Annotated in this window: 60 protein-coding genes and 1 pseudogene (1 of these 61 cut by a window edge); 11 read left to right on the top strand and 50 right to left on the bottom strand. The window is 67.4% G+C overall.

Features of this window, described 5'->3' with window-relative positions; genetic code table 11:
* The 22 genes and pseudogenes from AB0P17_RS29640 to AB0P17_RS29535 form a co-directional block, all read right to left on the bottom strand.
* Nucleotides 1–327: the beginning of a hypothetical protein gene (locus tag AB0P17_RS29640; protein ID WP_365815469.1), read on the bottom strand. Its footprint begins 552 nt before the window's first position; 327 of the gene's 879 nt are visible here — the first part of the coding sequence; it begins with the start codon at nucleotides 325–327; its stop codon lies beyond the left edge, outside the window.
* 323 nt (nucleotides 328–650) lie between these two features.
* The gene (locus tag AB0P17_RS29635) at nucleotides 651–785 is read right to left on the bottom strand and encodes a hypothetical protein (RefSeq protein ID WP_365815467.1); all 135 of its coding nucleotides are present in this window, start codon (nucleotides 783–785) and stop codon (nucleotides 651–653) included.
* 54 nt (nucleotides 786–839) lie between these two features.
* Complete coding sequence (locus AB0P17_RS29630) at nucleotides 840–1,049, bottom strand: hypothetical protein (protein ID WP_365815465.1); 210 nt, start codon at nucleotides 1,047–1,049, stop codon at nucleotides 840–842.
* A 34-nt stretch (nucleotides 1,050–1,083) separates the two neighbouring features.
* The gene (locus AB0P17_RS29625) at nucleotides 1,084–1,569 is read right to left on the bottom strand and encodes a hypothetical protein (RefSeq protein WP_365815463.1); all 486 of its coding nucleotides are present in this window, start codon (nucleotides 1,567–1,569) and stop codon (nucleotides 1,084–1,086) included.
* Nucleotides 1,570–1,667: 98 nt separating this feature from the next.
* The gene (locus tag AB0P17_RS29620) at nucleotides 1,668–2,267 is read right to left on the bottom strand and encodes a hypothetical protein (RefSeq protein WP_365815461.1); all 600 of its coding nucleotides are present in this window, start codon (nucleotides 2,265–2,267) and stop codon (nucleotides 1,668–1,670) included.
* On the bottom strand, nucleotides 2,264–2,935 hold the full coding sequence (locus AB0P17_RS29615) for a hypothetical protein (RefSeq protein ID WP_365815459.1): 672 nt from the start codon (nucleotides 2,933–2,935) through the stop codon (nucleotides 2,264–2,266). Before AB0P17_RS29615 ends, AB0P17_RS29620 begins: the two co-directional genes overlap by 4 nt.
* Nucleotides 2,916–3,710 (bottom strand): hypothetical protein, encoded by a 795-nt coding sequence (locus tag AB0P17_RS29610; protein WP_365815457.1) that lies wholly within the window; start codon nucleotides 3,708–3,710, stop codon nucleotides 2,916–2,918. The genes AB0P17_RS29615 and AB0P17_RS29610 overlap by 20 nt, the downstream gene beginning before the upstream one ends.
* A gap of 109 nt (nucleotides 3,711–3,819) precedes the next feature.
* The gene (locus tag AB0P17_RS29605; RefSeq protein WP_365815455.1) at nucleotides 3,820–4,209 is read right to left on the bottom strand and encodes a hypothetical protein; all 390 of its coding nucleotides are present in this window, start codon (nucleotides 4,207–4,209) and stop codon (nucleotides 3,820–3,822) included.
* Nucleotides 4,206–4,919 carry a hypothetical protein gene (locus tag AB0P17_RS29600; RefSeq protein WP_365815453.1) on the bottom strand — a complete coding sequence of 238 codons (714 nt, stop codon included), beginning with the start codon at nucleotides 4,917–4,919 and terminating at the stop codon, nucleotides 4,206–4,208. Before AB0P17_RS29600 ends, AB0P17_RS29605 begins: the two co-directional genes overlap by 4 nt.
* Nucleotides 4,916–5,248: a hypothetical protein gene (locus tag AB0P17_RS29595; protein ID WP_365815451.1), complete on the bottom strand. Its 333-nt coding sequence runs from the start codon at nucleotides 5,246–5,248 to the stop codon at nucleotides 4,916–4,918. The genes AB0P17_RS29600 and AB0P17_RS29595 overlap by 4 nt, the downstream gene beginning before the upstream one ends.
* Entirely contained in the window at nucleotides 5,248–5,829 is a 582-nt protein-coding gene (locus AB0P17_RS29590; RefSeq protein WP_365815449.1) for a hypothetical protein, read from the bottom strand. Before AB0P17_RS29590 ends, AB0P17_RS29595 begins: the two co-directional genes overlap by 1 nt.
* Nucleotides 5,829–6,077, bottom strand: a complete 249-nt coding sequence (locus AB0P17_RS29585) for a hypothetical protein (protein WP_365815446.1) — start codon at nucleotides 6,075–6,077, stop codon at nucleotides 5,829–5,831. Before AB0P17_RS29585 ends, AB0P17_RS29590 begins: the two co-directional genes overlap by 1 nt.
* 134 nt (nucleotides 6,078–6,211) lie before the next feature.
* Nucleotides 6,212–6,802 (bottom strand): hypothetical protein, encoded by a 591-nt coding sequence (locus AB0P17_RS29580; protein WP_365815444.1) that lies wholly within the window; start codon nucleotides 6,800–6,802, stop codon nucleotides 6,212–6,214.
* 212 nt (nucleotides 6,803–7,014) lie between these two features.
* Complete coding sequence (locus AB0P17_RS29575) at nucleotides 7,015–7,557, bottom strand: hypothetical protein (protein ID WP_365815442.1); 543 nt, start codon at nucleotides 7,555–7,557, stop codon at nucleotides 7,015–7,017.
* Between the two features lie 11 nt (nucleotides 7,558–7,568).
* Nucleotides 7,569–7,889, bottom strand: a complete 321-nt coding sequence (locus tag AB0P17_RS29570; RefSeq protein ID WP_365815536.1) for a hypothetical protein — start codon at nucleotides 7,887–7,889, stop codon at nucleotides 7,569–7,571.
* Between the two features lie 37 nt (nucleotides 7,890–7,926).
* Nucleotides 7,927–8,136 (bottom strand): annotated as a pseudogene (locus AB0P17_RS29565) (N-6 DNA methylase); the annotation flags it as partial.
* Between the two features lie 18 nt (nucleotides 8,137–8,154).
* Nucleotides 8,155–9,081 (bottom strand): hypothetical protein, encoded by a 927-nt coding sequence (locus tag AB0P17_RS29560; protein ID WP_365815440.1) that lies wholly within the window; start codon nucleotides 9,079–9,081, stop codon nucleotides 8,155–8,157.
* 14 nt (nucleotides 9,082–9,095) lie between these two features.
* Nucleotides 9,096–9,587, bottom strand: a complete 492-nt coding sequence (locus AB0P17_RS29555) for a hypothetical protein (protein ID WP_365815438.1) — start codon at nucleotides 9,585–9,587, stop codon at nucleotides 9,096–9,098.
* An 831-nt stretch (nucleotides 9,588–10,418) separates the two neighbouring features.
* The gene (locus tag AB0P17_RS29550) at nucleotides 10,419–10,697 is read right to left on the bottom strand and encodes a hypothetical protein (protein ID WP_365815436.1); all 279 of its coding nucleotides are present in this window, start codon (nucleotides 10,695–10,697) and stop codon (nucleotides 10,419–10,421) included.
* Between the two features lie 149 nt (nucleotides 10,698–10,846).
* Entirely contained in the window at nucleotides 10,847–11,203 is a 357-nt protein-coding gene (locus tag AB0P17_RS29545) for a hypothetical protein (protein WP_365815434.1), read from the bottom strand.
* On the bottom strand, nucleotides 11,200–11,445 hold the full coding sequence (locus AB0P17_RS29540; protein WP_365815432.1) for a hypothetical protein: 246 nt from the start codon (nucleotides 11,443–11,445) through the stop codon (nucleotides 11,200–11,202). The genes AB0P17_RS29545 and AB0P17_RS29540 overlap by 4 nt, the downstream gene beginning before the upstream one ends.
* A gap of 202 nt (nucleotides 11,446–11,647) precedes the next feature.
* Nucleotides 11,648–12,124 (bottom strand): hypothetical protein, encoded by a 477-nt coding sequence (locus AB0P17_RS29535; protein WP_365815430.1) that lies wholly within the window; start codon nucleotides 12,122–12,124, stop codon nucleotides 11,648–11,650.
* A gap of 169 nt (nucleotides 12,125–12,293) precedes the next feature.
* On the opposite strand from AB0P17_RS29535, the gene AB0P17_RS29530 reads away from it, so the two are divergent.
* A complete protein-coding gene (locus AB0P17_RS29530; RefSeq protein WP_365815428.1) occupies nucleotides 12,294–12,449 on the top strand; it encodes a hypothetical protein in 156 nt (51 codons plus the stop codon).
* 7 nt (nucleotides 12,450–12,456) lie between these two features.
* On the opposite strand, the gene AB0P17_RS29525 is transcribed toward AB0P17_RS29530, so the two are convergent.
* Nucleotides 12,457–14,265, bottom strand: coding sequence for a DEAD/DEAH box helicase (locus AB0P17_RS29525; protein ID WP_365815426.1), 1,809 nt, complete (start codon nucleotides 14,263–14,265; stop codon nucleotides 12,457–12,459).
* A gap of 302 nt (nucleotides 14,266–14,567) precedes the next feature.
* On the opposite strand from AB0P17_RS29525, the gene AB0P17_RS29520 reads away from it, so the two are divergent.
* Nucleotides 14,568–15,128, top strand: coding sequence for a transposase (locus tag AB0P17_RS29520; protein WP_365815424.1), 561 nt, complete (start codon nucleotides 14,568–14,570; stop codon nucleotides 15,126–15,128).
* 24 nt (nucleotides 15,129–15,152) lie between these two features.
* Here the strand turns inward: AB0P17_RS29520 and AB0P17_RS29515 are convergent, their stop codons facing one another.
* From AB0P17_RS29515 to AB0P17_RS29465, 11 genes are all read right to left on the bottom strand, one after another.
* Nucleotides 15,153–16,115 (bottom strand): hypothetical protein, encoded by a 963-nt coding sequence (locus tag AB0P17_RS29515; protein WP_365815422.1) that lies wholly within the window; start codon nucleotides 16,113–16,115, stop codon nucleotides 15,153–15,155.
* Nucleotides 16,116–16,296: 181 nt separating this feature from the next.
* Nucleotides 16,297–16,677: a hypothetical protein gene (locus AB0P17_RS29510; RefSeq protein ID WP_365815420.1), complete on the bottom strand. Its 381-nt coding sequence runs from the start codon at nucleotides 16,675–16,677 to the stop codon at nucleotides 16,297–16,299.
* Between the two features lie 765 nt (nucleotides 16,678–17,442).
* The gene (locus AB0P17_RS29505; protein WP_365815418.1) at nucleotides 17,443–17,820 is read right to left on the bottom strand and encodes a hypothetical protein; all 378 of its coding nucleotides are present in this window, start codon (nucleotides 17,818–17,820) and stop codon (nucleotides 17,443–17,445) included.
* Between the two features lie 7 nt (nucleotides 17,821–17,827).
* Entirely contained in the window at nucleotides 17,828–18,154 is a 327-nt protein-coding gene (locus AB0P17_RS29500) for a VRR-NUC domain-containing protein (protein ID WP_365815416.1), read from the bottom strand.
* Nucleotides 18,151–18,573 carry a hypothetical protein gene (locus AB0P17_RS29495; RefSeq protein WP_365815414.1) on the bottom strand — a complete coding sequence of 141 codons (423 nt, stop codon included), beginning with the start codon at nucleotides 18,571–18,573 and terminating at the stop codon, nucleotides 18,151–18,153. Before AB0P17_RS29495 ends, AB0P17_RS29500 begins: the two co-directional genes overlap by 4 nt.
* A complete protein-coding gene (locus AB0P17_RS29490) occupies nucleotides 18,570–19,022 on the bottom strand; it encodes a hypothetical protein (protein WP_365815412.1) in 453 nt (150 codons plus the stop codon). The genes AB0P17_RS29495 and AB0P17_RS29490 overlap by 4 nt, the downstream gene beginning before the upstream one ends.
* Nucleotides 19,023–19,466: 444 nt before the next feature.
* Entirely contained in the window at nucleotides 19,467–22,640 is a 3,174-nt protein-coding gene (locus AB0P17_RS29485; RefSeq protein WP_365815410.1) for a hypothetical protein, read from the bottom strand.
* Nucleotides 22,641–22,848: 208 nt separating this feature from the next.
* The gene (locus AB0P17_RS29480) at nucleotides 22,849–24,591 is read right to left on the bottom strand and encodes a phage/plasmid primase, P4 family (protein ID WP_365815408.1); all 1,743 of its coding nucleotides are present in this window, start codon (nucleotides 24,589–24,591) and stop codon (nucleotides 22,849–22,851) included.
* A 1,313-nt stretch (nucleotides 24,592–25,904) separates the two neighbouring features.
* Entirely contained in the window at nucleotides 25,905–26,318 is a 414-nt protein-coding gene (locus tag AB0P17_RS29475) for a hypothetical protein (protein WP_365815406.1), read from the bottom strand.
* Between the two features lie 181 nt (nucleotides 26,319–26,499).
* Nucleotides 26,500–27,303, bottom strand: a complete 804-nt coding sequence (locus tag AB0P17_RS29470; protein ID WP_365815404.1) for a CPBP family intramembrane glutamic endopeptidase — start codon at nucleotides 27,301–27,303, stop codon at nucleotides 26,500–26,502.
* A gap of 20 nt (nucleotides 27,304–27,323) precedes the next feature.
* Nucleotides 27,324–29,177 carry a DHH family phosphoesterase gene (locus AB0P17_RS29465; protein WP_365815402.1) on the bottom strand — a complete coding sequence of 618 codons (1,854 nt, stop codon included), beginning with the start codon at nucleotides 29,175–29,177 and terminating at the stop codon, nucleotides 27,324–27,326.
* Nucleotides 29,178–29,385: 208 nt separating this feature from the next.
* On the opposite strand from AB0P17_RS29465, the gene AB0P17_RS29460 reads away from it, so the two are divergent.
* Nucleotides 29,386–29,721 (top strand): Lsr2 family protein, encoded by a 336-nt coding sequence (locus AB0P17_RS29460; protein ID WP_365815400.1) that lies wholly within the window; start codon nucleotides 29,386–29,388, stop codon nucleotides 29,719–29,721.
* An 84-nt stretch (nucleotides 29,722–29,805) separates the two neighbouring features.
* Here the strand turns inward: AB0P17_RS29460 and AB0P17_RS29455 are convergent, their stop codons facing one another.
* Nucleotides 29,806–30,333: an SLOG family protein gene (locus AB0P17_RS29455; RefSeq protein WP_365815398.1), complete on the bottom strand. Its 528-nt coding sequence runs from the start codon at nucleotides 30,331–30,333 to the stop codon at nucleotides 29,806–29,808.
* Nucleotides 30,334–30,357: 24 nt separating this feature from the next.
* Nucleotides 30,358–30,576 (bottom strand): DUF4326 domain-containing protein, encoded by a 219-nt coding sequence (locus AB0P17_RS29450; protein WP_365815397.1) that lies wholly within the window; start codon nucleotides 30,574–30,576, stop codon nucleotides 30,358–30,360.
* 1,186 nt (nucleotides 30,577–31,762) lie between these two features.
* Here AB0P17_RS29450 and AB0P17_RS29445 point away from each other — a divergent pair.
* The 8 genes from AB0P17_RS29445 to AB0P17_RS29410 all read left to right on the top strand — a co-directional run bounded on the left by AB0P17_RS29445 (nucleotide 31,763) and on the right by AB0P17_RS29410 (nucleotide 43,632).
* Nucleotides 31,763–32,113 carry a hypothetical protein gene (locus AB0P17_RS29445; protein WP_365815395.1) on the top strand — a complete coding sequence of 117 codons (351 nt, stop codon included), beginning with the start codon at nucleotides 31,763–31,765 and terminating at the stop codon, nucleotides 32,111–32,113.
* Between the two features lie 852 nt (nucleotides 32,114–32,965).
* Entirely contained in the window at nucleotides 32,966–33,451 is a 486-nt protein-coding gene (locus AB0P17_RS29440; RefSeq protein WP_365815393.1) for a hypothetical protein, read from the top strand.
* Nucleotides 33,452–33,509: 58 nt separating this feature from the next.
* On the top strand, nucleotides 33,510–34,808 hold the full coding sequence (locus AB0P17_RS29435; RefSeq protein ID WP_365815391.1) for a ParM/StbA family protein: 1,299 nt from the start codon (nucleotides 33,510–33,512) through the stop codon (nucleotides 34,806–34,808).
* 362 nt (nucleotides 34,809–35,170) lie between these two features.
* The gene (locus AB0P17_RS29430; RefSeq protein ID WP_365815389.1) at nucleotides 35,171–35,785 is read left to right on the top strand and encodes a hypothetical protein; all 615 of its coding nucleotides are present in this window, start codon (nucleotides 35,171–35,173) and stop codon (nucleotides 35,783–35,785) included.
* Entirely contained in the window at nucleotides 35,782–36,996 is a 1,215-nt protein-coding gene (locus AB0P17_RS29425) for a recombinase family protein (protein WP_365815387.1), read from the top strand. The genes AB0P17_RS29430 and AB0P17_RS29425 overlap by 4 nt, the downstream gene beginning before the upstream one ends.
* Entirely contained in the window at nucleotides 36,993–37,385 is a 393-nt protein-coding gene (locus tag AB0P17_RS29420; protein ID WP_365815385.1) for a hypothetical protein, read from the top strand. Before AB0P17_RS29425 ends, AB0P17_RS29420 begins: the two co-directional genes overlap by 4 nt.
* A 143-nt stretch (nucleotides 37,386–37,528) precedes the next feature.
* Complete coding sequence (locus AB0P17_RS29415; protein WP_365815383.1) at nucleotides 37,529–38,266, top strand: SAM-dependent DNA methyltransferase; 738 nt, start codon at nucleotides 37,529–37,531, stop codon at nucleotides 38,264–38,266.
* 164 nt (nucleotides 38,267–38,430) lie between these two features.
* Nucleotides 38,431–43,632 carry a hypothetical protein gene (locus tag AB0P17_RS29410; RefSeq protein ID WP_365815381.1) on the top strand — a complete coding sequence of 1,734 codons (5,202 nt, stop codon included), beginning with the start codon at nucleotides 38,431–38,433 and terminating at the stop codon, nucleotides 43,630–43,632.
* Nucleotides 43,633–43,714: 82 nt separating this feature from the next.
* Here AB0P17_RS29410 and AB0P17_RS29405 read toward each other — a convergent pair whose 3' ends face one another.
* The 14 genes from AB0P17_RS29405 to AB0P17_RS29340 form a co-directional block, all read right to left on the bottom strand.
* Nucleotides 43,715–44,146, bottom strand: coding sequence for an NADAR family protein (locus AB0P17_RS29405; protein WP_365815379.1), 432 nt, complete (start codon nucleotides 44,144–44,146; stop codon nucleotides 43,715–43,717).
* A 218-nt stretch (nucleotides 44,147–44,364) separates the two neighbouring features.
* Nucleotides 44,365–46,038, bottom strand: a complete 1,674-nt coding sequence (locus AB0P17_RS29400) for a hypothetical protein (protein WP_365815377.1) — start codon at nucleotides 46,036–46,038, stop codon at nucleotides 44,365–44,367.
* A 415-nt stretch (nucleotides 46,039–46,453) separates the two neighbouring features.
* A complete protein-coding gene (locus AB0P17_RS29395) occupies nucleotides 46,454–46,576 on the bottom strand; it encodes a hypothetical protein (protein WP_365815375.1) in 123 nt (40 codons plus the stop codon).
* Nucleotides 46,577–46,615: 39 nt separating this feature from the next.
* Nucleotides 46,616–46,885 (bottom strand): hypothetical protein, encoded by a 270-nt coding sequence (locus AB0P17_RS29390; protein WP_365815373.1) that lies wholly within the window; start codon nucleotides 46,883–46,885, stop codon nucleotides 46,616–46,618.
* Complete coding sequence (locus AB0P17_RS29385) at nucleotides 46,882–47,436, bottom strand: hypothetical protein (protein ID WP_365815371.1); 555 nt, start codon at nucleotides 47,434–47,436, stop codon at nucleotides 46,882–46,884. Before AB0P17_RS29385 ends, AB0P17_RS29390 begins: the two co-directional genes overlap by 4 nt.
* 330 nt (nucleotides 47,437–47,766) lie before the next feature.
* Nucleotides 47,767–48,780 carry a hypothetical protein gene (locus AB0P17_RS29380; RefSeq protein ID WP_365815369.1) on the bottom strand — a complete coding sequence of 338 codons (1,014 nt, stop codon included), beginning with the start codon at nucleotides 48,778–48,780 and terminating at the stop codon, nucleotides 47,767–47,769.
* A gap of 15 nt (nucleotides 48,781–48,795) precedes the next feature.
* Nucleotides 48,796–49,947, bottom strand: coding sequence for a hypothetical protein (locus AB0P17_RS29375; RefSeq protein ID WP_365815367.1), 1,152 nt, complete (start codon nucleotides 49,945–49,947; stop codon nucleotides 48,796–48,798).
* 127 nt (nucleotides 49,948–50,074) lie between these two features.
* On the bottom strand, nucleotides 50,075–51,073 hold the full coding sequence (locus AB0P17_RS29370; RefSeq protein WP_365815365.1) for a hypothetical protein: 999 nt from the start codon (nucleotides 51,071–51,073) through the stop codon (nucleotides 50,075–50,077).
* Nucleotides 51,064–51,681 (bottom strand): hypothetical protein, encoded by a 618-nt coding sequence (locus AB0P17_RS29365; RefSeq protein WP_365815363.1) that lies wholly within the window; start codon nucleotides 51,679–51,681, stop codon nucleotides 51,064–51,066. The genes AB0P17_RS29370 and AB0P17_RS29365 overlap by 10 nt, the downstream gene beginning before the upstream one ends.
* A gap of 67 nt (nucleotides 51,682–51,748) precedes the next feature.
* Complete coding sequence (locus tag AB0P17_RS29360; RefSeq protein WP_365815361.1) at nucleotides 51,749–51,934, bottom strand: hypothetical protein; 186 nt, start codon at nucleotides 51,932–51,934, stop codon at nucleotides 51,749–51,751.
* Nucleotides 51,935–52,031: 97 nt separating this feature from the next.
* Nucleotides 52,032–52,559: a hypothetical protein gene (locus AB0P17_RS29355; RefSeq protein ID WP_365815359.1), complete on the bottom strand. Its 528-nt coding sequence runs from the start codon at nucleotides 52,557–52,559 to the stop codon at nucleotides 52,032–52,034.
* Between the two features lie 213 nt (nucleotides 52,560–52,772).
* Nucleotides 52,773–53,252 carry a hypothetical protein gene (locus AB0P17_RS29350; protein ID WP_365815357.1) on the bottom strand — a complete coding sequence of 160 codons (480 nt, stop codon included), beginning with the start codon at nucleotides 53,250–53,252 and terminating at the stop codon, nucleotides 52,773–52,775.
* A 62-nt stretch (nucleotides 53,253–53,314) separates the two neighbouring features.
* Nucleotides 53,315–53,719 (bottom strand): hypothetical protein, encoded by a 405-nt coding sequence (locus tag AB0P17_RS29345; RefSeq protein WP_365815355.1) that lies wholly within the window; start codon nucleotides 53,717–53,719, stop codon nucleotides 53,315–53,317.
* 19 nt (nucleotides 53,720–53,738) lie between these two features.
* On the bottom strand, nucleotides 53,739–54,140 hold the full coding sequence (locus AB0P17_RS29340; RefSeq protein ID WP_365815353.1) for a hypothetical protein: 402 nt from the start codon (nucleotides 54,138–54,140) through the stop codon (nucleotides 53,739–53,741).
* Nucleotides 54,141–54,487: the final 347 nt, after the last annotated feature.

Below are 54,487 nucleotides of genomic sequence, written 5' to 3'. Positions count from 1 at the left end.
GTTCGTCTGGAACTTGAACCAGTTGACGCGGCCGGTCGTGCCGCAGTCGAAGCACCGGGCCTCGTGCTCCTGGTCCTTGAGCAGCCGGTGCCCTTCGACGGTCTCGATGAACATGTTGTCCGTCATGTGCACGTGGAGCGGAACGAGCCGGGCCTTCAGCGCGGGGCGCCGAGCGTAGGACTCGCCGCAGGGCTTGCACACAGGGTCGCGCAACGGCTCCCGGGACTCCGCGTCGGTGCGGATTGAGCCGATCAGCAGATGCGTCGCCGTGCCCTGGCACGGCTCATCGCCGGGGCCGACGGTGGACTGAACGGTGGAACAGCGCATGGCGCTCCTCGGGCGAAAGGCCGTGATTTCGAATGGAGTTGCGGCTGCGTCCTCGGCTGCTACCTCGCTGTCGTGCGCCTCCGCGCACAACTCGCAGATGTATCCGCCGGGCACCTGGTACTTCCGGGTATTGGGAACGGGCCCGTGGCCGTTGCCGAATGCGCTGGGGCATTCGTCGTTGGCGCAGTAGAAGTGACTCTGGGCCTCGGGCTCCGGCCCGCCGTCCGGCCATTCCGGACCGACGTAGACGCTGCGGGTCATGCAGCGGACTCGCAGCGCGGTGCGCCGATGAGGTCGCCGTCGTGCCCCGTGAAACCGCAGCGTCAGCACTCCCAGGCATACGCCTTCTCTGCGCCGTCGAACCAGGGGACGGTCTCGCGGGTGTTGACAAGCCGGTGGTCACGGAAGACCCGCAGGCCGTTCTCGTCGCGCTTCTCGTAGGCATCCACACTGGGCATGCGTACGCTCATGTCGCCCGCCCGCCAGAACTCGAAATCGCCCAACCACGCCGCTTACGCGCCCGGGTCGCGCTCGCGCAGTTCGGCGGACAGACGCTCGAAGTCCGGACGGCGTGCCTCGGCCTCGGCCTCGGTCGTCGGCCGCAGGTACTCGCCGAGCGGGCCCTTGCCATGGGGGCCGTAGTCCTTGATGGGAGCGCCCGGAGTCGACTGGTACGCCGCAAGCTGGAGGTTGAGCATCAGGGTCTGCAAAGTGGCGCGCATTGTTGTCCTTGTCTTGTCTGGCCGGGGGTGTGGGTTACTCGCCGTTCCACAGGCGGATGCCGCTGGCCTCCATGTGGTTCCTCAGCGTGTTGACGGCCGCCCGAAGCTCCTCGTCGCTCTCGGAGAGGTCACCGGACTCGGCGATCGAGTCGGCGATCGTCTGCACCTCGTCCGCCTTGCGTGCCAGGGAGATCCGGTCGACGTTTGCGATGAGATGGCAATTCGCCGGGCCGACGGTCAGGCCGTGTGATTCGGCGATTCGCCGGGCGAAGTACCTGCGGCCGACGATCGGGGCGGACCAGTACTCGACTTGATCGGACTGGTAAATGCCGATCGCGTACGCCTGCGCGGCGGCCGGGCTGTAGGCCAGGAGGAGAACCCTTCCCCCGGGGACCAGGAATGTCTCCTGCACGTCGTACAGGCCATGGCGCCGGATGACCTCGAATTCCTGGGTCTCGGTGTTGAAGTACTCGTTCGGCTGACACACCCGGCGGAGCGGATCGACAAGTTCATAAGGCATGCGGTGATCTCCCAGTTTCTCTACCGCTTGGCGAAGTGGAGGTTTCGATGACGGATGTACCGCCCAGCTCTGGCCTGCACGGTGGCAGGCAGCGCGTCTTACGTGAGCCAGTAGGTGTTGTAGCCGTACTCGAACCGGATGGGTCCGGTGGCGCAGCGGACCTTCTCGACGGCACCGTGCCGGTCGACGGTGACCCCCTTGGTCAGGTGTGCCTTGGCTGCCAGCTCGGTGCGGCGGAGGTAGTGGAGGAGGAGGAACTTCGCCTCGTGGAGCGGCATCGCGATCGAGCAGCCGGCCGATGAGACGACGCGGTCCGGGTTCGGGGATTCCGCTCCTGCCCAGCCGGCCGCCAGCTTGGGGGCATCCGGCACTTCAGGGCCTGCCCAGTACAGGTCGATCGCTTCGCCTACGGTCTGGTCGAAGACGCGATCCCACACGAAGGTGTTGTGCGCCATCTCGACGTACGCCGTGAGCGCGGCGTCCGCGTTGTCGGTGGACGGGTCTCCCGCGAACCGCTTGGAGTACGCCCACTCTCCGTCCCGGAACCCGTCATCCATGCTCTTGCCCGGGTACAGGCGGCCGATGATCCACTGTCCGTCGTCTCGGGTGCCGAGCCAATGCCCGTAGTAGCGGTCGTCGTAGTGCTTCTGGCGGGCCTGGTGGACGAGTGTCCAGCCCTCGCTTCCGATGGTGCTCATACGGTTCCTTTCGTGAGTGTGCCGTTGCGGCGCTGGATTCGGTGGGTGCTGACGAGTTCGGTTCCGCACGGCTCGCACATCACTTCGCGGCTCCGGGCGGGCTCCCCCGGCATGCCGTATCCCGCCCGCACGAAGGGGTTGTCGCTCTCCAGCGTGTGCGTGGCCCAAGTACGGCAGCCGATCGCCGAGCATTTCGATGCGGTCAGTTCCAGCACCTGGTCCGCAGCGTGCCGGGGGTCGATTCGCATGAGGGGGAGCCCGCCGGTGTCCTGGCAGATCAGGAAGCCGGTTGCGTAGCCGATAGCGCTGTAGCCCTGGTCGATGTGCTCGGGGCCGATCACCCGGTAGATGCCGCTGAGGAAGCGGAACAGGATGCCGGGTTCGATGCCGCAGGCGTACGCCCAGCAGTCGGCCGCGTAACGGGCAACCGCCGCGTCGGGAATGTCCCACGGAGTGCGGTAGGTGCCCTCGATGCCAGGGCCGGTGACGAGGTTGGGCACCTCGCCCAGGAGCCGGCCGGCCACGTCGAAGACCTCCACGACGTAGGGGAATCGGCGGCAGTCGCGAATTGCTGCCGCGTCCTCGGCGTCGAAGTCCCACCACGGGTACGCGTCCGGCTCGTCCGGGTGCTGAATCCGGACGCGGATTTCAGGCAGCGGCTGTCGCACTCCGGGCTTCCTTCCACTGCGCGTACAGCTCGGCGGCGGGGCCGGGGACGAGCCAGGGGAAGGTGTCGGCCCACGACCGGTACTGGTCGGCCGGCGTCTCGTCCCAGGGGTCGGTGGGCTCGGCCGCCGAACCGGTGATCAGCGCCGGATTCGCGCGCAGCTCCAAGATGGTCTGCTTGGAGCTGCGCTGGTAGTGCAACGCCTGGTCCGCGAAGCGTGCCCGGTACTCGGCCGTGTTGCAGTCGTCGCAGAACCGCTGCCTGCGCCCGGATACCTTGTGGATCACCATCACCTTGGCGGGCGGCGGATAGGTCCCGTGCAAGCCCATGCAGTGGTAGACCCCGTAGTTGTGCTTGGGGCCGCCCTCATGGACGGTGGACCACTCGGTGATGATCTCGAAGTCGGCGATCTCCTCGACCAGGTCCGCCAGGGGCACGACGTGGCTGCGGGTGTACTCGGGGTGGACGAAGGCCGCGTGCGGCTTGGCGACGTTGCGCCGGTAGTAGGCCCCGTCAGGCTTTCGGAAGTTCTCGATGGGGCCGTAGTGGTGCTCGGTGAATCCGTCCTCGGTCTGCACCGTCACACGCACCCAATCACCGACCATGAACCGCCTGAAGTGCTTCTCGACGGCGGCCTTCCACGTCGCCTCCGACCCGTTGCCGTTGATCCAGGCGTCCCGCACAACCCCGTCAATGTCGTACCGCTCCGGACCGCCCTTCTCAAAGCCCAGCATTTCCCGGGCCTGCGCGCGCATTTCACCCGTGATTCCAGCCATCTTTTCCCTCCTTGATTTCGAAGTCGATTTCCTGAGCACCCGGAGCGGGACTCGAACCAGCAATACGTTGAGGGCGCATCCAGTTGACCACCACCGGCCGGGCCCATTTCTAGACGGATAATTTCTGAATGTCTCGCCGGTATATGAGCAGCGCCTCGGCGGCCTCGATATCCGTGGCGTAGTCACCGAGGTACTCATTGCAGAACCACACTGCCCAGCCCTGCACCGGCCGGCCGATCCAGGTGTGCGAGATCTTGTAACGGCCGTCCGTGAGCAGCGCGACTCCGTGCGGCACGCGAAGCACATCGGTCAGGCCGCTGCGTGTGCTCGTGCAGATGACCGTCACGTGGTCGGTGTAGGTCTGCTGATGGACCGACCAGCGCGGGTCGGCGCGCTTCTGCTCGTACACCCGCAGCGCCTTCAGCGCGGTGTGGACATCGACGCGGGGGGGTGCAGAAGGTACGCGGGAGCCCGTGGTGAGGCGGAGGCAGAACTTCATCGGCTCCCCGTCCCCTTCGGTTTGATCCCCGGGAGCGTGCGCTGGTTCTTGACCTGGAGCTGGTGCCTGTGCGGCTGGTCGGCCGGCACGTCGATGCCGCAGGTCTCACACGTGAACAGGTGCTTCTCCCAAAGCTGTTCGCAGTAGAGGCACCGGTCCCCGTCGTACTCCGGCGTCGGCATGAGGCCGAGGCCCGACTGACCGGAGAGGTGCACGGTGGCGTAGCCGTGGGGGTGCATCGCGGCGGCCTGGTGCACGTTGTCCTCGGAGATGAACGTCGGGTGCGACAGCCCCCACGAGCGCAGCTCGACCGCGACCTTGCGGGCCAGGGCCTGCGGCAGCTCGTAGGTGTCACGCACGTGGCGGATGAGCGCCGGTTCGGTCGGGGACCTCTCTCCCAACACCAGCCACTTTCCGCACTTCTCGCCGGTGCACCGCTCATCCGAGATGGCGTGGCGTACGCCGGGCGCGGCGTTCGGAATGTCGGTCAGCTCGGTCTCGCACATCTCCTTCGAGACGGGCTTCGGGAAGTCACCGGAGTCGTACGACCCGTCGCTGTCGAAGTCGATGCCGAGGTTCTGGGCCGCCCGTCGGATCGCGTCCTCATGTGGCTTGCCGCGCTGCACCTTGACGCCGTTCGCGCGCAGCGCCCTGAGCGTGCAATTCGGGCACAGGTTCTCGGCCTGGTAGCTGTAGCCGACCACGGTCATGCTCGATCCCCCTCGTTCTCGTCGGCTTGCTCGGTTGCTGTGGCGCCCGCGCGGGTCAATGGGACGCCCAAGCGCTCGGCCTCCCGCTCGGCCACGACCACCCCGGGCGCGTACTTGCCGTCATCCCAGGAGCGCGGGTCCTGGTCCTTGAGCGTGTGGAACATCCCGTGCGCCTCGGTCAGAGCGAAGGGCCAGGTGTGCGCGATGCCGATCACCTGCTCGCGCTCGATCACCAGCACGTCGCCGTCGCGGATGTCGTCGCGGCACTGGACTGCGCCGTACGCCTCGCCGGTGCTGTAGAAGGTCCACACCTTCGGTTCGCCGCTCATCAGTGCGCCCCTACTTTCAGAATCTTGTTGCCGCACTTCGGGCAGAGGTGATGGCCGTCTGCGTCGTGGTCCAGCTCGTGCAGACGAATATCGGGACCGTGCTGCCCGACGCCTTCGGCGGAGAACTGCCAGCACTCGGTGTCTTCGGTCTCGAAGGTGTGGCCGCCCTCGCATTCCATCCACGCATTGGCGAAGTTCAGGAAGTCGTCCGGCTCGTCGCACGTGAGCCGGTAGAAATTCGGATCCTGCACGTGGTTCGGCTGCGAAACCGCAACGAAGTAGAGGTCACCGAGCCGAAAGATCGTGTAGTGAACCGCCCGGTCCAACCACGAAATGAAATTCTGGGTGTGCTCGGTCTTCAGCTCACTCCTCCAGTGCGGAGCTGACACCTTCACCCCCCGTCGCTCCAGCCATGCCAGGAACTGGACCGGGCCGTACGGGTAGTCCTGCCAGGTGACGTACCCCTCGGACCACTTCTCGTACAAGACGTCGAGCCGGTCGGATTCCTCGGCCTTGTCGTCCAGCCAGGCATTCCACTCGCCGATAACGCCGTCGTCCTGGAAACGCAGGTCGATGCCCATCAGGCAGGCACCTTTTCGGCGTCGTAGGTGTAGGGCTGGCCGGTGGTGCAGTCCGTGTAGATCCCGGCCTCGCCCCACGTGATGGGCGAGGAGAACGGCTGCCCCTCCTTGTGGAGCTGTGCGCAGTGCTGGCGGACCTCGATCTCCAAGACCTGGCCCGCGATGCCCATGTCCATGCACACCTCGGAGTACGGCATTTCCGACCGGCCCCGGTCACCGATTTCGAGGTTGACTCGCTGATCCTGCAATTTTCCTCCCTGGTAGCTGCTGACGATCGACAGCCCGGGGCGCGGCATTGCTGCCGCGTCCTGGACTGCCGTTGGCTCAGCCGCTGACTGGCAGGCACGTACTGCTGGAGCGCGTGAAACCGCAGCAGTCCGACTCAGTTCTCGGACACGACCCGACCGTCCGGGTGCACCCAGTGGGGCCGTCCCCGCCAGTGGAGGACGTACTGATCGATGCGGGCCCGCCACTCGTAGCGGGGCTGCTCCTCCGGATACCAGCGCAGTTCGGCCAGAGTGTTGGCCTTGAAAGGGGTCGGGTCTCCGGTGAAGCCCACGGCCCTCACGCCGTGCGGCGACTTGTAGTTCTCCCACTCGGCCTCGGCGTCGCTACCGGCCGGCCGCCGCTGGAGCTGGAGCATGTACAGCACGTCGCCGTCGCGGGCGTCGGCCTCACCGGCAGGCCAGCAGACCATCCGGTCGAACCCTTCGCCGAACACTTTCTTGGGGTTGATGTAGGCGCAGCCGGTCTCCCAGCGGTTGCCGTGATCGTCGACCAGGCTCGACACACTGCGCGGCATGGTCGGGCGTACGCCGAGAATCAGGTAGTGCGTCGTACTGGCGGGCGTGCAACCGTTTGCCGTTCGGTGGTACACCAGCTCAGCACCCACGATCTTGATCGTGAGACCCGTGTCGGCGCGGCTGAACGTCTTGCTGCCATCCCACTCGTACGGGAGTCGCGGGCGGGTCATGAGTTCCCCCTAGAAAGTGAGCAGACTACGAAGAGCCTTCGGACCCCGGCGGGCCTTGATGTGGGCCTCAAATCCGTCAGCTTCCGCTTTCTCGATTACGGGAACACGGTTTTCCCGCGCCGCGTCAGCCTCGACGTAGGTCAGGACGTCTCCTGAGAGACCCGAGGTGGGCAGGAGTCTCCTTCCTGAGCAGGCTCAGGAAGGAGACCGATTCAGTCACCGCTGTTCCAGGGGAATTCGTGGCCGTGCCGGGCCACAAACGCGTCGTACGCGGTGATGATGCTCGGTCGTCCGTTTTCCTGAGGGAACTGCCGAGCGGACCTGAGGTCGTCGTCGAGAATGAAGGCGCGCCGCCTCATGGTGCGCAGGTTCGCAACACCGCGGACGGTTGTCAGGTCCGTCTCCTCATGCCCGCTGGCCACGAGATTGCCGTGACCGTCTCGCACGTACAGTGGTTTACCCCGCCGATCGTGGCCGACCTTCTCGGCGACGGCCATGAACACCGGATAGTCGGCAGGGCCGTGCATCCGCTCCTGACACTTCTCCTGCTCGGTCTTCTTCCGCAGCACAAGGGCGCTGGTCAGGACATTGACGCCCGCGCCGACGAGGAAACTCTCCACGGGCAGGTCAACGCTGGCCGTGATCCAGCACTCATCGAGGATGTACTCGCGGAGCGCCTCATCGTCGGCGCCGGGGTTGGACAAGATCCCGTTGGGCGCATGACCATGCTGATACGGCCGCCGGGCCGCACCCATTCGATCGCCTTCTAGACAAAGAGCTTCTCAGGTACCTCGGAGGAGGCCGGCTTCCCGCGTCGGAGAGTGCCGTCCTTCTCGCGGGTCCAGCTGAAGGCGACGCTCGGCTCCTCGACCTGTGACGGGCCTGTGCGGAACAGCTCCAGGACAGGACCGGTCACGGAGATGTCCGAGCCGAAGGGAGGGTTGGTGAGCAAGACGTCGACTGCGCCGGGACCGATGCGGTCGAGATGCCGTCTGGCATCGGGGAGGCCGGGTAGGGAGCCGCTCGTGGGGAAGGCCAACGAGTCCATGTGGAAGGTGTTGCCGACGCTGCCGGTCAGCATCATCATCACGGCGACCGCGGCGGCACGGGGCCATCATGGGGTCAAGGTCCGCGCCGAAGACCCACTCTTGAGCATTCCTGCTCAGTTCCTCGTGGTGAGCTGCGGCCTGTCGGGTGTGCTCCTGCGTGGTCAGCAAGGCGGCCGCGACGGTCTGTCTGCGGCTCAGGGCTGCGAGGCTTTCGCGGAGGAAGCCGCCGGTTCCACAGCACGGATCGAGTACGGTCTTGCCCGGCTCGGGGGCGGTGATCTCCACCAGCAGCAACCAATGGGGCTACCTTCCAGCGTTGTTGGTGTCTTCGTAGATGGGCTGCACGGTGTCCAGGTCGATGACCTGACCCACGTGAAGGGTGTTCAGCCCGCGGAGCATCGCGATCTCCTGCTTGCGCTCTGCGATGCCCGCGGGGCTCAGCGGCCGGCCGTCCTGCCTGAAATTGCCCTCTTCGAGCATCTGCTCCAGCGTGTTCTTCCACTGGTCAACCTGGTACTGCTTGATCTTCTGCGCGCGGGCCATGGGCCAGTCCCCCCTTGAAGGGCGTGATGTGGGTTGGATGCGGCCCGTGATGGTGGAGTTAGGCGCGGGGTTCAGTGCCATGTGCCGGCGCAGGCTCTGCCCTGCGCCGGCGAGGACGTCAGTGACCTCCTTGGGAAACGTCACGTAGACGAAGTCGAGCGAGGTCATCCTGTCGAACAGCAGCATCAGGGCCTCGTGGTGTGGGATGCCGCGGCTCGTGAGGTAGAACAGCTCCTCTTCGTCGAGCACCGGCTGCCCTCCGAGCGAGTTGAGGGTCGCGCTGGGGTCCGACGCGAGCTCCATCGGGCGGCCGGCGACGACGTACTCGTGCGGCCACAGGTGCAGGTCTCCCCAGGGCGTGGCGATGACCGCCTGCTTGGGGTACACCTTGGCGGCCTGTTTGCCGTGACCGACGGTGATCGCGCCGGAGTTCAGCTGGTGCGGACGGGCATGCCACATCGACAGCTCGGGGACGCGGAACCTCGAGCGCAGCTCGGTCATCGGCTCCTCGACCACGATGATCCACGCGCCCTCCTCCGGGACGGCCTTGCCGTCCTGCTCGGGGAAGTACATCGACGGCTCAGCGCCGATGGAGGCGGCAATGCTCCAGCCGTCGTCGGCGTGCTCCTTCATGGCGACGGCGACGGGAGAGCAAATGTGCGGGGCGGCCTCGGCCAGAGAAGTCATGGGGTGCCTGCCTGTCAGCGTTCGTTGGTGCGGATCAGCAGATCCGCGGGGAAGTCGCCGACGTCGGGCGAGGCCAGGGCGACGAGACCGTCGGTGCCGATCCTGACGATGGTGTCGGTGCGCCCGGCGATGCCATCGGTGATCGAGAGTGACCTTGCCGCGATGCGGTCCGCCGTCACTCCTTCCGGGATCAGCACCGAGTCGCCGGCGCGCAGTGGACGGTCGAAGTAGTCGTGGACGGAGTCCGGTTCCGCGTCGGGGAGGGAGATCTCTTCACACCCGGTGAGCTGTTCGAACACGGCCTGTGGGATGACCAGTGCTTCGCCGAAGGTCACCTGGGTCTCGTCGGTGTTGCCGACATAGACGATCAGCGGCTCACCGTCGTCGGCGAGCCGGGTCACCCGGCCGATCGCCAGGGACGCGCAGCACTCGTAGCCCTTGTCGGTTCCGGGCTCGGCGACGATGACGTAGTCACCAGGCTTGGGTTGGTCGGTGTTATGGAACATGTGAGGGCTCGATTTGGGTATGCGGGGCGTCGATGCTCACGACTGGCCTCCTCCTTCCGGATCTGCAAATTCTGTAATCCGATCGAGCAGGCCACCGATGAGGCTCCAGAGCTCGTCGTCGTTCTCGTGCTCGGCCAACCGCTCGGCCGCCGTAGCGACTCGTCGTCGTCCCGGTCCTGAAGAGCATCGGCGAGGGTCCGCGGCACGGCGTTGTCCCAGACGTCAGGCACAGCGCTGACGATGATGTCGATGGCGCTGCGGACACACTGCTTGCACTCGAGCAACAGAGCCCGCTGGGAGCTGCGCTCCTTGAAGCGAGCGAGGTGCCCTGCGCAGCAGTTGTCGAGCGGCCCGGGCTCTTCGGCGTCCCGGAAGGAGCTGAGACAGCGATCCGTCTCGATGGACTTGTCGTACAGCGCGTCGAATACGACAGCCTGCTGATGCTCGGTCAGCTCGATGGTGATGGTGGGCTCGGCAGTCGTCATAGCGAGGCACCTTCGCTTTCGGGCACGACGCCTTCGGTGCTGAGGGGTCTGGTGGCGCCGATGCGCGTCCCGGCCAGGGCGCGGATGTGTCTCAGCGGTGTATTTCGCGGGGCTTGGGCGAGCAGCGCCGTTGTCACGTAAAGTTGGTGGCTTCACAACGTCGTGTCAGGGACATCACCGGGACTCGGGAATGCTCCTGCCGAGACATCGAGCGGTAAGAAGGAAATGGGCCGGGTGCACGAACGCCCGGCCCATTTCGGTATCGATCCTGCTCCCGGGTCGGCCATGCCGACCCAGACCCCCGGGGCCAGCGCCGACAGGGCGCGAAGCCGAGGGGGTTACGCGCTCACCCAGCGAAACGTGCCGTGTGGTGCGTGTTCAGCCGAGCGAACGTCCGGCTGTTGAACGTGATCTGGTTGACGGCCACGGCTGCTCGGCGCAGAGCCTCCTTGCGGCTGAACAGGCAGCGTGCCGGCCAGTTGTCATTGCGCAATGACGGCGGCAGCTCGTACCCCCGGGCGCCGTCGGCAGCCAGGTACGCGCCTGTGTGTGCCACGACCCAGAGGTCTTCGCCGCGCTCGGGGTCCGTCCCGTGCCAGGAAACCCGAGGCTCAAAGTGCTCCATGCCGAACACGGAGGACTCGCGGTAGCCGATCGGCAGGATGCGGTACCCCGGGGGAGGATCTCCGAGCTGGGCGGCTCGGCGGCGGGAGCAGGAGTGTTCTCAGCGATCGGTCCGCTCCTCCCCCGGCTGAGTGACGCTCCGCGTCGGATCTAAGCTGATGCGGAGCTCCTGTGAGAGAACTCTTCGAGGACCCGGATCTTGTCGTCATCGGCGAGCCGAACCTCGATGACCAGGTCCTTGTCGTCGCCGAAGGCGGCGACAGCACGGTGCAGCTGGCTGGTCAGGTCCTGCATGGACTCGTAAGGGCTGGGCACATCGGACGCGGTGACCTTGGCGCTGCGCGAGAACGCGTGGCGCGTGCGTCCCTCCGGGACGATCACTCTGGGGTCGTACTCGCTGTACAGCCACTCGGTGCGCGCGGCGATCCGAACGGGCTCAGTGCGCATGCCGTCGGTCCAGCGCTCCTCGGCCGGCGGGCGGTACTTCTCGTCGTTGGCGACAGTCACGGTTTGTGCTCCTCTCCGGGCCGGCCGGTGTCGGATATGGCGCGGTCCATGCGGTCCGCGATGTCGTAGTACGTGCGCGCCTCGGCGGCATTGGCTTCAGCCTGCTGCGGGTCTGTCGAGGTCCGGGCGAGCATGCTGTACTGATCGCCGAGGTCGCGGGCCCAGGCACCGCCGGACCGAGGCAGGGGTGCAGGGGAGGCGCTGGTGACGACAGCGGCAGTGTCGTTGTTGGTGCTGGTCATGCGACGGCCTCGTATCCTGGGTCAGTTCGGTGACGCGACACAGGTACTGCTCCTGCGTCGCGGGATGGGAGCCATCCCGCGATGTCGATGCCTGAGAGGGGCTCCTGGCTCGACGACGGTGACGCTCTCATCGATCATCTGGCGCATCTCTTCGATGCGGGCTTGCTCGTCGGCCGTTACGGGCGCCGGGATCAGGGCCGCGTCACTGAATCTTTGCAGTCGGCTGCCGCCTCTTGATCGGCGTGCTGGCGGCGGCGTCGACGACTATGGCGCGCACTGCGGTATCGGCGTCGTCGTCCGGGTCGGGCAGTAGCTCGGCCAGGAAGTGGCCTTCGTCGAGGCCCAGCTCCTCGTCAAGTCGCCAACCGGTGATGTAGGCGGTGCTGGTGTGGCTCAGACCCTTGACATCGTGGACGTGGTCTCCGCTATCGGTGTCCTCAGTGCGCTGCAGCTTGATCTTCCTCGTGTTGCGGTCGATCAGGATGACGAGCTTCATCGTCGGCTGGTTTGCGGGCCACCGTGCCTCGCTGCGACCGGGGGTCGGCCGCAACCAGTCACGTGCCGCAGCGGACAGCGCGATCTGCGAACGCCCGTTCTCAGCGTGCGTGACGGTGATCTTGGCGGGACCCCTGGCACGACGGCCCTTGTTCGGGTTGGGGTGGTAGATCTCGAACGACATGCGGGGATCCTTCTGTCAGCGCTGTTCGCGCCTGTTGATGAATGTCACGGGTGTGCCGCGCTCCTCGGCGTAGGCGACCTCGCAGCTTGTCGACTCCCCGACGTATCCGCCAGCCAGCACTTCGTCAGCGAGATCGGGACCTGCCCCAAGGCCCAACGATCTTGCACAGGTGGAGCTCGTCGAGCATCTGTTTCTCGGTCCCGGTGATCTCGTCACCGTCGTGGGCGAAGGGGGCGGGTACGAAGACGATCACGGTGATCGGCTCCGGTCGTGCGCGATGGTGACGGCCCGGCTGTGGGATCTCAGCGAGGCCGTCGTTGAGTAAGCGCAGGTCAGACCCGTTCGGAGGCCCAGAGGTCGTCGAGGTCCTCGCGGATCTCTTCTTCCAGGGCAGCGAGAAGTGCCTGCTCGGCGTTGAAGTCCCTGGACACGGCCTGGATGAGGTCGTCCTGGACCTGCTGCTTACCGGCGAGCACCGAGGGTATCCGCTCGTCCTGTGTGCCTTTGGCGATGAGCCGATGGATTGTCACCGGCTTCGTCTGGCCCGTGCGGAAGAGCCGTCCGTTGGTCTGCAGGTAGTGCTCGAGCGAGAACGGCAGCGTGTACCAGATCATCGTCGAGCCGCCGTGCTGCAGGTTCAGGCCGTGCCCCGCGGCGGCGGGGTGGAGCAGCATCACCGGGATCTGCTGGGCATTCCACCGGCGGACCATGTCGCGCGAGCCGTCGAAGGCCTGCGCGTCGATGCCGGCCTTCCGGAGCCGCGCGAGCAGTTGCTCCTTGTCGGACTTGAAGTGATAGGCGATGAGCACGGGCTCGCCGCCGTTGTTCCGCACCAGGTACTCGGCCATCTCGATCTTCTTGTCGTGGATGACCTCGTATCGGCCCTTCGTGGTCGGGTCGTCAGGATCCGCGGTGTAGAGCGTGCCCGAGGCGAACTGCATCAGTTTGCTCGTCAGCACCGCCTGGTTCACGGCAATGATCGATTCGACGCTCTGCGTCAGCTCCCCGTCGTCGGTGTAGGTCTGCACGATGTCCAGGACCAGGTCGTGCTTGAATTCCTTGTAGGCCCGGAGCAGATCCGGCGGGAGGGTGACATTGACGTCCTGGATGCTGAGTGCCGGGAGCTGAAGGCTCGTGTTCTGCGCGCTCATCACCAGGTGCGAGATGGCCTGATGGATCTCGGCCTCGGCATTGGCTGTGGGGATCCACTTCGCCGGGGTCGTGGTGCCGGGCACCATCTTCGGCGTGAACCAGCGATCGCGGAACGCGGTGATGTTCTGGCCCAGTGTCCGGCCCTGGTCGAGCAGGTAGACCTGGCTCCACAAGTCATGGAGACCGTTAGGACTGGGCGTTCCCGTCAGCTCGATGAGCCGGGTCATGGCCGGCCGCACCGCGGCCAGAGCCAGGAAGCGCTGCGAGTCGTGCGACTTGAAGCCCTGTGATTCGTCGATGATGACCGTCTGGAAGGGCCAGATGATGGTGCTCTGGCCGTTGATGTTCTGGACCGGCAGCTGGTCCACCAGACCGAAGCGGCACTGAGCGCAGCCTGCGCCGGAACAGCTTGGGCAGTCGTAGGCTTCCCACGTCACCAGGGCCGACTTGAGCAACTCCTGAATCCAGACGCGGATCTTGGCCTTGGCGGGGACCCGGTTGTTGGCATTGCCCGCGACCAGAGCACGGTACTCGTCGATCAGCTCGTCGCGGCCCAGTGGCCCCCGAGCTCGCACCAGCTCCAGGATCTCAGCCGTCTCGGGCGACCTGGCCGGACCAGCCGCTGCCAGCGTGATCAGTGTCTCCCTTTGGGACGGCTGGGTCAGCAGGTCCTGGTTGATGAAGTACATCGTCGGCGGATCGGTGGCGACCTCGTGGAAGCGCTTCAGGCGCTTGGCCTTGGAGAGCTTCCTGTCGTTCTCGTCGACGATGAGCGACTTCGTCCGGATGGGAAAGCCCCACTTCTCGATCTCGTCGATCCAGGTGGAGCGGGCGATCGCCACAGGCGCGACGACGAGGATGTGACCCATCGGGCGGACCGTCTGCAGGACGCTGAGGATCGTGAGTGTCTTGCCGGCCCCGATATCGAGCCATGCGCCGGCGAAGGGGTGGTCAACGAGGAAGTCGTGGATCTGCTGCTGATGCGGCATCAGTGAGATCGGAGATGCCGCGGTAGACGTGTCCATGCTGCTTGTCCTGACTGTTCTTCCGATGGGGGTTGGGCTTGTTCGCGTCGTGGAGGAGCTTCGACGGCGGCTCGGGAGGCAGTGCCCGCCCTGGTGTGCTCACGACCTCGGGCAGCACCTCGGCGGTGACCGATGGCAGACCATCAGCAGCCCGCCTGGAGCCCAGTGCAAAGCGCTGGCTACGGGGGCAGGTGGCAGCCGGGCTTCAGCCACAGCTGCTGATCACACGAGATGCCCGGTACTGAGCATCCGAGAACGGACATCTCGTGGTCATGAAGAACTGTCCGCCGGCGTTCAAGGCGGACGCGGTCGCGCTGTACGGGTCACGGCCCAAAGCGACGATCAGGTCGGCCGCCGCCGATCGCGGGATCAATCCGGAGACGCTGCGGAGCCGGGTGAGGGCTGCCGGAGCCAGCCGTCCCTGGGGAGCACCGGACACAGGAGCCGACCCGGCCGTCGGCCCGCCGGAAGATGCGAACGCGGCTCTGCGGAAGAAGGTCCGCGAGCGGGAGGAGAAGTACGAGATCCTGCAGGAGGCAGCGAAGCGTCTTGCCGGGAACCGCTGCCAGTGCGTCGCCGACCTCAGAGCCGCTGCGGCGCGATGCGGCCGTGCAGCATTCTCGGAGTCAGTGTTGAGCGTCATTGAAATTTTCAGTGTCGCGCAACAGAGTCAGCCGGTCGAGCTTCCGCTACTGGCGCCGCACAGCCTCGGACCGGGCCGCCTGTCAGCCCGCAGACGGGCGGTGCACCAGGACTTGGACGGCACCCATGGAGCCCTGAGGATCACCGCCGAACTCTGCGAGACGGGCGGCGAGGCGGTCACCTGAGACCAGACGCATGCGACGTGCCGCTCACCCGTCGTACGTGAGATAGGCGTACCAGGTTAGGCGGTCGCCCTCTGCTGAACCAGGCCTCGCGGCGAAGGCGGGGCGGCCCGCCAGGGTGAGGTTGCGTGCTACCACGCAGAGTTCTGACAGCACCATGGCGTGGTGGATGTCGCGTAGCGCTGCCGCGAGGACATCCTCGCCGTCGCGGGGAGCCGTCCATTGATTGCTCGTGGTGACCGCGCTCATCGGCGGGGAGACCCGGATTGCGGTGTCTCCCATGCGCAGGGATTGGCCGGGCATGATCGCCACGTCTTCCCTATGCACGGGGACATGCGCCGGAATCAGCGGGACATCCGGGACCTGACCGGCCTCGACGTGGGCCGGACTGGTATAGGTGAGCCACAGAACGACCGCCCCGTTCCCGTCGGGCCCGCGATCTTCTTCGTGCGGCAGGTGCTGGTCGCGCCGGTGAGGGGGGTACACCTGAATCGAGCGATAGGTGTACCACTCATCAACTTCGTGAATGGCTAGCGTGGCGAGGGCATAGTGAGCCATGGCCAGGGCAAGGGACAAGATCTCATCGTCGCTGGATCCTCTGGCGCAGGCGGCGATGAGCTGGTCGTCTTCCCAGTAGGCAAAGCCGCGGAACAGGTGCGGCGGGCCCTGGGGGTCATAAACATCTGGCATCAGGAAGCTGACCCAGGGGGTGAAGGCGGATGCGTGACTGCTGGCCTCGGTCCAGGTCAGGGTGACGCCGCGGTGCTCGTAACGGATCGTGCTGAGGAGCCGTGCGAGGCGCTGGCCGTGGACGGCGACGGCGTCCTCGCGGCAGGACCGGCACATCGACTCCTCGCAGGTGAGACCGGACTGGCCGCACAGGCAACGTTCCATTTCCCGGATCATGGGCGGGAGATAGGGGACGAGTGTCGGCAGGTTCGAGCCCGCGAGCGGCGTGGCGCCGGGTGGGGCTGTTCTGAGCTGGGACATCTTCTTCCTTCGGCTGGTTCAGCGCCAGCGTGCGAGCTGCACGACCGTGGCCTGTCGTGAACTCGCACGGCGCGAACGCATGACCGACAGATCCGCTTGAGCGGGGCCGTTAGTGACGGCCGTCCGTCCAGTGTGACGCGCCAGAGCCATGGAGGTAGGCGGGGGGCGACCGGTGGTCGGGTCAGACGTGGCGAAACGTGAGGGTGGCGAGCTGCTCGCGGGCGTCGGCGATGGTGGTCCGGCCGTTGGCGAGGTCGTAGATGAGGCCGACGGCGTGGTACTCGGCTCCGTCGGTGGCGTCGCGAAGGCGGCTGGCGATCTCGGCGATGAGGTCGAAGATGTCGCTGTCCGAGTCGGAGTCGTCCGTCTCCTCGTCCTCGGGCTCGTCGTCCTCGTCGTCCTGGCCGTCCTGGCCGTCCTGGCTGACGGGCATCCACTGGGGCGTGAGGACGAGCTGCTCCTCGACCGCGGTCGCAGTGACGCTGTCGCCGGTCCAGCCGTGATCGTCCGGCGCTTCGTCCTGGTGGCCGCCGCCGAGGCCGCGCACCGCCGCTTCGGCCACGGCCCGCGCGAGATGTGGCCGCGGATCACGTTGCTGACCCGTGGCCGTCTGCTCGCGCCTTCCCCGACCGGCTGAGTCATCGACGCCGTTTCTGGCTGCTGCCTGCCCATACGCCGTCGCAGGGGCGGCCGGACGACCATCCCTGCTCACGGCGGGCGTTCCCCTACGCATCCGTGCGACACCTTGCCGACGAACGCGACACCTTGCCGACGAGCCTGTCCGATTCGCCGGAATCTTCATCGGCATCGTGAACGCCTGCTCCGTCGGCATTTTCAGCGCCGGGCAACAGCCATGGCGTCGAATTGGCGCAGACACCCGGGAACCAGGCACGTGCGCAGCACCGGGGTGTTAGTGAGGGAGTCAATGTGGGCGTACAGGGATTCGAGCTGGTCCTCAGTCAGGGTGGCGAGTGGTATGCGCTCTTCACGGATCACGGTCAGATCTCCTCGATGGCGATGTACAGGTAGCCGGTGCTGGTCGGGCGGATCTGAACGGGACGGGTGCGGCAAGGGCGTGGGTCCGGCCGATGACCGGCACGCTGACGGCGTGCGTCTCGCCGATCCCGAAACAGCCCAAACTGGTGCAAGCATCACGTCGGCCCTGGCTCGCCCAGACGGCCCCGGAGCGTGCTCAGTACCCCGAGGCCTCCGTCGACCAGCAGTTCACCCAGCCGACGGGGCTGCGCTGTGCGTCCAGTCGCTTTCGCAGACGGCGACCAGCCTGGAGCGCAGCCCGCTTGGGGCTCCCGGGTCCTTCCGCGGCACCTCACAGCGCGCACTCGATGCCGTGACGCTCCAGCGCCGCATCCACCCCTCGCCTGAACGACTCCAGGTTCAACTGAATGTCCGCGGGGATGGGCACCCCCCGGTAGTGCGGTTGCGGAGCATCCCGATTGCCGAAACCCAGGGCCCACTCTCCGGCCGGAGGGCGCTCGCCGTAGGGGTACGCCATCGGCAGTGGGCCGTCGTTGTGCGTGCCCCACATCTTGATCGTGTGCATGGTCGGGATGAGCGTGCCGGTCAGGCCCTGGCACCGCTTGCAGGGGTAGTTGACGTACCGGACGTCCGTGTTCGCCCGCTGCCCATCGCAGGCGGAGCACTTCCACGTGCCGCACCGGCGGCACGCGTAGCGAGGCTCGCTCATGACACACCTATGTATCTGTGGGGCATGGTGCTGCTCTCTGTTGGTCGGATGAGGTCTTGAGGAGCTTCGCCACGAAGGCGTCGACGCTCGGCCTGTCGTCGACGACGTGAACCTCGGCCCCGTGTCGGCGCAGCTTGGCGTGTGTGCGCCGTTGCAGCTTCCGCAGCTTGCCGCCGGGGCGCTTGACCTCGACGAACACAGTGCCGTTGGGGGCGACGACGATCCTGTCTGGTACTCCCCCGCGGGCTGGCGAGACGAATTTCAGACACAGAAAGCCGTGTGCCCGGCACTGGGCAAGGAGGTAGTCCTCGATGGTGCTCTCGCGCGTGATCACGACGCCACCGCATTCGGCGCGGCGAGTGGCCCCAGCCCGTACCCGGTCAGCCGGTCGTAGCGGGCGATGCCGGCGACGATGGCGTGGCAGGCCCACAGAAACCACCAGTCGTAGTCCCGGAGCTGCCACTCCCAGGTGTCGCTGAACGTGAAGGTCAGGTCCAGGACGGAGCCGACGTGTTCCTCCTCGGCGGCCTCCATGTCGCGGGTGGCATCGATGGTGAACACGAACGCCTCACCGTCGCCCTTGAACACGAGTGCGTAGGGCATGGTGATCAGGCCGAACCAGTATTCGCTGTAGCCCGTTACCCTGCTGGCAAACCGCAGGTGCCGGTACAGTCCGTCGGCGTGGAGGACCGTCAACTGGTGCCGTGCGGTATCTCGGGCGAACCGGGCCGCGATCTCGGGATCCGCACTCACGACTCCTCACGGCCCTCGGCGGCGTCCAGCGCCGGCAGCACCGCGGTCGCCGTCGCTGCGTCGGCCAGGCTGCGTACCTCCGTGCCGGCGCCGTCCGTGCCGGTCGCTAGCGCACGGACGGCGGTCACCCACTCCGGCACCGGGAGAGGGTTCTCCCACCGGGCCGCGCGCTTCTCCGCCCGGTCGCAGAATTTCAGCACCGCGTCCAGGCGACGGGTCGCGTCGTCCACACCAGCGACCTGCGCCGCCAACGACGCGCACTGCTCACACAGCCGGACACCCCGCGCCACCGCTGACTTGTGTGCCGTCCGCAGCCTCTGGTTGTCCTGCTCCTCTTCCCACCGGGCCAGACAGGCGTCCGTCCGATCGTCCTCAGCCTGGGCGAGCGCGGTACGCGGCGCGTCCCGCTCGGCCACCGCGGCATCCGACTCGTCGTCCTGGACACTCATGCCGCCGCCTCCGTGGCGTCCCCGGCAGCATTCATCACCGGCCACAACCGACGCTGAGGTCCGCACGGGGACCTGTTCCCACGCCTTGATGCGGCCCCCAGGGGGATTACGCTGTCCCGGCAGTGCGGGCCCTCGCTGTCGACCTCCAGCCGCAACGCGCGCGGCGATGCAGCCGCACGTGGCGTCGGCAACTCCACGCGGTCCGAGCGGCGGTCGCCTGCAGGCAGGCTTGCGGGGTTGGTACGGGATAGTGGGGACACGTTGTCCCCCTCCTTTCGATCATGTGGTGCGCGGATAGGGATGGGTGATACGCAAGGGTCGCGTGGGCCATGCCGGGCATGTTGCGGCCCCGACCTATGCGGTCAGGTTGATCGGGCCATTCGCAGGGTTGAGTCGCCCAGAGAGTCGGATGTGGTCATCAGGCGGCTACCGTCTTGTGGCTTGTCAGGAAGCGTTTCTCCAGTTCTTGGTGAACGTCTCGTCGAGCATCTGGGTGTAGATGCCGAGATCGAGCGCCTTGATGAGCTGCTCGACACGGGTGGTCGGCAGCGCGCGCAGGTCGTCGTTGACGACGACGACCGACCAGTACGGATCGATGCCGTTGATCCGGCGGATCACGGCGTCCTGGTCATCGGGCAGCAGCCTGAGTCCGTCGGAGGTGCTGGCCTCGCTGCGGTTCTTCGCCCACCCGTGGTGGCGCAGGATCTTCAGCGCGACCGGATCACGTCGCACCCCGGCGCTGCCGGACTCGCGGCGCTTGCTCTGGCTGGCCGGGTTCACCTTCCATGCGCCGGCGTTGTGCAGGCTCACGGCACCATCGGTGCCGTCGCGGACGATGAAGACCCGGTTGACCATCTGCAGGGCCCGCGGGTTCACCAGCTGCCCATCGGCGTCCTCGTTGTCGTCACGGTCGGGCCCGGCGCAGACCGGGTCGGCGGCGAACGGGTAGGTGATTGATCCGCGCGAGGCGGCGAGGACGTTCTGGAACAGCAGCAGTGTCCGTACGCGATCGGCCGGGTCGATCGCCTCCTCGATCACCTTGCGGCCCAGCAGGGGATCGAAGGGCTCGGCAAGAGCCTCCTCTCCCCTGCTGGCGACGGCCTGCAGGTAGCGGGCCAGGGCGAAGTCGATCACGGCCGGGTGGGCCAGCGATTTCGTCGGGGTAGGACCCGCGTGGCAGGCCAGTGTCCCGCCGGAGGCTGTGATAACCGGGCTGTCAGCGACGCTGCGGTCCTCACTGGGCGACTCCAGCTCGAGCCGGTTGTTCGAGTCCTTGCTAATGAGGAACATCAGCTCCGGTTCGATGCCGATGCCGATGGCGGCCTGCTGCTCGGCGAGCACCTGGTTGTTGGCGGTCTCGTCGAAGCCGTTGTCGCCGCCGACGACGGAGTAGAGGCCGTCGGTGTTCGTCGAGATGATCCGCGCGCCGGCCAGCGTCTGGGCCTGCCCGATCCGCCAGCTGAACAGCTGGCCGATGATCCGCATCGAGATGGTGCGGTTGTTCATCCTGATCGGGGTCCGGTGTGCGGCGTCAGCGGCTCCAGAGGCCGAGTTGAGAATCAGCTTCGTGCCGTTGCGCAAGGTCGTGAGCCGGGCCTTCTCCTCGGCGGAGATCCCTGGCTTCTTCATCTCGAAGCCCAGACGTTCCTTGTCGAAGAAGATCGTCGTGTAGCGGTCCTCGCCCAGCTCGGGGTTGTAGAACGCCCTCATGTTGCGCAGCAGGTTCGGGTAGTAGCTCGTGAAGTCCTCGTGGATGACGAGGCCCGCCGAGGTCCGTGCGAACTTCGGGTGCAGCTTGGTGGACCCGTCGGTCTTTGTGGTGAACAGCTCGGGCGCCCTTTTCGCCGGCTCATCACGGTAGACGGCCTTGACCGCCGAGGTGACGGCCAGGACGACTTTGCCGTCGAGCACGGTTCCGTCGGACAGGCGCACGTGCATCGCCTCGGTGTCCGGACGCTGAGTGTCCAGCAGCTGCGCTGGACCTGGCACTTGGACCTGCGCACGCGCGAGCTGTTCAGCCTGATCCGGGTCGTCCTTCTTCGGCTTGCGGTACTTCACCTTCTTCGGGTCCGAGCCCAGCAGCACGAGCCGCTTGTCGACGGTAGTGCCGTCGGGCAGCGCGAGCAGGTTGTGCTGGCGCTTGGCCTCGGCGACGAAGTCCTTCGCGTCCGGATAGAGGAGCTTGGCGAGGCCGATCATGGCTGCCTGCTCCCGGTGCTCGAAGGAGTCGGCGTCGAAGACCCTCATGTCCGCTTCAGCGCCGTGGATGCCGCCTGTGCTGAACGTCGCGAAACACGACGACGGGGAGGCGTCACGGTGGAAGTAGGGCACGTTGTTCGGCGTCTTCGGCAGCTCACGCAAGGATCTGGCGGGGAGGTCGAACAGGTCGCGGTACTCCTCGGAGTCGTTGAAGTTCTGCCCCTCGATCACGCGGTAGTAGTTGACGACCTGGATGAACTGGCGGTGTGCCTTGGCCTGTGCCGGCGTCGCGGCCGGGTTCTTGGCCGGGTCAGGTGCCACGTTCTCCTCGAAGAAGCGCACGCACTCGTCGAGCACGTTGACCTGGGAGATGCCCTGCTCTTCGGCGACCTCCTTGGCCGGATAGAGGAACGACACGGCCTCGATGTCGTTCAGCGAGGTGTACGGCGCGAGGATGCGGCCGACGAACTTCGCGGAGGACGAGTCGATGGTCAGGCGGTCCCGGCGCACCGAGCCGTTCTTGGCGTGGACGGTCTCGGAGTACTGCGCCAGCAGGCCGGCCTTGAGGTCGAAGTTGCCGGCGTAGGCCGGGTGCTGGAAGAGCTGGGCCAGGCCCAGGCAGTCGGAGACGTTGTAGGCGAGCAGCTCGTAGAGGTCCTCGATCGTGGTGATCGAGGTGTCGTGGTGGAGCTTCTCGGACTCCTTGATCTGGCGGCCGAGCATTCCGAGCAGGCGCTTGAGGCTCACCTTGGTCTGCAGCTCGTTGAGGCGGGCGACGTCCAGGTGCCGGCCCGAGTGCATCATGGCGCGGCGGATCTTGGCGGCCGGGCCGTCCCAGCCGAGGTACCCGGGCATGTACTCGATGTGCTCGTTGAACAGCTTGTCGTTGTGTTCTCGCATCTCGCGCGCGGTGGTCGGCTGGACAAGACGACCGGAGTGTGGAGCCGGGAAGGTCTCCATCAGGTAGAGCGCGAGCATGGTCATGTCGTAGTTCAGCGAGTTGTACCCGGCCAGGAACGGGTGCTTCAGCGGGTCGTACTCAGGATCCGTGTCGCAGACGGGGCGCAGGCTGGCTGGATAGGACGAGGCCTCGCCGCGGTCGTTGACCTGGTCGGCGTTCGAGAGGCCCATTAGCTCGGCGAGACGGAGGTTGCCCCGCTCGCCGCTCAGGTTCCACAGCTGGACGCTCACCGCGGGCAGGCCCGGGTTGGAGCGCACCACGGCCTCATAGAGTGCCTGGGGGTCCACGGCGTGGGAGAGCTGCTGGACGTCCGAGAGGAAGAAGATCTCCAGGTCGTCGACGGCTCTGTCGGGCTGCGGGGTGTAGGCGCACAGAGTGAAGACGTCCGACAGCGACTCGATGTCGTAGAACGTGAAGCGTGCCTTCGCGGCCGTCACGGGTGTTCGCTGTGTGGCCATGGTGGGGATCTCCTTTCGTCGGTCCGGCCATCACGGCCGGTGTCTGGGGAGGAGGCAGGCGCTGCCTCGGATGGAGTCGCGGGAAGTGCCTTGGCGCGAGGCATCCTGCGCCAGGACGCCTCACCCGTGAGCCGGGGTCTTCTCCATGGGGTCTGCCGTGGTCTGCGAGCGGACGGTGAGGTTGGTGATCCGCCGCTCACGCCCGTTGTCAGCAGTCGCCGTGATCCGGTGGCTCCTGTTCCTCAGTGGCGTCGTCGGTCGGGGCGGATGCACCCGTCTGCCGGAGCAGTCCGCGGTAGTTGGCCTGCAGCGTCGGCTGCGACTTCTTCTTCGGGTCGCTGCCGGTGTAGCCCGGGTGCATCCACTTCTTCAGCTCGTACTCGGCGATGAGCACCTCGGGGGTGTGCATCATCGGGCCGGGTCGGATCTTGCGGTTCTTGTCCGGGCAGTGCCACAGGGCATCCAGCTTGACGATCGCCACGAGGTCGGTGATGAACCGCTTGTTGCTCACGGGTGAACCCGACGGCGAGACGTCGTCGAACCAGGCCTTGTACAGGTCGTAAAGGAACGTGAACGGTGCCAGGTCCCAGGCCAGCCGGTCGCGGAACTCATTCCAGAAGTCGCGCACGGGGTCGTTGGCCTCCTTGTATTCGGCCAGGACCGCCTTGGTCGCCACCGGTTCGGAGAGCTCGTAGTAGTTCCCCGGGGAGGATGCGCCGGCACGGTTGATCACGTACCAGAAGACGTACTCCAGAACCTCGCGGCGCTGGAGGTAGTCGTCCCTGATGTACGTCCTCTCTGCCCCGGTGAAGCTCTTGGTGAAGGGCACGAAGAGCTGGCGGCGGTAGAAAGAACCGGATTTGTCCTTCGCGACCGGGAACTCGTTCAGGCACTGGATCATGAATCCGAAGAACTGAAAGGCGATCGGTATCCGGTGTTTGCGGTTGATCATGATGACGTCGGCGGTCACGATCGCCTTGAGGTTGGCCGCCTTGTCGATGAAGGTGCCGACGTCGTTCTCGTCGACGATGATCGCGTTGGCGCGCACCAACGGTTCGAGCGCGAAGTCCTTGCCGAAGTCCGCGAGCGGGATCGAGGCATGCGCGCCGCCTCCGAGGAGGTTGCGCATGAGCGCGCAGAGCGTGCCTTTACCGTTGTTGCCCTCCCCCGAGTAGAACCAGGCGGTCTTGCGCCAACGCACATGCGGCCGGATGATCGCGCCGATGATCTCCCAGATCAGGTCAGCGAGGCCTTCGTCACCGGGCTGGTCGAAGATTTCCTCGATCCAGGCGCCGACTTCCCAGTCACCGTCATCGGGGTGCGTGATGACCTGCTGCGGGGCGTCGTCCACGTAGTCGACGTCGTTCTTCGTCAGCAGCACGATGGCGGGGTCGAAGGAGTGGACCTGCTTGGGCTCGAAGTGGAAGTTCTTGCCGAAGATCGTGACGTCCACCGGCTCGGCGCCGTAGAAGACGATGCCGTTGCGCGCGGCGATGAAGTCGCGGTTCGTGCTCTGGTGCAGCCGCGGGCTGTCCTCACGCAGGACGGCCAAAACCTCGTCGAACTCCTTCAGGCGCAGCTGGGTGTTGTACATGCGTGCCGTGGTGCGGATGTCGTCCTCACTCGTGGTGTACGTCCCACGCGCGTCCCCCGTGGGCTGATACATCGCCAGCAGGTCGTACTCGCGGTCGGTGTTCTTGGCGTTGGGCGCGATGCGGATGACATGGTGCAGACGCACGAGGATCTGCGCGACCTGCCAATGCGTCAGATACCTCGGAAGGGGGTACTTCTCGGCGGCCGTAACCGCCTTGGCGTTCTCGGACTTGATGACGGCGCCCACGATCGCCAGCAGCTCCTTCTCCAGCACGCGGGGCGCCGGAGGATCGGTCGGGGCGATCTGGTCGAGGTAGGCAGCGGTGACGTAGGTGACGATCTCGTTCGGCGGAGCCATGTCGTCGCGCTGCGAGAAGTACCCCATGACGCTGGCCAGGACGTCAGCGACGGGATTGGTGCGCGGTCCGGCACTGGAACCGGCAGCAGATACAGATGTGGGGGCATCAGGAGGTGTCATGTTGCTGCTTTCTCGATCGTGACCGAGCTCCTGCCGGCGATGTGTGGGAAGCCGACTTGACTCGCAATCGAATGGAACGCGATCTCGACACTATGCCACCCGCGCGACCTTTCGCAACGATTGACCAATCAATCAGCATGCAAGTCGAGTGGGGCGCTAGAGGCTTTCGACTGGCGACTGAAAGGGCAACAGGCAGGGACTGCGGAGGGGCGCGCAACCGCTACGGCCGCACGCGTAGACCACTGACCCTCACGCTCGACCATGCACCCGCGGGCGGCGTGAGCCGCCCGGCGTGCGGTCGAGGTTGGGAGGAGTTCTTCTGACCGGTGAGTCGGCTACCACCAGGCATCGACCGAATACCCTCCGGGAGGATCGCGAGAGCCGCATACCCCATACAGGTATCAGGGCCTGTACCACTTGACGTGGTACACCTGTCTTTCCAGGTCGGAGCAGTAGCCGCAGGTGTACAAGGGCAGGGTGTACCACGTGACATTCTCTACGTGGTACAGGCGTCTTACCTGGCCAGACAGCGTGTACATACCCCCTGTACCACTTGTACCAGGAAATAGGGACTAGACCCACGCGCGAGCAGACAGTCGAGTGGCGTGGCGAGCTGGGGCTGGAGCGCCTGACCGGTTCCGAACGTACCCTTTATGGAAACGGCCAGAAAGACGTGGTACTCGTGGTACGCGGGCGAGCAGCGCTGGCTGACCAGGCAAAACGTCGTACCACGCCGACGCCTCCACGTGGTACACCCGGTGCGGGAAAGAGTCTCGCGGTACAGGTACTTGCCCAGGTCAGACGCGGTTCTCAGGGGTGTACCACGTCTCGTGGTACACCTGGCAGCGATGCCTTCCGGCGACCAGGTTCGAGACCGACACGCCAGGCCGCCATGTGGCCCGTAGCCCCGCGGCTTGGCCGAGCCTCGCAGAAGGCCACTGGCGCGCCCATCGGGCACGAGTCGGAATCCACGTGCGAGCCGGTCGATCACGAGGCTCTACTGGATGCTGGATGGCATTGAACTGGCACTCGCCGCCCATTGTGAGCAATCCGCGACACTGCTATCGTTGGCGGCAGGTGATAGACGTTGCACTGGAACGTGAAAACAGAGAGGCCGGAGAGCATCCCCGTGGGAAGGGAGCTCTCCGGCCTCTCTGCATGTGCTGATGAGGGTGAGGCGTGGACGGCGCGAATCACCCGGGGGTGACCGTGCTCCAGCCTCGCCGGCGTCCCTCACTGGGGGACTCGGGACTGCGGCTGCGGGATCGCTCGTCCGCTTCCACGGCGTAGAGGATCTCGTAGGAGATCGTGGTGTTGAGGTTGAGCCGGTTCTTGCTCTGGCTCCTCTTCGTCATGATCCTGCGGAAGCCGCGTTCAGCCTCGGCGCGATCGAAGAACCGGCGCAGCCTCGTGCTCACGCGCTCACGGGCCTGGTCGGCCGTGATGCCCATGCCGGAGACGACGAAGATGTGCGTGTGACCGCGGTCGAAGGTCGCACTCTCGCCGGTGTCGAGGTCCAGGCGGATCTTCGCACGGCTGACGTCGAGCGTGTCGGGACGGACGAGCTGTCCTCGTGAGTCGTACACGCAGGTGCTGACGATAGCCATGGTGAGATCCTCTCCTCTCCCGACGAGTATGCCTGAATAGTTACGTTCAGACACACCCCCGATGACCGGATCACCCCGGTCACCACGAGCAGGCCCTCCGCACGAGCGACCGGTGCCGGAAAGGCTGCCGGGTCCCGCGCGGAGGGCGCCATCGTTCATCAGGAGAGGCTCGGTGCCCCGCTCACCGCATCACGGACTCGCCTCCCACATCCGGAACTGCGCCTGTCTCAGTCCCGGCGGCGACCCGCCGGTAGGGCCCCACGGCGCAACCAGCGAAGGCCAGGCACAGCAGCACCGCGGAGACGGGGTTCGCCAGAGCGCCGAGCATCTGCGCCGGGACGAGGGCGGCAGTGAGGTTGAAGCCCAGGTGCAGGCCCACGCAGGGCCCCAGCGCGCGCGTGCGTTCGTACACCAGGGCCAGGAGCACCGCCAGAGGCAGGGTCGCGGCGAACTGCACGGCGTTGCCGTGCAGCAGGCCGAACACCACGGCGGTGACCAGCGTGGAGGCAAGGGTGTGCACCCGCTTGCGCAGCAACGGGTAGATCAGCCCCCGGAACAGGGCTTCCTCACTCGCGGGAGCCGTAACCAGGGTGAGCAGCAGGGTCGCCAGGGCACCTGCCGCGTGCCTGGTCTGGTTCGACGCGTCGAAGCCGGCAGACCCGGCCGTGACGTGGATCCACAAGGCCAGCGACTGACCGGCGAGGAAGGCCAGGACCGTGCAGCCGAGGACGGTCCACCCGAAGTGTGGGATCTCCGACTTCGGCCGCGGGGCCGGCGCATGCGCGAGCCACCGTGGCCGCTGGATCCTCACCCAGCCGACCAGGACGACGACGAGCATGCCCAGGACGGAGGTAGCGGCGATCGGCTCTCCGATGAGGAGGACCGCGAAGGTGCCGATGCCGAGGTAGACCGCGACGACGGTGGACGGCACGAGGGCGCACCACCCGATGTCGAGCAGACGCGAAGTGATCGGCGGCGACGTCATGGTCCCCTCCTCTACGGGGGTCAAGCGGCTATGTTGATCTGTTCGTTGATGACGGCCTGGACGCGGGTGTCGCCTCGGAAGGTGTTCAGCTGCAGCGTCGCCGTGAAGCGCAGGGTGCCGAGTTCGGTGCGGCTGGCGCGTCGCACGAAGTTCTGGATCGCGTCGAACTTCTCCTCGGCGACGTTCCACCACAGGCAGGACAGGCCGGACCGGGTGACCAGGCGCAGGTGCTGCGATTCGGATCCGATCCGGTCAACACGCAGGCCCAGGGGCTCGATCGCGATCTCGACGACCGGCGCGGTGAAGCCGTGCCCGAAGGGCTTGAGCCCCTCGGTCCGGCGCACCAGCTCGAACAACGGCTGCAGATCCTCGAGGCCGACGTCGCAGTCGGTATCCGGGCCGAGCACGAGATCAGCGTTCGGTCCGGCGGTGCTGACTGCGAGCTGGGCGACCTGGGTGGCCTCCCGCAGCACGGAGACGAGGTCGTCCAGCTTCTCGGCCTTCGCGACGCGGACGCCACAGGCCTGCTGGTGCCCGATGGCGCTGAGACCGTCGTGCGGCTCCAGGCGAGTGATGATGTCGAACCACTCCGGCGCCCGACCGGAGCCGCTGACGAAATCGTCGGGGCCGGCGGGCCGGTCGACGACGACGACCGGGTGGCCGTTGAGCTCCATCATCCGGTTGGCCAGCAGCCCGTACATGCCCGGGTAGGCGTCCGAGAAGTACACCCACGGGGCCAAGGGCTGCTCCTCGGTAACGAGTTCTTCCATATGTGTGATGACCAGCTGTTTGCGCAGTTCGTTGGTCTCGATCACCTGGCGGGCGGCCCTGAGCTTGACGTCAGCACCGGCGGCCGTGAACACCGCAAAGCACGGCTCAAGCGAGGCTCCCGTGCGCCGGGGGCTGTTCATCGCCGGGGCGAGGTAGAAGCCGAAGAAGCCTTCGTCGAGGTCGCCTATGTCTCGGATCTTGCCAGCCTGGGCGAATGCCTTGAGCACGATCGCGAAGCCCTCGAAGGCCCGGAGGAAGACGGGGTGATGCGGTTCGGTGCGCAGCAGTTGCATCAGGATCGACTGCTCGACGTCGATGGCACCAGGGTCAGTGTCGAACCCACCCCAGGAACTGGGACTTGTCTTCGGCGCGGCGACGCGCAGCAGACGGGCAATCGAGATCGCATCCCGCACCAACTGGCGGTTCTCATACAGCACGGGCATGACGTCGGAGACGGTGCCCAGGCCGGCGAACAGGCGGAGCAGATGGATCTCCCAGAGCTTCTCGGGCCGGTACACGCGGCTGTAGGCCTCGATCACCTGGTAGAGCACGTGGGCACCGCAGATCCCGGTGTGGGCGTAGGTCTCGTCGATCCGGCACGGATCGACGGTGATGTCCGCGCTCGAGCCCGGCGCGAGTTCCTCATGGTGATCGGTCACCAGCGTCGTCCAGCCCAGGGCACGCGCGGCGGCGATACCGCGGTGGGAGTTCACTCCCCCGTCACAGGTGAGCAGGACCCGGGTGTCGGGCCACTTCGCCTGGATTTCGGCGATGTCCTCGGGCGCGAGCTCGTGGCCGCGGCGATAGTCGGGCAGGTGCAGCTCGACATCGAACCCGAGCTCGGACAGGCCGGCATAGCCGAGGACACCGGAGGAGATGCCGTCCATGTCGAAGTCGGGGGCGATGGTGACCTTCTTACCCCCGGTCCGGGCGTCATGAAGGGCCTCGACCATCTCGGCCAGGTCCAGGAGCTCGTCATGCTCGGCGGACTCGATCTCCTTCAGGTACTGATCCGACCACCCCCTGCGCCGGCACAGCAGCTCGAAGAGGGCGGTGTCCTCACCGGTGAGCGAATGGTCGTCGACGGCGTTGAGCATCGGCATGGCGGGGACCTCTCGATCCGGGCTTGTTGGTCGGTGGCGAACGGGGCGTGCGACAACCCCGGCAATACTGCGATTTTAGCAGCATCACCCATCAATCCTGCTCATTTAGCAGCATTTTCGGCCTCATTCGGGCTTCGAATGACACGCTTATCCCGAATGGCCATGACAGGCTTTCCAGAGTCCTTGCGTATCGGCTACTGTCGCCGATATGGCCACTCGAAGCGTTGTCGAGTCAGATCTCAGTGGTAAGCCGGATGCAGCGACAGCTACGTTCGGCCTCGGTGACACCTGGTACGAGGTGGATCTCACTGCCGAGGAGCGGAAAAAGCTTGAGGAAGCACTGAAGCCGTACTTGAAGGTCAGCCGGAAAGCCGGAAAGGCGGCACCCAAGAAGCGAGTCGTGCCTGAGACGACTGCCGAGGAGCGCGAGAAAATCCGCGAGTGGGCCAAGCAGGCGGGTCACGAAGTCGCAGAGCGCGGACGCATCCCTAAGAAGCTCATGAAGGCCTATGGCGAGGCGCACGACATCGATCGGAGCAAGTAGCGCCGACCCTGGTGTTCGCTCTCCCGGCCGACTCCCCCCATCCGTCCTTGAAGGGCCCTGCAGCTACAGGGCCCTTCGTGCGTCTCAGAACGGTGGCAGCGACGGATGGATCACGGTGGCCGTCTCGATCCCCGCGGCTCGCGCGCGAGACCTGCAGTGGATGGTGCCGTGCGAGAAGTGCCCCGGCGTATGTGGCATGAGCTGCTCCTGGTCTCGCTGCGGGCATCCGGGCTTCCGGCAGAGGTCGAGGAAGGCCGTGCACAGCACCTGAGCCCCGGCCTCGCGGAAAACCTGGGCGGTGTCGACCATCTCCTGGTTGCGCTGGAAGCCGGCCCGCTTCCCATGAGCCGACCAGGCGGCGGGGAAGGTGCGGATCTCGAAGCCGCCGGCCCGCCACAGGCGCTCGGCCATGGCGTCGGCACCCTCGGGGCAATGCCCCGAGATGAGCACCGGCCGGATGACGTTCTCCGCTCCCCAGCCGCGCCAGGCGTCGTTGAACGTCTCACGCATGCTCTTCTCTTCGTTCCAGCTACGGGAACCGGTAACGATGAGGGCGTGTGAGTACTGCGCTCCGGTTCGCTCGTCGAGCGCCTCGGCGTACTTCTTGAGCACGTCGCCGTGGCACGGCTTCGGGGCTCAGAAGCAGGCGATCCGCTTGCCGCGCAGCTCGGGCAACCGACGCAGGAGCTCCGGGCTTGCGAGGAGATGCGCCTCATACTGCGCGATGACACGGGCTCGATCGACGTCGGTGTGCCCGGGTGCGAGCCGGAAGGGGTTGCCCCACACCGAGCCGCGGCCGATGTAGACGTCGTAGTCCGAGGTGCGCTTGTTCACGACGCGGATCGAGTGGTTCATCGGGATCCTTTCGGAAATTATTCGGGCAATGATTTGCCTGTCAGTGGGGCGTGGTCGGGTGCGGCTCTCAAGCTTGTCGAGACTCACACGTCGTCGATCGAAGCGGTGACCCCGACGGTCTCGCACAGGGGCGTCACGCGGACCCCGAAGTGACCTCGACTGATCCCTCGACATGGACGGCGCAGACGGTCTCACCGGCGTGGTCGAGGGCGACCTTGTCGAAGATCTGTACCAATGGCTCCTCGCCGTATTGCCGCGCCCGTATCGGGCGGCCCCGGCGTTGGCTTCAGGCGCCTGCATCGTCCCCGTGCCAGCTCTGCTGGCTTGAGCCGTCAGCACTTTCTCGGGGTCGGAGCTTGTGACTCTTCCGGTGCGCCCGGAGGGCGGTCTGCTCTGCGGGTACCGGGCGACGAGCGCGTTGGCTCACCGGCACTCAAGCGCAGCGCTGGGCATAGCCGGAGGGAGCGCCAGCGACCGACGGACCGGCGAGCGAAGCGAGCGGTGGAACCCGGCGGCTATGCCGACTAACACGTCCTCGGAGCGCAGCGGAGAGGCCGAGCGAAGCGAGGGTCCGCAGGACACGTGTTATCAGGTTCCCTTATGCCCTTTTGGCTTCCTTGTCGTCGTCCTCGCTGTTCCACGGCTGGAGCGTTAGCGGAAGCCTGGAACATCAGGAGAAACGGTCCGTACCCTCTTGACCCGTACCCCTCCCCCTTTTCCGCGCAGCGGGGGTACGGGGCTGGCTGTTTCCCCTGGTCATCACGCCTTTTGGGTGTACTGCTGTTTTGCCGTCCGTGATACGGCCGTACCCCCACGCTGATTCGCTCTCGTGAGGCACGAGCGAGGTGGGGGTACGGGTCTGCTCCCGACGGGGGCGCAGCCCCCGGTTCTTGGCTCTGCTGCCGTGGGTGTCACAGCCTTCGCCGCGCAGCGGATCCGTCCTCTCGCGACGCTGTCGCCTCGGTTGTGGATCGCTCTGCTCCACTGCTCGCCTCAGCCGGCCTTGCACCATCACGCTGTGCCAGCTGCGGCAACCCTCCCGAAGACCTCACAGGCCACCGTGAGGCAGGTCGCCATCGCACTTCCAAGATTCATTGCCGTTTTCGGTGTCTGCCGGGCCTGAAGAGTGACACTGCCACTCGATTTGGAGTCGGAGGACCCCATGCCCATGCCTTGCTCAGCAGAAGTGGCGCTGGCTGACGACGAGGTGCATGCCCTGAACGCATTGCCCGGCGCGGACTTCGAGGTCGATGCCGAGCCGCTCGGTTGCGACTTCGGTGGGCACGGGCCCGATGTGCAGCACACAGCGTGCGCTCAGATGCAGTACACCGAGCCTGGAGGGCTCGTGCTGTGGTGGCTGCTCTGGGACGACGAGGGTCGACGGGAGCTGCGGATCGCGCCGGCGTGTCAGAAGATCGTTGTCTCTGACGCGTGTTTGCTCATCGAGGGCCACCCCGGCACCTGCGACCAGTCGATCGGCTTCACTCGCGAGGAGTTGGCAGCAGAGTTGCGGCGCCCGGACGCGGACACTGGGTGATAAGTCGCCGGCATCAAGGAGCAGCAGCTCTGAGCTGACGGACACGCCCCCAGTCCGCCCATCGAGCGAGCCGATGACGCTCCTGCACCGACCGTTGCAACAGCACTGCTCCAGTGGCACGCCGTCGGCGGTACCGGTCTCGCTCCGCCGGCTGTCCGCGGCTGGTCCGCACGCCCGTCGGCGGGCCGAGTCAAGGGGGTGCAGTCAGGCTTCCTGGCCCCACGTGACAGCCGTGAGACGACGTCTCGTCCGTGTCTCATAGGTAACTCATCGGGACACTCCCGAGACACGACAGGGACGTCGATAAGACGCCGAATGGTTGCAGAGGGCTCCTCAAGGCCCCGTACATGCCCCCCCTGGTGTCTCGACCGCGCTCCGACCGCGCTGCCCCGACGTCACCCTCGGTGCTCTTTGAGGACTCGCCTATGCAGGATGCCGCGTGGCACATCCCCAGAGACACAGACGGGACGCCAACGGGACGCCGCAGGTAATCCGATGAGGCCTTCGTGGATCACTGCCGGTACGGCGTACGTCTCAGAGGTGTCCCGCGTGAGCACCCATGGGGCCGCCCGTGGGGTGAACCGGCGCACGGCTTCGGCAGCCTGCGCGCGGTCGCCACAGGTGGAGACGCCGAGGTGTCCCGCAAGTGTCCCCGTCGGCACTCGATAGGGACTCGCATGACACCTTACTGACGTATCGAATGGGACTTGCATGGGACTCGATAGGGACACTAGAGTGAACTCGCATCCGAGAGGAAACGCGAGGGGCGGTGAGTCCATGTGACGGAGCGAGAGACATCCGACGAACGGCCGGGTGAAGTGCAGGGGCGAGTGGCGGAGCGAGGTGAGCGCCATGGCGAGCCAGTCGGGTGAACCTCGCAAGGTCCGCTGGACCGTGCCCGCTGCCGACACCTCGGTGATCGAGTGGCTCAATAAGCAGGCGGACATCTCGCAGTCGCTGCGACTGCTCATTCGGGAGTCCATTCAGCGCGACGGATACGTCGACGTCTTCTACAAGCCCGTCGAGCAGCTGCCTCGTCGCGGCCGGCCGCCGCTGGAGAGCACCGAGCTACGCGAGGACGACGAGGCGGTCACCGAGCGCGGTCCGGCCGCCAGGCCGGTTCAGCCGCAGCCCGTGATCACCGACCAGGCCGACGCCGTCGTCAACAAGAAGACAGCACCAGGGCCGGCAGCCCAGCCCGAGGCGGTTCCCGCACCGGTTGAGACGGCTGAGCAGTCCGCGGCACGCGCCCCCAGCGCACCGCCGGAGCCGCCGGAGCCGCCGGAGCCGCCGAAGCAGGCATCCATCGACGAAATCATGGCGAGTACCCGGCGCTGAATGACGCGGTGAATTTCATTTTCCAGGCAGACAACACAGACACCGAGGGACCGAATTCATGAGCGCCAACAGCAACGACACCATCACTCTCACCGGCGGCATCGACGTCGGCAACGGCTACGTCAAGGGCGTCATCCAGAACACGAAGCAGGGGATTTTCGACGAGATCGATCTGCCCAGCGCGGTCGTCTCGACCTCTCGCACCTCGCCGAAGGTGCCGCTCCCCGACGCGGATGCGGCCTCCGTGCTGGCCGGCGACTTCTACAACCAGATCGACTGCTCGCTCACCACTCCGCTGGTGGCGGCGTCGGACCGCCGGATCTTCGGACGCGCAGCGCTGTCTGTGCGTGGCTCGAAGTTCACCGAGTTCGAGGTGCTGGGCAAGCACTCCAAGGCCGATCAGGAGCTGAGCAAGGTCCTGGTGCTGGGTGTCATCGCCGCGAAGGCCCTGCGCGACCACGTCCGCGAGAACGGCGCGCTGCCCGATCACGAGCTGCGCGTGCACGTGCGTGCCGGCCTGGCGCTGCCGATCTCCGAGTTCGTCGCGCGCCGCCACGCCTACGCCGCCGAGTTCATCGGCCCGCTGGGCAGCTCCGACCCCACGGTGCACCTGGTGACGATCAAGAACTTCAGCACCCCGGTCTCGGTGCGCCTGCAGTTCGTCGACGTCCAGGTGATGGCCGAGGGTGCCTCCGCGCAGTTCGCCATCACCGACAAGGGCGAGCCGCTGGCCCAGGCTCTTCTCGATGATCTGCGCACCCGTGACGCGTCCATCGTCGAGGGTGTCTCTGCTTCCGACCTGGTGGCGGTCCAACACACCATCGGCGTCGACGTCGGCGAAGGCACCGTGAACTTCCCGGTCTTCACCGACGGGCGGTTCAACGCCGAGGCGGCCGCCACGCTCGACGAGGGCTACGGCACCGCGCTGATGAACGCCATGGAGCGCATGAGCGAGTCGGACGCCACGCTGCAGTTCTCCTCGCGCAAGCAGCTGGCGGACTTCCTCCACGCGGAGCCGTCCGTGCTGGTGAGGAACCGTCACCAGCGCGCCTCCGGCTTCGTCGAGGACGAGGCCAGCTACCTGGTCGCCGAGATCGTCTCCTCCTTCGGCGACGTCCTCTCCCAGGCTGGCGCGACGACCGAGGTCGTCTACGTCTACGGCGGCGGCTCGGGCCCGATCAAGCACCTGCTGCACCCGGCGCTGCTGAAGGCCGCGGGCGACGTGCCCGTGCTCTACCTCGACTCCAGCTACTCGCGGCACCTGAACCGCGAGGGCCTGTACATCGCGGCACGCCACGTCGAGCAGCAGGCCCTCGCCGCGAAGACCGGGGGCAAGCGCGCCAAGGAAGCGGTGTGATGAGCGGTGTACCTGAGACTCCTCGAAGGACGCGGCCGGAAGGCCCATACGGGGAGTGGGGTGACTTAGTCCTCGCCAAGCGAATCGAACTGCAGCAGCCAGGGGCCGATGCCTGGTGCCAGCGCTGGAACCACCGGCTGCCGACGTGGAGACGGACCCGGGACGGCGGCTTCGACCCGGAGGCGCACCGTGTCGTCCGGATCCCGGAGGCTCCGGCGAAGAGCTTCACTGTCGCCCATCACTACAGTGCGAGCTGGCCGGTCGTACGGCTCGCCTACGGTCTCCAGCGCGTCGACCAGCCCCCTGGGCCCGGCGAGCCCGAAGGCGGCCGCCTGGTCGGGGTGCTCGCCCTCGGGGTTCCGATGAACACCGCCGTCCTCAATGTGTTCCCGGACCTGGTCCCGCTCAAGGAATCGCTTGAGCTCTCGCGAATGTGCCTTCTTGACTCAGTGGCTTCGAACGGCGAATCCTGGGCCTGCGCGAGGGCATTCCGGGACGCCGCCACCAAGGGAATCCGAGGGATCGTCGCGCACGCCGATCCCGTCGCGCGGGTCAGGATCACGGCCGATGGCCCGTTGTACGTGATGCCGGGACACATCGGCCACGTCTACGGCCACGGTCAGGGCTTCGCCTACCTCGGCCGTACCCGCGCCCGGCGTCTGGTTGTACTGCCCGACGGTTCAGTCCTCCACGACCGCGCAGCAGCCAAGGTCCGCCGAGACGAGACCGGCCACGCGGCAGTCGAACGACGCCTCATCGCACTCGGAGCCACCGCCCGCCGGGCCGAGGAAGACGGCACATGCTGGCTCGCTCGGGCGCTCGAGGAGGTCGGGGCAGCGGCACTGCACCACGGCGGCTGCCACAAGTACGCGCGAACCATCGGCCCGCATCGCACGCGGCTTCGGCTCGACGGGCCCGCTTTTCCAGCTCCGCGGCACGGGACCACTGTCCGCTCCGAGTCCGTAGGAACATCATGAACAATCCGTTCGCCCCGCCTGTCGACCTCAGCCATCTGCCGAACTACCGGCAGACCGACGCGCGTCCCCGACGCGCGGTGTTCCTCGGCCGTGTCTCCACCAAGGACCGGCAGCTTCCCGCTTCGTCCATCCCACGTCAGGTCGTCCTTGCCGCCGAACGCCTCGACCCCGGTGAAGAGTTCATGGCGCACTTCTGGGATGTCGAGTCCGGGATGTTGCCCGCGCATTTGAGGAGCCTGGGACCGCAGGAGATGTACGACGGGCTCGGCGTCCCAACGCCCCGGGACGGCGGCCTCCAGGATCTCGTGGACCGCGCAGAGCAGATAGGCATCACGCATGTCCTGGCCGAGAGGTCCGACCGTGTGGCGCGCGCCATGCTGACCAGCCTCACAGTCGAGCACGAACTGGAGCGCCTCGGGGCAGAGGTGATCTACGCCAACGAGCCCACGGGCGGCACCGAGTCCGGCCGGCTGCGCACCCGCAGGTACGGGCAAGCCGAGGCGGAGATCTATCGCGCGACGATGATCGAGATGTCGATGGGCGGCCAGTTCCAGCATGCGATCAACGGATGGAACCACGGCTACCCTCCCTACCCCTACGTCGCGGTGGTCGACGAGGATGCCCCGGTTCGGGGGCAGGGCCGGTTCGGGGAGATGCGGCCGAAGAAGAAGCTCGTTCCGCACCCCGACGAGCGCCGGTTCGAGGCCGCCCGGGAGCTGTGCCGCCTCCGGCGCGAGGAGCATCTGAAGGGCGCGGACATCGTCGCGATCCTCCAGGCGGAGCCCGGCCGGTACCCGATCGAGGGTGAGTGGACCTTCAGCAGGGTCGAGGGGCTGGTCGCGAACCCGAAGCTGACCGGTTATCAGGTGTACAACCGGCGTGCGAACCGCACCGGCCGTGCCGGGGTCTCGCGGCGCAACCCCATTTCCCAGTGGGTGTGGTCGCCGAAGGTCGTGCACAAACCGGTAGTGAGCCTTCAGGAGTGGATGCAGGCACAGGAGGTCACCGCGGGACTGCGCGCGGGCGTCGAAGGCGGCCCGCTGCTGCGGATCCGGGCCGAGGCCTCCCGGCTCGGGTTCACCGTCACCGCGGTAAGCAGCAGCGCCACGCACACGCTGTACCGGATCGGGAACCGGCAGATCGTCCTGCCCGCGCCGGTCCCGGAAGCACTCGTCCAGCAGGTCATCGAGGACTTGAGGAGCGTGGAGTGAGCGAGACGGTCATGGGCCGGGCCCACCGGCGCGGCCGGACCTGGGTGACGCGCCTTGCCGAGCACGGAGTGTACGCACATGGGTGGACGCTACGAGCAACTGAGGCGAACGCCGTGGAGGGGCTCGAACTCGTCGGCGTGAAGGCAGAGGTCACGCTCATCCCGGTGACACCGGAGCTGGAGACGCTCCGGGCCGCCGACGACGCACGCGAACAGGCCCTGCGCGCAGCGGTGCACGCCCTGGCTCTGCGGCATACCACGCGGCGTGACATCGCCCTGGCAACACGGGCACCGGCCTGGCAGGTGAAACAGATCCTCGCCGAGCAGGCCAAGAAGGACGACTCACAGCCTCCTGCGGAATCAGCCACGACAGCCGAGGGCACCGTATGACTCATGTACGCCCGTACAGGTTCCTGCGGCCCGGTGCTCAAGGTTCCTGGGACCTGCACGTCTTTCCTTTCGATCCGGGCCGTCCGGACCCGCGAGGCTCCGGCCATTGTGGTCCCGAGCGTATGAGCGGCTACTGCGAGATCGTGAAGCTGCTGGCGGCGAACACCGGCTCGAAGCGGATGAGCGAGGTCTTCGACAACTTCGTCGAGATGGTGGTGCCGGCTTTGCGCAACGCCGTGGACATCCGCGGGAGCGATGCCTGGGAAGCGCGCGAAGGGCAGTACCTCCAGATCGCCGGCGGCTGCAGCAGAACAGAGCTGTACCGCTTCGCGCACGCCCTGGCTCTGGTGACCACGGAGATGGAGCGCGAGCCCTGTGACGTGCTCGGCCGCCTCTGCATGGAGCTGGAGCTCGGCAACGAGCGGCTCGGCCAGTACTCCACGCGCTACGACATCGCCCGGCTGATGGCCGAGATGCAGGTCGACTCGGTGGTCGAGCAGGTGCAGAGGGACGGATTCGCCGGTCTGTATGAACCCACCTGCGGCGCGGGCGCGTTCATCGTCGCCCTGTCGCAGGTGATGTTCGAGCACAGCCTGAATCCGCAGACGCAGTTGCACGTGACGGCGGAGGACATAGCGCCACAGGCGGTGTACATGATCTACGTCCATCTGCCCCTGCTGCACATCCCCGCGGTGGTGCGCCGTCGCAACGTCCTCACGCTGGAGACTGTCGATACGTGGCCCGCTCCCGCTCATGTCCTGGGCGGTTGGAGCCGGAAGCGCAGGCTGGGCCAGTCCGTCCGTGGATCACAGCGGTTGCTCATCGCGTCGCCGCAGGAGACCACCGAAGAGTCCGCTGATGCTCTGGAGGTGCAGCGATGACGACTATGCAAGAACGAACCGATCCTTCTGACGCCGAGAGCGACGACGCTTCGGCATGGCGCGGGAAGGAGTCGGCAGCCGAGTCGTGCCCGGCGTGCGAGCGCAGGGAAGTCCGCTCTGGACGTTGCGGCGGATGTGCCGCAGCCATCGGTGCCGAAGCGGCGATGGCCGCTCTGGAAGACATGCCCAAGAACGCGGGCGCCCTCGTGCGCGAGGCGTCGGAGCTGGGTTGGGATGTACGCGCCGAGCGCCGTTGGACCGGCTGCCTGTGGGTGCGTGCCGTGGTGCTCTCCGGGCTCGTGATGGTGCGCGCCGGGGTTGAGGAGACAGAGCACGTCTGCGCGTGGAACGAGTCGACGGGCACGTTCGTGACGTCCGCTTCGACCGGCGGGTTCAAGGCTGTGCGTGAGTCCGTCAGGGCCGTGCACGTCGTATCGCGAGAGCAGGAAGCCACGGGCCGGACGGTGTGGGGGCGCGACGCCGCGGAGTGGGTCCGGCAGATGGACGAGGCCGCGGACAAGGTCAGTGCCGCGCTGCGCGACGCGCGGGACACGTTCGACGCCCTCGACGGCTCCACGGCCACGGGTGCCCGGGCGGTCGAGCTCGCCTCCGCCGCCTGCATGGAGGCCAAGACGGCACAGCGGTCGGCCGCCAACGCCGTGGAAGCGGCGCGGGCGTGGCTGGCCGAGACCAACGGCGACGACGCGCGAGGGTGCGCGTCGTGGCGGCGTGCGATCGTGCTGGCCGGGCAGCACGTCATGGAAGCCGGCAAAGCGGTCGCGGACGCCGTGGCGCGCGCAGAGCGGGATGCTCTCGCCGCTCCCATCATCGAGGAGGCGCAGGAACGGCTGAACGCCCAGGAGGCCCAGTGGCGCAGGCGGCTGGCCGAGTCGGGCCGTGAGCCATCGGCGCGCGGGTACGCCGGGTTGATCGTGATGTTTGAGGACTCCTCGCGCGACTGGTGCGGATGGTTCGACGGCTACACCGATCACGACGGTGTGAAGCACGCCGGGCATGGTGACCCGTCGCGGTCGTTCGTGGCGCAGTACGACGCCTGGGGGAAGTCGAAGCACTCGGACCGGTCGGTTCACTTCCCGTCTCGGTACACGTCCGCCTCGCTGATGGCCGGTGACCGTGTCGACGCCACCGCCGTGGCATTCACGCTGGCAGTGGTCGACCGGATCGCGGGGCGCGGCGCAGAGGCGCTGCGGAAGGCGGCGGCGGCCGTCCGGAAGAACCCCCAGGGGTTCGGTACCGGCAATGACCGTAAGCACCTCGCCGATTGGTCCAGGTACCCGCACGTCAGCTTCGGGGAGCCGACCCGGCTTGCCGAGCACGCGCCTGCCGAGTGGGCGGCGCTCGAGACCGCTCAGGCCGCGTACAAGGGCGTTCGGGACTTCCACAACGGCCTGTACTGGGATGCGTACTACGCGGGCGAACGGGCGAACGCGCGGGCGGCGGCCGACCGTTCCGGTCTGGCCGGGCGCGATGACGCCCGCGCGGAGCGCGCGGAGTCCGGCCGTGCGGCGGCCGAGTGGGCGGCGGCTGTGGAGCGGCTGACGACGGCCCGCGTTCGTGTGCGTGAGGCGGTGGTGCTCGCCGCCGGTGATGTGGAGCGGGCGCAGGCGTGCGGGGGCCGGGTTCGGGAGGGTGACGCGCTCGCGGAGGACGTGTGGTCGGCCGTCCGTTCCTGTGAGGAGGCGTACGACCACGTGAACCGTGCCAAGCAGGACGCCGCCTACTATGCGGAGTCGGCAGAGATCTACCGCAAGGCGGGCGCCCTGTCTGACTACGTGGCCGAGTGTGCGCGCATGGAGGATGTCGCAGCCCGTGCCGAGTCCGGCCGTGAAGAGACGCTGAACCTGTACGGGTGCGCGTTCGCGGATGCCGCGAACGCGGAGGAGGACCGGCACGCCGCGTGCGCCGCGCTGCCCGCCGGGGAGCGTCCGGCGGCCGTCGCTGTGGAGGTGACGGACTTCAAGCCGTGGGGTGCCGGGCTGCGCCTGGTGTGCGCGTGCGGCGCCGTCCACGCGCCGACTGCGCCCGTGGTCGACGGCGACCGCGCGCACGTCGGAGCCCTGGTGAACGCCACCGACTGGATGATCAACGGCATGCTGAAGGCGGCCGGGCTCCGCGCCACGGTCGGCCGTGACCAGTGGTCGCGGGGGGTGCTGTTGTCTTCTGCCGACGGCGCCGAGGCGTGCGCCGGCTGGCGCATCCCGGTGGAGGCCGCGCCGGTTGTCTCGCACTGCCAGGGGTGCGGGTTGACGGTGGCGGACGGTTCGGAGTGGCACGCCACCTGCAAGCCGGTGGAGCCGACCCCGGCGGCCGAGGTTCCGCGCGACCGCGCGGCCGTCTGTGCCGTGGTCGTGGCGGCTGATGTGTCGTCGCTGTGGGCGCGTGAGGCGGTGGACGCCCGTACGGCGGCGATCGAGCTTGCTCCCCGTGGGGTGCGTCAGCCGAAGGGTTCGTCCGTCAGGCCGGGCAGCCGTAAGGGCGAGTGGGAGTGCGGCGGCCGGGTGTACGCCATCGACCGCAAGCCCAGGGATCCGGTCGGTGTGGGGCAGGAGACGCCGCCCAACACCGTGTACGACATGACGCCGGTTCGCGACGGGTCGGTGGGCACCCCGCCGATCATCGGGCACGCCCACGGCACGGCCGACGGCCGGAAGCTCATTCGGCACTATACGCGCGAGGTGGCCGCCCTGCTCGCCGAGCAGGAGACGGCGGCCGAGGAGACGGCCGAGGCGGCGCGCGTCGCGGAGTGCGAGCGGATCACTTCCCTGTCGGTCCGTGAGCTGGCCGAGGAGCAGCGGCAGCGGGCGGCCGTCATGGTCGCTGAGGTCGTCGGTGCTCCAGGCGCGTCCGGTGACTTGGCGCAGTGTACGGCGGCGGAGCTGGTTGTGGCTGAGGCGGCCGTGTCCCACTACAGCGGCGGCGACGCCAGGCAGTCGGAGGCGGCGGCCGGTGACGACGTCGCCGCCGAAGAGGCGGAACGGGGGAACGAGGCCGTCGGTACGGCTGTCGCTATCCTCGCCGGACTCGCTGGCTCGGGGGTGGCGGAAAGCGACGCGGCCCCGGTTGCGGATACTCCCGCCCGGCTGGCTCTGCCTGTTGGGGGGCAGGTGGCGGCGCCGTACGACACCGTCCGCACCATGGCCGCTCTCGGCTGGTGCGCCGCGTTCGTGGCGACGGTCCGCCTGGCCGCAGCCGGTGGCCTGAAGGCCGACGGTTCCGGGTTCCGCGCGGTGGACGCGGGCGGTCGTACGGGGCGACGGGTCAAGGGGGAGCGGGTGCGGCTGCTCGCCCGCTGCGGATACCTCGCGCATCACTCCTCGGGCCTGGTCGTGGCGACGGAGGACGGACACGAGGTGCTCAGGCTTGCCGAGGCTGCCGGGCCGGGCGTGCTGCGAGATGAGGCCGGCGTCATGGCGTCCGTTCGCAAGGCCCGCCGCGCCCGCCAGTGGGACAGCCACGCCGGGCAGGACGCGCACGCCTTGCCGGTGCTCCCCGGCGGCGGTGAGGAACGCCGCCGCCTGGCCGTCGCCCGGAAGGGCGCGGAGCGGGCGGCCGTCGAGGCGGAGAAGACGCGCAAGCGCACCGAGGCGCTGATGCGGCGGGCGGGGATCCGGGACCGCCGGGAGGCCCGCCGCGAGGCGACACGGGAGGCCGAGCGCACCGCGCCGCGCCGGTGCTGCCGGGGGGTGTGGCCGATGGAATGGAGGTGCGGGGAGTGCCGGGAACTGGCAGCGCGGGGGATCGCCGACTTCCCTGCTCTCCCGGCAGGCAGCACGAACACACAGCAGAACGGCAACGCCACGGAAGGACTCGGGAGCATGGCGGGTAAGTGGCGGATCACGGTCAAGCGGATCACTGACGGCCTGTGGCACGCGACCGCGCGCGGCGAGGTGTACACGGTGGTTCATGAGGACCGTGAGGTGTGGCCGTGGGTGATCGTCGCCCCGAACGGCGACCGGATTGGCAGCCCGTCCGTGATCGACGGCGAGCTCTGCGTTGAAGACATCCGGGACATCGTCCGCAGGCACGCCGACGGTGAGCCGGTGGCCGCCCCGGTCGCTACCTCCACCCCCGAGCCGTCCGCGACCGACGACGGTAACGACGCCGTTCCGATGGCCGTTGGTGAGGCGTTCGCCCGAGCCGCCGCGTTCGACCTGGCGGAGACCCGTTGGGGTGTCGAGTGCACCCGGCACGCCCCCGTGACAGTGTGGGTGGACAAGTTCGGCGACGGAGCCGAATACGAGAGCGCGGCCATGCAGTTCGACAACCGGGCCGACGCCGAGCTCGCCGCTCGGCTGCACGCCGACGACCACGCGCGCCGTGATGCGAGCGTGGTCACACCGCAGGAGATCGAGACGGCCGCCGCGTTGAACTTCTCCCGCGCCCAGTGGCGGGTGCTGGGCTGGATGCGTGAGGGCAAGGTCAGGGAGACCCGTGAAGGGTTCAAGGCGTACGACGTCAGCCCGGACCGTGACGACGTGTCGGCCCGTATCAAGCGGGGCCGTGTCTCGGCGCTGTGGTCGGCCGGGTACGTGAAAGTGTTCGCTGTGGCGCCTGGCGTGCGCGCCTTCGGCCTCACGGAGCACGGGGAGCGGGCTCATCGCCTGTGGTTCCGGGTGATGAAGGCCGGCACCGTCACCGAGCCTGAGACCGACGCCGCCCACGACGACGTGAAGGGGCAGCCGTACCGGCTGCTGTCCGCCCGTCAGTACTGGCCGGGGGAAACCCCGGTGGACGAGGAGGCCGAGAAGGCCGAGAAGGCGATGGCCGAGGAGAAGGCGGCCCACCTCGGTGAGGAGTCCAAGCGGCTCCCGGCGGAAGCGGTCGCGCTGATCTCCCAGGCCGAGAAGTCCGGCCGGTGGACATCGCGCACCCTGGTCCACCCCGCGAGTGCGGCCGTCGTGCAAGTCCACGACGTGAACGAGGAGCGCGGCCGGGTCGTACGGATGCTGTGGAAGTGGACGCCGGAAGGCTGGGAGTTCTCCACGGGCGGCACGCTCGACGGCAAGGGGGACCGAACCGAACTCAAGGCGATGTCCGAGGCCCGCGCGTGGGTACTCGACGCTGTCATGTTCGTGGGCGACGACGTCACTCCCGACGAGGGCGACGACCAGGCCGACGGCGGCGAGACCCTTCGGGCCTCCCTCGAGTTCATACCCACCGCAGCCCCGAGCACCGATGCCGAGACCATCGAGATTGCCGCCGCTGGCCTGCTGTGGCAGCGCGAGGGCGACAGGTTCGCGCACGCGGGACGTATGGTCAGCACCGCGCGGGTGCTGCCGCTGATCGAGGCCGGGACTCTGTACCGCTCCGCTGACGGTCGCGTATACCCCGTCAGGGACAACTAGGCCGAAGAAGGTGAAAATGAAGCCCTCCCGCAGCGGAGCATGATGCTCTGCCGGGGAGGGCTTCCGGTGTGACAACTGACCGTCAGCTGTGGTGTGCGCGAATGGCCATCAGCAACTCGCCGAGCATGTTCGTGCCTGGGACCTGCTCGTGCTTCGGACAGAAGCACGAGCCCCAGAACTGGTCATGCCAGTGATTCGTCTCGACGAGCATCAGGTCACCGGTGGCGACGAGCCGCTGGCTCAGGCCGGGGACAGCGAACTTGGCCATGAGTACACGCTGCATGGCCCAGACGCGCATTCCGGTGTTCCAGCCGGGGCGCAGCGTCACCCGGCGGCCCCGCCTCTTGCTTTCGCCGGGAGTCGGAGCACTGAGCACGTGGTTCTGCTCAGCGGGATCGAGGGTCTTCAGCGCGTTGAATGCGTGTTCACCGGAGGCAGCTTCGCGTCCCAGCGACGGGGCGAAGAAGGGCGTCTTGTCGAAGTTCGAGAGGAATCCGAGGGTGTCGGTGAACATCGGCAGCTGACTGTATTGGGCCACGGTGGTCGCTCCTGACGTCTCGTGGGCTCATACGTGCGAGTCGTCTCCCGGATCAGCTGTGCTGATCACAGACCAGTAGAAGCACAGAAGAGAGATTCCCTGCAGTCCATGTGTTCCTCCGGCATTCCGGGTGAAGAGATCAACCCCGGCCTGATGCCGGAGCATCAGGCCGGGGTCCTTGTGAAGATTTGGCGTCAGTGAGTCCTCTGGGGCAGTCGCAGCCCGTCCAAGCCCAGAGCATCCGGGTGGAAGCCGACTCCCATGGCGATCAGCCCGTCGACGACCTGCTGGGCCGCTTCGCCGAGCTCGCGCACGGCGTTGCGGTTGTACCTCCCGAGAATCTGCTCTACGCCATGCGACTGCGTGATCTGCAGGTTCAGACGCACGCGGCCGTCCGCTTTACAGACCGCGGCGAACACGTCCAGCTCCAGCTCGCCGGCGTACCCGCCGATGCAGTTGTTGAGCATCGCACCCCAGCGGGAGAGCGTCTCGGCATCACGGGCGACAACGAGGCTCAGACCGGGGGCTGCTTCCCGGCCATCCAGCAGTGCGGCTGTCTGCAGGGCCCATTGATGGCGCTGGGCCTGCTTCGCGATCCGCTCAAGGCGGCGGGCCTCCTCCCGTTCGTAGCGCTCACGATCGCGGGCGACCATCAGCTCGAGCCGACGGTCCTCGATGAGACCCAACGCCTGCGTGCGGAACGCCTCGTCCTTCCAGAGGTCCCAGTCAGCGACCTGGGCCGTACCCTCGGGCAGCAGCCGGATCTCGTGGTTGTAGTGCTCCATCTCCCAAAAGGCGACGATCTCCTCCTGCATGACGCGCTGGGCCGTGCGGCCCCGGGGGTCGTACCAGCGCTCGATTGCGGGCAGGTCCCGGACCAGGTGCTCGAGGTCACGGGAGCCGCGGACCCGGCGCTGCCCGCGGGCAGCGATGATCTCCGGAAGGAGGTCGAGGTCACGGGTGACGGCCAAACGGTGAGCCGTGCAGTCGGCTGCATCGGCCAGCGTGCGCCGCGCCTGGTGCACGGGCTCCTTGAGGATCCGTCGCAACACCGGCTGTGGAGTCCGGCGCAGGATCGAGCGGATGCCTCGCCGCTGCAGTGATGAGAGTGACGGCTCGTGCATCAGGCCGTGGTCGCCGGCTGTTTTCGTGGTGCGCATTGCGTCGATGAGCCAGTCCACGGGCACCAGCCCGCGGAACATGGCGAACCAGTTCAGGGTGCTGATGTCCAGACGCTCCACCTCGCGGGCCAGCGGCCGACGGTAGGCGCGCACGCCGAAGAGGTTCTTCGCGACCTGCGCATGGTCGTGGGCATCGAGATAGGGCAGGTAGGCGGCCGGACGATGCTGCCAGTCGTCCTTGAGCATCGGGAAGCGGTCGTTCCAGTTCGGCAGCTCGCCGATGTGTTCGCGGATCGCGGCGATCGCCTGGTCCACGGCGTTGTGGACTCCTTCGGGCTCCGGTCCTTCGAGCCGGCGGGCCTGCGGGTTGTTGTGCATCCACTGCAGCAGTGTCCCGGACAGCTCGTGGATCCAGTACTCGACCACGGTCTCCGAGAAGACATGGCGGGTGGTGGACTTGCCGGTGCGGCGGTCGATCTCGCGCAGGACGACGAGGTCCTTCTTCGTGCGGGCCATCGACGTGAGCTTCTCGGAGGTCCAGTAGTGGAATGCCTTGCCCGAGGCGCGCATGCGGTGCACGCGCCGGTAGAGCGAGACGGCGACGGACGTCCGACCGTCAGGCAGAGCTCGCGCCAGGATCCTCAGACTGATGCCGGAGATCGCGCCTTCGACTGCGGCGACACCCTGCTCGGCGAGGGTGTCGACATACTTGATGTAGAGCAAGGCGTGCTCGGTGCGCTCGGGCATGGAGGTCCCCCCGGGACGATGTAATGGATTCGACAGTGCGACCTCCGGCGCTGCTTTGCAGCGCACTGCCCGCGTCTCATCCGACTCTCTCTCCCTCCAACTCGTCTCCCTGCCACACCATTCGGAACCGCCTGTCGATGAAAGGCCATATCGCCCGAAAGGCATTTCGGCAGGGATTGCACAGCCCGAATGATTCGGAGTGAGAAGCCGGGGCTGAGCGTGCGAAAAGGGAAGACCCCCGCCGGGGTCCCTGCGGGGGTCTTGGCTGTGCTGCTCGTCAGGCACATCGTTCGATGCGCGTGGCCCCCGAGTCGTCCTGGAGCCCTGTGGCGAGGTCGTACCAGAAGCCGCTGCCCAGCCGGACCAAGGTCTTCGCCTCGCGACCTCGCCAGCCGGAAATGGTGGGGACGTCGCGTCAGTCGAGGACGGCGGTCGTGCAGATGGCCTCCCCGGTGTTCTCGTCTAGGTTCTTGACGACGACATTGTCGCCGATGTGAAGGTTCGCAAGATCGTTCGTGCTGATGGTGCTGGTGCTCATGGCGCTGTGCTTCTTTCGGATCGAATCTGGACTGCGGTTTCAGTTCTGGGCCGCGCTCATGAGTGCTTTCCTCGCGCGGCGCTTCTCGGCAAGAGCCCGAAGGGTACGCAGGAGGATCCACCAGGACACGCCGCTGAAGGCGATGCTGATGATGATCGGCGTGTACTGACTGGTCATGACGCAGAAGACTGCCGCCGGTGCGAGGACGATCACGTTCGTCGCGATCATGAGGGTGAGGAGCACCCGGCCGATCGTCTTGGTGGCGCGGTCGCGCCACGTCGAACCCGCGGTGCTGGTGGTGGCGTTCATGCACTGGGTCCTTCCTCGATGATATAGATCTTCTCGGCGATGTAGGCATCGTCCTGCTCCTCGGCTGTGCTCTCGACTTCATGGGAGATCTGGCTGATCACGGGAATCAGCGTCAGCCGGTCGATCGGGGAGGCCGTGCGGATGGTGATCACGGCGGTGGTGAGTCCTGCAGCAGACGGGAACGTCACGCCATTGAGCTCCGCGTGTGCGCCACGGATGCCGTAGCTCGCCGCAATGGGCATCGTGTGCCGCGGCAGCTCCGGCATCTGTTCTGCGCGTGCGTGCAACGCGGCGCTCACTGCGCCATGAACATCAGCGAACTCGCGGGCGTGCAGGACCACGGGCGCAGCGTGCTCGTAGCCCGCCGCCACCTCGAAGGCGACCTTGGCGGCCTCGACGGCGCGCGTCGGACAGTGCGGTCCCGGGTAGACCTCGTCTCGCCCCGTCATCTCGGAGCACAGGTGGCAGTGCGCGGGCCCCATGTCCGGAACGCAGTCGCAGCGCATGTGCTCCGTCTGTCGGGGATCAGTGGGTTCGAGGGGCTGGCTCATGGTTGTACTCCTGGCGCTGGACGTGATCTTTCGAAGACCAGACCGGATCAGCTCGGCTGATCAGACAAAGAGAGACCCCCGCCCAGCGAGCGTGATGCTCAGCAGGCGGGGGTTCTACGGAGTTCAAGGAACCGGCGGGCGGCCGGCCGTTCGGGTCGGCCTGCACGGGGGGCGGGGGCGTTACGGCGCTGTCCTTGCGGCGTGGTGCGCCCCGGCGTGGCGCACCGCGCCCGTTCTGCGAGAGCAGGCCAACGGTTCCGCCCCCGCCGGTCGGCGCAGGCCGTGGGGCGGGGTTCAGCGCAGGCCCGTGCTGGCCTCGATCGCGTCGCACTACTCCTGCTGGTCCTGCCAGCAGGGCTCGCATGGGTCGATCTCGGAGCACTCCGGGCGGGGCTGGCCGTTGGGGCACAACTCACCGGCGGCCCCGGCGGGCTGGACGGGGGTGCCGCCGGTGCCGCACGCGCACGTGTGGGCGCAGCGCTCACAGTTCTCGCAGACCTGGTGCGGGCAGCAGCCGCAGGGCAGGAACCGGTTCGGTGGCAGGGTGCAGTGGTGCGTGGCCTCTGCGGCGGCCGCGGCCTCGGCCTCCTCGCGCTTGCTGAGGAGTGCCTTCACGCAGGCCTGGCACGACACGTCGGTGCCGGGGGCCTCGAGGCTGCTCTCCGTGTCCTGCGGGAAGTACGTGCCGCACGCGCCGGTGTCGCCGATGCCGCTGTCCATCTGCCTGGTGGCGTGTACGGAGTAGCTGCGGTGCGCCTTCTTCCGGCTCGGGTAGCCGTCAGGCCCGGCATCCCGCTCCAGCTTGGCTAAGGCCTGGCGTACGGCGTCAGCGTCGGCGTCGGTGCGGATCCCGACGGCGCGCAGCGACTTGCACGGCCACGGCACCTGACCGCCGATCGTGTGCTCGCTGCTCCGGCACTCCGGCCGGTGCGTCCCCTTGCAGACCTTCGGTGTCGCGCAGCACCCGTGCCGGGGGTTGGCCGTCTTCGGGTGCAGGGCGAGCATCGCGCCCTGGAGGCGGAGCCCGCCCACCGCGGCGGCGGCCCGGACCGCGTCCTCGTGGGCGTCGAGGAGCGCATTCGCCTCCTCGTGGAACATGGGCCCGCCGGCCTCGGGGGCGACGAGTTGGTTGAAGATCGGGCGCCGGGTCCCGTTCACGGTCGGATCCGGTGCCTGCCCGCCCAGCTCGTCGGCCTGGTCGTCCAGCCGCAGAGCGGAGATGAGGATGGCGTCGTGGGTCTTGGAGTCGGCCGTGTCCGGCAGGTTCAGTTCCGTGCGGCGCAGGAACTTCGCGGCCCGGCGCAAGGCGGGGATGTCCTTCGGGGTGAATTCGACGGTGACCATCGGTGTCCTAACGTCTCAGTAGCCCTTACGGGCCGCCGCGCGGGCCTGCGCTTCGGCGTCACGGGCGGGGATGGTGGCGAGGAGTTCTCCGGGGCTCGCGGCCCTGGCGAGGGACTTGGTACGGGCCGGGTCGGCGTACAGGGTCCACACGTCGCCGCCCATCCGGGGCCAGTAGGAGAGCTGCCAGAACCGGCGGTTGGCGTAGCAGATCTGCCATGAACGCGGGCCGGACGGGTGCGCGCTCACACCGGCGGGAAGGTCCGGCAGTTCCGGCGCGGGACCGTACGCGCGGTCGATGTAGGCGAGGTGTTCGGCCGTCGCCGTGATGGCGACGCGCACCGTGTGTGGCCACCGGTGCCCCTCGGGCAGCATCGGCGCCCACTCCTCCCATTGCGCCTCGCTGCTCGCGCTGCCGGTGTACGGCGTCCAGGCCGCGCCGCGCGCGTAGTTGAAGCCAAGCCGCATCAGGTGCCACCCGGCGGCGATCTTCAGCCCCTCCGTGTTCGCGCCGTCGGTGATTGCGTCCAGGTAGATCCCGGCGGGGTCGTTCTCCCGCCCGGCCGCGCCCCGCTCCGTGAGCGGGATCATGTGGCGTTCCGCCGTGCTGCCCTCGGCGGTCATCAGCCGCAGCGTGGCACCCCCACCGGCGAGCGGGTACGCCATGCGGATTTCCGCGACGGTCGGCAGGGCGGCGAGTTGGCCCGCTCGCATGCGCTCCAGCCGCTCGTCCATGGTGGCCGACACCTGGGAACGCTCGCCGCCCTCGGCGGCCATGCGCCACGCGGCGCCGCGCGCACGGGTGCCCTGGTCGCGAGTTGCCGGCGCGGCCGTCTCGGGCGCGGCAGCGGTCTTCTCCCGCTGCTGGGCAACCGCGTTCACCGCGAGTGCGAGCGCGCCCTTGCGCGTCGTGCTGTCGGATCCGACCTGCCTGCGCTCGCCCCCCACCTCCCGCACCCTCCAGAACAGCGCGCCGCGCTCGCTCACCTGAAAGGCGGCGTACATGGCCTGCGGGAACCGGACCCCGCCGAGCGTCTCACCGGGCAGCGCGAACAGCCAGCCGTCAACGCCGAAGTCGGCGCCGTCGGGCTTCTTGCCGTTGGTCGGCGTGTACTGGGTGTATTCGGGCTTGGCGGTCTCCCGGACGACGCTGCGGGCCTTGCTGCTCATATCGTGGGAATCCTCTCCTAGCATCGGTCGTGCATGAGTTGCGTCCGCCCGGCTCTTTTGCGCGCGCTTCGGCGGCCGGGCAGGGCCAAGATCGGGGCCGGTGACGGCCCCGGCACGTTTCGGGGGTTCAGTCGCTGGTTCCGCGCCGGTGTTCACGGCGTGCGGCCAGGGTGGCGGTGTGCAGCTCGGCCGCGTAGCGGCAGATCATCACCCACGTTTTCCGGCTTCCGTTGGCGAGCGCGTCACGGAAGTGGTCGGCCGCCAGCCATGCCTGACGGTCCGCCCAGTCGGCCGCCGCGCTGTCCTTCTTCTGTGCGGCGTAGTCGAGGTGGCGGGCGGCGTTCATGACCGCGTTGTGGCCTTCAGGGCACAGGTCGGGCAGGTGGGTCGCGGGTTCGCGGGCGAACATGTCCCCGGCCGGCGGGTTCGGGTCGAACGACCTGTCGCGGTCGGCGCTGTAGAAGTGTGAGCGGATATCCACGAGGTAGCGGGTGACGAGGTCCCAGGTGAGTTCGCTGCCGTCGCCCATGCGAGCGTGGAAGGTGGCGGCGGCGTGGCGGGCGATGTGTGCGGCGGGGGCGAGGTACTGCCGGTCGCGGTGGCGGCGGAAGTCCTCCAGCCGTACGGCGGCCTCGAAGATGTGTATGTGGCCGGAGTAGGCGTGCTCGCGCAGCGAGCCGCCCAGCAGGCTCGATGATCCGGCCTGTGACGGCTCCGGCTCGCCCGTCGCCTCGGCCGGTGCGGCGGGCATCGGGGGGCCGGTCTCGGCGGCGGCCTTCGTGGTCTGGACGGTGGTGCCGGTGGGTGCGCCGGTGCTGCCGGGGGCCCAGGCGACCACGCACAGGGTGTGGTCCTGTTCGACGAACCATCCGGCTTCGTGGAACCGGTCGGCGTAGATCTTCTTCTCCACCGTCCAGGTCGCTTCCTGGAGATGCGCGGCGCCCTTGGAGAGGTGGGGGTAGCGGTGCGCGAAACGCGTGTGCTTGCCTGCGAGGAGTGCGTAGATCTTCACCATGCCGGGCTGACCGGCGGGGACGACCCACGCGCCGCGGGCCTCGTTCTCGTCGTAGGTGGAGGGCTCGGTCTCGTCGTACTCGTCGCGCAGGAGCGCCAGCTTCAACGACATGTGGTGCTTCTGGGTGCCGCCGAGGACGCGGAGGGCGGCGCGGACGTCCTCATGTCGGCGTCTTTGGGGAGGCTGCCCTTCGTGCCGTTCTCCCACCGGCCCACCACCGCGCCCTCAACCGCCTCACGCCGACGCCACGCCTCGTCCTGCTGGGCCTGGTCGGCGGGGCGCAGGTGCGGCAACACGTTCGCCTGAGGCGCCGGGACCGGTTGTACGGTTCGGGTGACCTTGACCGGCGGCAGGCTGCCGCCGAGGACCTGGGGTACGAGCGGGGACGGCCCGGTGATGTCCGGGATGTTCACGGCCGTGCTCGCCATGCCGTCGGCCGGCTTCTCCTCGGCGGCGACCTGGAGCATGGCTTTCTCTTCCTCGACTTCCCTGTCGATGGCGTCCATCGCCGCGTGAGCGGACTTGGCACGGGTCGCCTCAACCGTGCCCTCGAAGGGGTTGTCGCTGTAGTAGTCGGACGCCTGCCACTCCGATGAGTTGATCTTGGCGACGCGGACGGACCGTGTGGTGTCCACACCGGTCGCTCCCTTGTAGCGGTACTGGAAGACGTAGCCGTTGCCGTCCCGGCTGTACTTGGGCTGAGCCCGCTCGGCGCTCATGATCTTCTCGGGTTCCTCTCTCGGGTTGCTGTCGTGATCGGTGGTGGGTCAGTTGGCGGGCAGGAGTTCATCGAGGGCGTAGTCGTTGGCGAAGGCGACGTTTCCGGGGGGCGGGCCATTCGACGGTGGCCCAGGGGTCGCCGTCTTCCTCGTAGAGGCGGGTGATCGTGCCGGGCTTGTCCCACGGCTCGTCGGTGGTGTGGTGGACGAGGTCGCCGACGGCGGGCGAGACGGTGTCGAAGGTGCGGGACATGCGGGGTTCCTCCCGAGGGTTGGTGGCTGGTGGGTCTGAGTGCTCCCCAGCCCGACCCGATCGGGCTGCACACCGTCTGCGGCGGGGGCTGTGATGCTTAGAACGGGGCGCCGTCGTAGGGGCGGACGAGGTAGAGGCGGCCGTCGTGCACGGCCAGGCGCTCACCGTCGCCCAGCTCGAACGCGGAGACGTCGGCCCTGTAGCCGCAGCCGGTAGCGGTGCACACGTAGACCGGCCGTCCCTGCGCGTACAGGCCGGGAACGGGGGTGTAGCCGCCCCAGCCGCATTTCGCGCACACTTGCGGGCCGAACTCCTCGGACCCAATCACCATTTCGCCGGTGTGCTTCTCGGCCGCCCGCGCTGCGGCCTTCTCCCTCCTGCCGATGCACGCGGGGTCGTCGCACGGCCGGTGCCCGATCAGGCCGTCCGTGGACGCGTGGCAGATCTCGATCAGGCCGTAGTCCTGGCACGAGCCGCACAGCGGCTCCGGGGCGTGCGGCTGCTCACCGTCCACGCACCCGGTCCGGTTGGACGAGTCGTACCAGGCGCCTTGTCCGTCGGCCTCGATGTACTCGATTTCGCGGGCGCAGTGCAGACAGGTGCGGGTCTCGGCCGTGGTGCTCATCTGCCGTGGTCCTCTCGGGGGTTGAACCGCACGCCGGTCGGTCGCGCGGCGGGGGCCGGCCGCCAGTGGAGGGGCGGGCGGTCGCGGGTTCAGCGGGTCTCGGCGGTGAGGTCGGCCACGCGCCGCTGGTAGGCGCCCCAGACGCTTGCGGTGTCCAGGCTGGGGCCGGTGGTGTAGCCGGTGGGGGATGTTGTGCATGGTGCTGGGTCTCTCTCATTCTGAGCGTGGCCAGGTGGTTTCGACGTTGATGCGCACGCGCAGCCGCTTGGCTACGAAGCCGACCTCGATCTCGAAGTGGCCCTGGTGCAGCTCGTAGAGCGCAGGACAGACGGGTCCGGAGGCCCAGGCTTGGATCGCTTCCGGAAAGAGGGCTCGAGCTTCTGGAGCTTCATCGCGGTCACCGCCGGCAGGTCGGGCTCTGCGCATGCTTCTGCAGGATGTACTCGGCGACGTCGAAGGCGGATGTCTGAGACTGAGCGATGGTTCAAACCTTCGTTCCGCTTCGATGAGTTCGAGCCGGGCCTCCGCCACGCGGCGCTTCAGCTCGGGGTGCCGCTCGGACATCACGCCCAGCCGGTGAACGGCGTCGATCTTCTGCTCTTCACCGACTGTGGACGTGGCGGAACTCGCTTTCTGCTGGGTGGTGTTGACGGGCGTGGGGTCAGGGAACAGAGCGCAGCGCCACGAGGACAAGGAGCCCCGGCACGGCGTGATACCTGCGGGGCTGATGGTGCGGATGCGTTGCGCTCGTGGGGTCAGGCCTGGGCCAGGGCCCCAGCGAGGTCGACCTTTCGGCCGCGGGCGATCTCGGCGGCCGGGACGTCGACACGGAAGCCGCCAGCCGCGCAGCTCGGGTGGGTCGAGAACACCACGGCGCACATCCAGGAGCCGGAGTGGCGCTTACGTGGCACGGGCTCTTCCTCGACGCCGTCGGGCAGAGCGTCCTTCCGGAACTCGATCGGCACCACGACGACGCGGTACGACTGATCGGTGCGCGGCTGGGGCCAGGGCAGCTCGACGACCAGGTCTTTGGGCCAGCCTTCGATGGTCACGGGCAGGGTGGACAGGTAGTGGTTCAGTGAGCCTTCGGGGGCCTGGGCCAGCCGGGCCCGCTCCTGTTCTTCGGTCTCGATGAAGCCGATGCGGCTGAGGAAACTCATGGTGGTCAGTACTCCTTGGTCAGTGTTTGGTCCGGACAGCCAGCGTGGGTTCGAAGAAGGCGAGCTCGTGGAGCTCGTAGCGCACGCCGTAGATGCGTGCGGCCTTCAGGGCGGCGAGGTCCTGGTGCACGAGGTCGTCCGGCTTCGTCAGCCAGTGGACGAACACCGTGGTGTCGTCAACGCCGCCCTGAGAATGCCGGACGATGATGCCGATGCTTCCGGGAGCTGCACCGAACCCGTATTCGAGGTAGCCGCTGGGCTCGGCGAGGAGGACGTAGCTGCCGACGGCGGGCCGGACGCGCTGCTCGGTCTTGCCGCTGTGGTTCTTGGCCTGCGGCTTCCGTCCGATCAGGTCCGGCAGGAGGAAGGCGAGTCCCATCGTCGCGAGGACAGCGGCGAAGACGATGAGAATGACAGGCAAGACGGGCATCGTCTGGAGCGTGTTCATCGGCGTGGTTTCCTTCGAGATCGCAGCAGACTAGGAATGGAAGGGCGAAGAAGCTATGGTCAGCGCGTCTCGCTGTAGCCGCATCCGGAGCACGTGTGCGTGACCTTCTCGGCCTTCTGGCTGGCGCGGACGCCGTGGGCGTTCGATTCCATGTCGATGGCGCATTTCGGGCAGTTCATGGCTCGACTCCTGACGCGACGAGGATGGTCTTCAGCGCCAGATCCGGATCAGCTCCGCTGATCCCCTGTACTCACTGCCTTCACGGGACGAGCAAGGCGAGCCACGAGGGAAAACACAGCACCCCGGCGCCGCAGCTGCCC

The organism is Streptomyces sp. NPDC088124 (assembly GCF_040685895.1).
In the GTDB taxonomy this organism is placed as follows: Bacteria; Actinomycetota; Actinomycetes; order Streptomycetales; family Streptomycetaceae; genus Streptomyces.
This window is presented reverse-complemented; position numbering and strand designations above follow the sequence as displayed.

Excerpts from the sequence above, each read along its gene's own strand:
- AB0P17_RS29515 (WP_365815422.1), bottom strand. The coding sequence starts at position 16,115 with ATGTCCCAGCTCAGAACAGCCCCACCCGGCGCCACGCCGCTCGCGGGC.
- AB0P17_RS29450 (WP_365815397.1), bottom strand. The coding sequence starts at position 30,576 with ATGAACCACTCGATCCGCGTCGTGAACAAGCGCACCTCGGACTACGAC.
- AB0P17_RS29635 (WP_365815467.1), bottom strand. The coding sequence starts at position 785 with ATGCCCAGTGTGGATGCCTACGAGAAGCGCGACGAGAACGGCCTGCGG.
- AB0P17_RS29430 (WP_365815389.1), top strand. The coding sequence starts at position 35,171 with ATGAACACCGCCGTCCTCAATGTGTTCCCGGACCTGGTCCCGCTCAAG.
- AB0P17_RS29465 (WP_365815402.1), bottom strand. The coding sequence starts at position 29,177 with ATGCCGATGCTCAACGCCGTCGACGACCATTCGCTCACCGGTGAGGAC.
- AB0P17_RS29385 (WP_365815371.1), bottom strand. The coding sequence starts at position 47,436 with ATGAGCCAGCCCCTCGAACCCACTGATCCCCGACAGACGGAGCACATG.
- AB0P17_RS29400 (WP_365815377.1), bottom strand. The coding sequence starts at position 46,038 with ATGCCCGAGCGCACCGAGCACGCCTTGCTCTACATCAAGTATGTCGAC.
- AB0P17_RS29570 (WP_365815536.1), bottom strand. The coding sequence starts at position 7,889 with ATGATGATGCTGACCGGCAGCGTCGGCAACACCTTCCACATGGACTCG.
- AB0P17_RS29580 (WP_365815444.1), bottom strand. The coding sequence starts at position 6,802 with ATGACCCGCCCGCGACTCCCGTACGAGTGGGATGGCAGCAAGACGTTC.
- AB0P17_RS29535 (WP_365815430.1), bottom strand. The coding sequence starts at position 12,124 with ATGTCGTTCGAGATCTACCACCCCAACCCGAACAAGGGCCGTCGTGCC.
- AB0P17_RS29595 (WP_365815451.1), bottom strand. The coding sequence starts at position 5,248 with ATGAGCGGCGAACCGAAGGTGTGGACCTTCTACAGCACCGGCGAGGCG.
- AB0P17_RS29590 (WP_365815449.1), bottom strand. The coding sequence starts at position 5,829 with ATGGGCATCGACCTGCGTTTCCAGGACGACGGCGTTATCGGCGAGTGG.
- AB0P17_RS29630 (WP_365815465.1), bottom strand. The coding sequence starts at position 1,049 with ATGCGCGCCACTTTGCAGACCCTGATGCTCAACCTCCAGCTTGCGGCG.
- AB0P17_RS29555 (WP_365815438.1), bottom strand. The coding sequence starts at position 9,587 with ATGTTCCATAACACCGACCAACCCAAGCCTGGTGACTACGTCATCGTC.
- AB0P17_RS29505 (WP_365815418.1), bottom strand. The coding sequence starts at position 17,820 with ATGAGCGAGCCTCGCTACGCGTGCCGCCGGTGCGGCACGTGGAAGTGC.
- AB0P17_RS29380 (WP_365815369.1), bottom strand. The coding sequence starts at position 48,780 with ATGGTCACCGTCGAATTCACCCCGAAGGACATCCCCGCCTTGCGCCGG.
- AB0P17_RS29610 (WP_365815457.1), bottom strand. The coding sequence starts at position 3,710 with ATGGCTGGAATCACGGGTGAAATGCGCGCGCAGGCCCGGGAAATGCTG.
- AB0P17_RS29375 (WP_365815367.1), bottom strand. The coding sequence starts at position 49,947 with ATGAGCAGCAAGGCCCGCAGCGTCGTCCGGGAGACCGCCAAGCCCGAA.
- AB0P17_RS29345 (WP_365815355.1), bottom strand. The coding sequence starts at position 53,719 with ATGAGTTTCCTCAGCCGCATCGGCTTCATCGAGACCGAAGAACAGGAG.
- AB0P17_RS29360 (WP_365815361.1), bottom strand. The coding sequence starts at position 51,934 with ATGTCCCGCACCTTCGACACCGTCTCGCCCGCCGTCGGCGACCTCGTC.
- AB0P17_RS29355 (WP_365815359.1), bottom strand. The coding sequence starts at position 52,559 with ATGAGCACCACGGCCGAGACCCGCACCTGTCTGCACTGCGCCCGCGAA.
- AB0P17_RS29440 (WP_365815393.1), top strand. The coding sequence starts at position 32,966 with ATGGCGAGCCAGTCGGGTGAACCTCGCAAGGTCCGCTGGACCGTGCCC.
- AB0P17_RS29395 (WP_365815375.1), bottom strand. The coding sequence starts at position 46,576 with ATGAGCACCAGCACCATCAGCACGAACGATCTTGCGAACCTTCACATC.
- AB0P17_RS29435 (WP_365815391.1), top strand. The coding sequence starts at position 33,510 with ATGAGCGCCAACAGCAACGACACCATCACTCTCACCGGCGGCATCGAC.
- AB0P17_RS29540 (WP_365815432.1), bottom strand. The coding sequence starts at position 11,445 with ATGACCAGCACCAACAACGACACTGCCGCTGTCGTCACCAGCGCCTCC.
- AB0P17_RS29410 (WP_365815381.1), top strand. The coding sequence starts at position 38,431 with ATGGCCGCTCTGGAAGACATGCCCAAGAACGCGGGCGCCCTCGTGCGC.
- AB0P17_RS29425 (WP_365815387.1), top strand. The coding sequence starts at position 35,782 with ATGAACAATCCGTTCGCCCCGCCTGTCGACCTCAGCCATCTGCCGAAC.
- AB0P17_RS29525 (WP_365815426.1), bottom strand. The coding sequence starts at position 14,265 with ATGCCGCATCAGCAGCAGATCCACGACTTCCTCGTTGACCACCCCTTC.
- AB0P17_RS29480 (WP_365815408.1), bottom strand. The coding sequence starts at position 24,591 with ATGGCTCCGCCGAACGAGATCGTCACCTACGTCACCGCTGCCTACCTC.
- AB0P17_RS29575 (WP_365815442.1), bottom strand. The coding sequence starts at position 7,557 with ATGGGTGCGGCCCGGCGGCCGTATCAGCATGGTCATGCGCCCAACGGG.
- AB0P17_RS29550 (WP_365815436.1), bottom strand. The coding sequence starts at position 10,697 with ATGGAGCACTTTGAGCCTCGGGTTTCCTGGCACGGGACGGACCCCGAG.
- AB0P17_RS29560 (WP_365815440.1), bottom strand. The coding sequence starts at position 9,081 with ATGACTTCTCTGGCCGAGGCCGCCCCGCACATTTGCTCTCCCGTCGCC.
- AB0P17_RS29460 (WP_365815400.1), top strand. The coding sequence starts at position 29,386 with ATGGCCACTCGAAGCGTTGTCGAGTCAGATCTCAGTGGTAAGCCGGAT.
- AB0P17_RS29470 (WP_365815404.1), bottom strand. The coding sequence starts at position 27,303 with ATGACGTCGCCGCCGATCACTTCGCGTCTGCTCGACATCGGGTGGTGC.
- AB0P17_RS29365 (WP_365815363.1), bottom strand. The coding sequence starts at position 51,681 with ATGAGCGCCGAGCGGGCTCAGCCCAAGTACAGCCGGGACGGCAACGGC.
- AB0P17_RS29490 (WP_365815412.1), bottom strand. The coding sequence starts at position 19,022 with ATGAGTGTCCAGGACGACGAGTCGGATGCCGCGGTGGCCGAGCGGGAC.
- AB0P17_RS29625 (WP_365815463.1), bottom strand. The coding sequence starts at position 1,569 with ATGCCTTATGAACTTGTCGATCCGCTCCGCCGGGTGTGTCAGCCGAAC.
- AB0P17_RS29475 (WP_365815406.1), bottom strand. The coding sequence starts at position 26,318 with ATGGCTATCGTCAGCACCTGCGTGTACGACTCACGAGGACAGCTCGTC.
- AB0P17_RS29405 (WP_365815379.1), bottom strand. The coding sequence starts at position 44,146 with ATGTTCACCGACACCCTCGGATTCCTCTCGAACTTCGACAAGACGCCC.
- AB0P17_RS29600 (WP_365815453.1), bottom strand. The coding sequence starts at position 4,919 with ATGACCGTGGTCGGCTACAGCTACCAGGCCGAGAACCTGTGCCCGAAT.
- AB0P17_RS29620 (WP_365815461.1), bottom strand. The coding sequence starts at position 2,267 with ATGAGCACCATCGGAAGCGAGGGCTGGACACTCGTCCACCAGGCCCGC.
- AB0P17_RS29370 (WP_365815365.1), bottom strand. The coding sequence starts at position 51,073 with ATGTCGTTGAAGCTGGCGCTCCTGCGCGACGAGTACGACGAGACCGAG.
- AB0P17_RS29485 (WP_365815410.1), bottom strand. The coding sequence starts at position 22,640 with ATGGCCACACAGCGAACACCCGTGACGGCCGCGAAGGCACGCTTCACG.
- AB0P17_RS29605 (WP_365815455.1), bottom strand. The coding sequence starts at position 4,209 with ATGAAGTTCTGCCTCCGCCTCACCACGGGCTCCCGCGTACCTTCTGCA.
- AB0P17_RS29390 (WP_365815373.1), bottom strand. The coding sequence starts at position 46,885 with ATGAACGCCACCACCAGCACCGCGGGTTCGACGTGGCGCGACCGCGCC.